The organism is Streptomyces sp. NPDC059002, assembly GCF_042740435.1.
In the GTDB taxonomy this organism is placed as follows: Bacteria; Actinomycetota; Actinomycetes; order Streptomycetales; family Streptomycetaceae; genus Streptomyces.
In genome coordinates, this window is sequence record NZ_JBHYJI010000036.1 from 23086 (window position 1) to 80756 (window position 57671).

Sequence of the window (57671 nt, forward strand, 5' to 3'; positions counted from 1 at the left end):
CGCGGACACCGCACCGCGTCGCGCCCTCCCGGACGACCCCGCAGACCGCGCCCGGAGCTGATTAGATCGAGCCAGGCGATGCCGACGGAGACCGCGAAGGCGGCCCGCGCAACAGATGGAGACACGACGAGCATGCCCACCAAGAGGACGGACCACAGGTCGCCCGCGCCGCACACCGCCGACAGCCACGACCTGATCCGTGTGCACGGCGCCCGCGAGAACAACCTCAAGGACGTCAGCATCGAGATCCCCAAGCGCCGCCTCACGGTGTTCACCGGGGTCTCCGGATCGGGCAAGAGCTCGCTGGTCTTCGACACGATCGCCGCCGAGTCGCAGCGGATGATCAACGAGACGTACAGCGCCTTCGTGCAGGGCTTCATGCCGAATCTCGCCCGGCCCGAGGTCGACGTGCTCGACGGTCTCACCACCGCGATCACCGTCGACCAGCAGCGGATGGGCGCCGACCCGCGCTCCACCGTCGGCACCGCCACCGACGCCAACGCGATGCTGCGCATCCTCTTCAGCCGCCTCGGCAAGCCGCACATCGGCCCGCCGAGCGCCTACTCCTTCAACACCGCGTCGGTGAAGGCCAGCGGCGCGATCACCGTCGAGCGCGGCAACAAGACCAAGGCGCAGAAGGCGACCTTCCAGCGCACCGGCGGCATGTGTACGCGCTGCGAGGGCCGGGGCAGCGTCTCCGACATCGATCTCAGCCAGCTGTACGACGACTCGAAGTCGCTCGCCGAGGGCGCGTTCACCATCCCCGGCTGGAAGTCGGACAGCCAGTGGACCGTGCAGGTGTACGCCCAGTCCGGCTTCGTCGACCCGGACAAGCCGATCCGCAAGTACACCAAGAAGGAACTCCAGGCCTTCCTGTACGGCGAGCCGGTCAAGGTCAAGGTCAACGGCGTCAACCTCACCTACGAGGGCCTGATCCCCAAGATCCAGAAGTCGTTCCTGTCCAAGGACAAGGAGGCGATGCAGCCGCACATCCGCGCCTTCGTGGAGCGGGCGGTCACCTTCACCACCTGCCCCGAGTGCGACGGCACCCGGCTCAGCGAGGGCGCCAGATCCTCGAAGATCAAGCGGATCAGCATCGCCGACGCCTGCGCGATGGAGATCAGGGACCTCGCGGAATGGGTCCGCGGCCTGTCGGCGCCGTCGGTGGCGCCCCTGCTCGCGGCGCTGCAGCAGACCCTCGACTCGTTCGTGGAGATCGGCCTCGGCTATCTCGCGCTCGACCGTCCTGCGGGCACCCTCTCGGGCGGCGAGGCCCAGCGCGTCAAGATGATCCGCCACCTCGGCTCCTCGCTCACCGACGTCACGTACGTCTTCGACGAGCCGACGATCGGCCTGCACCCCCATGACATCCGGCGGATGAACGACCTGCTCCTGCGGCTGCGTGACAAGGGCAACACCGTGCTCGTCGTGGAGCACAAGCCGGAGACGATCGCGATCGCCGACCACGTCGTCGACCTCGGCCCCGGCGCGGGCGCGGCGGGCGGCTCCGTCTGTTTCGAGGGCACCGTCGAGGGGCTGCGGGCGAGCGGGACCAGCACCGGGCGCCACTTCGACGACCGGTCCTCCCTCAAGGAGACGGTGCGTACGCCCAAGGGCGCCCTGGAGATCCGCGGCGCCACCGCGAACAACCTGCGCGGCGTCGACGTCGACATCCCGCTGGGCGTGCTCACCGTCGTCACCGGCGTCGCCGGTTCGGGCAAGAGCTCCCTCGTGCACGGTTCGCTGCCCGCCGACGCCGATGTGGTGTCCGTCGACCAGAGCCCGATCAAGGGTTCCCGGCGGAGCAACCCGGCGACGTACACCGGACTGCTCGAACCGATCCGCAAGGCGTTCGCCAAGGCCAACGGCGTGAAGCCGGCCCTGTTCAGCGCCAACTCCGAGGGCGCCTGCCCCACCTGCAACGGCGCGGGCGTCATCTACACCGACCTGGCGATGATGGCCGGTGTCGCCACGCCCTGCGAGGACTGCGAGGGCAAGCGGTTCGACGCCTCGGTGCTCGAATACCGCTTCGGCGGCCGTGACATCAGCGAGGTGCTCGCGATGCCGGTGACCGAGGCCGAGGAGTTCTTCGGCGCCGGCGACGCGCACACCCCGGCCGCGCACAAGATCCTCGACCGGCTCGTCGACGTCGGACTCGGCTATCTCAGCCTCGGCCAGCCGCTCACCACGCTGTCCGGCGGCGAGCGGCAACGGCTCAAGCTGGCCACGCACATGGGCGACAAGGGCGGCATCTACGTGCTCGACGAGCCGACCACGGGTCTGCACCTCGCCGACGTCGAGCAACTGCTCGGCCTCCTCGACCGCCTGGTCGACTCCGGCAAGTCGGTCATCGTCGTCGAGCACCACCAGGCGGTCATGGCGCACGCCGACTGGATCATCGACCTCGGCCCCGGCGCGGGACACGACGGTGGCAAGATCGTCTTCGAGGGCACCCCGGCCGACCTGGTCGCGGCCCGTGCCACGCTCACGGGCGAGCATCTGGCGGAGTACGTCGGCCACTGACCCGCGCGGTGCGCGGGGGTCACGCAAGCACCCGGCGGGGACAGGGGATTGCGGCGATTCCCGCCCGAGGCAGGGAGGCGTTCCTTTCGTCCGGACTGCGCCGGATATGGTGTGGCGCAAGCACTACCGTACGAAGTCAAAGTGAGTCCGCGTGTCCGCCTCCTTCCAGCCCGTCCTCGACCGCATCGCCCGCGAGATCGAGGCCACACCGGGCCGCGGCCGCCCCGCCGATTACATTCCCGCGCTCGCCGCGGCCGATCCGAACCGCTTCGGCATGGCCGTGGCGGAACTCGACGGAACGGTCCATGGAGTCGGCGAATGGCAGCAGCCCTTCTCCACCCAGTCCATCACCAAGGTCTTCACGCTCGCCCTCGCGCTGGCCCGCGAGGACGACGAGCTGTGGGAGCACGTCGGCCGCGAGCCGTCGGGCAACCCCTTCAACTCGCTGGTGCAGCTGGAGTACGAGCACGGCATCCCGCGCAACCCGTTCATCAACGCGGGCGCGCTCGTCGTCACCGACCGCCTGCAGACCCTGACGGGCGACGCCAGCGGCACCCTGCGCGCGTTCCTGCGCGCGGAGTCCGGCAACCCGGACCTCACCTTCGACCCGGACGTCGCCGCGTCGGAGGCCGCGCACGGCGACAGGAACGCCGCGCTCGCCCACTTCATGGCGTCCTACGGCAACATCACGAGCCCCGTCCCCGAACTGCTCGACCAGTACATCCGGCAGTGCTCCATCGAGGCGTCCTGCGCCGATCTGGCCCTCGCCGCCGGGTTCCTCGCCCGCCACGGGATAAGGGCCGACGGCTCCACCCTGCTCAGCAGGAGCCGGGCCAAGCAGGTCAACGCGGTGATGCTGACCTGCGGCACCTATGACGCCGCCGGTGACTTCGCCCACCGGGTCGGCCTGCCCGGCAAGAGCGGAGTGGGCGGCGGCATCATCGCGGTCGTGCCGGGACACTGCACCGTGTGCGTCTGGAGCCCGGGCCTGGACGAGCGGGGCAACTCGGTGGCGGGAGTGGCGGCGCTCGACCGCTTCACGACGCTCACCGGTCTGTCCATCTTCTGACCCCGCTCAGCCCGTCCCCGAGCAGTCCCTCGGGGGCGGCGGCGTCGGGTCGTCCGCGTCCGCGGGGGTCATCACGCTGGCGTTCAGGGCGCATTCGACCTGTTTCACCGTGTGGAACACCACCAGGTCCGCGGGGCCGTGCTCGAACCGCGGCCCGCCGCCGACCAGCATGCCGACGAGCAGGGCGCCGTACACCTTGTGCCCGTCGACCTCGGTGTCGATCGGCACGAAAACGGGCGCGCCCGAGTCGCCCTGGTGCACGATGGTCTCGCCCTCCTTCCCGGCGAGGACCAGACCCTGGGTGCAGATGTGCGGCGGATCCGGGTCACAGGACTGGCCACTCGTGAGGTTGTACACCTCGATGTCGCAGACCAGCTTGGTCACCTTGCCGCTGACGCACACCTTCTGGCCCTTCACGGGGCCGTCCACCTTGCCGAGCACCCGCCGGGAGACCGGGGTCGAGGGAGTACCGCCGTCCGTCCACAGCGTCGGCGCGTACTGCTGCGGCTTGATCCGGGTGCCGGTGATCAGGGCGGCGTCCACCACGTCGTCCTGGAACGACCTGACGAACGTGCCGAACCTGAACTCGCCCGAGGTCGCCGCGGTCCCGGACGGCGCGCAGTGCCCCGCGGTGCTGATGGCGCGCTTGCCGTCCTCGACCCTGCGCATGGTGAGCCCCGACGTACAGGCGACCGTCTCACCGAGGTAGGTCATGCGGATCTCGGCGCCGCCGCGGTGCGGCTGCGGGTCGTTGAACCTGCTGGCCGGAGCACCGGACGCAGGTGAGGACCACATCAGGGCCACAGCCAGCGCCAGCAGGCAGCAGGCCAACGGTCGTCGTGACATTCCTTCCTCCTCCAGCTACAGCTCGAAGTCGAGGCGGCCCAGCAGGCCGACCTTCAGTCCGAAGTAGTCGGCATGCACCAGGCGCCGGGCCGCGGACACCGGGGTGCCGTTCACGGTGACGGTGTCGGTGGCCGTGTCCTTGTCGGTGCGGTAGAGCTCGTACTCCTGGACGAGCAGACGGTACGCGGTGAGCAACTGCCCGGTCGGCGCGGTGATCCCGCCCGCCCAGGCGAAGCCGTCCGCATCGGCGCCGCACGTCAGCTCCACCGGCGCGCCCACCGTCTTCCAGTCCATGTCGTCCTCGTCCAGGGTCGCCCGGCTCTGCACGCTCACGACGACCCGCCGGCTCGCGGCCGCCGCCGTCACCCCGGACCCGCTGAGCCGACCCAGCTCGTTGAACGTCGCGGGCCCGGTCAGCCGCACGGTGAGGCGGTCGCCCTCGCGGCGTCCGGTGACCGAGCGGGGCGGGGCGAGCTGGGCGAACTCGGCGCGCTCCACCTTCGACAGCTGCAGCGGGTCGATCGAGTACGGCTGGTACCGGGCGAGGGCGAGCCGCACATACGGGAAGTAGGCCTTCCCCGTCGAGGACGCGGCACCGAAGTCCACGTCGATGTCGACGTACCACAGCCGCCGTTCCTGGTGGTACGTCGGCGTGAAGGCGACCGCGTCGGCCGACACCGGTGCCGTATCGGGTGATTCGGCGAGGCGCAGGCCGGTGACGCGCTTGGCCGCGTTCGGGAAGTGCGCGGCCGACGGGCTCGGCAGGACCGTGGTGTCCGCCCAGACGGGGTCCACACCCCAGCGGGTGGCCAGGGTGTCCGGCAGGGCCGTGCCCGGATCCAGGATCACGGCGAGCATCTCGTCGTCGCCGGAGGAGAACCAGGGCCGCTTCAGATAGACCCGCAGTCCCGCGGAGCGGCGCCGCTGGGTGACCGTGCGGTGCTCCTCGTCGACGCTGCGCTCCCAGCGGAAGGTCGGGACGAGGTATGCGGGGGCGGGCGGCTCGGGGCGGCGCGAACTGGGCACGGGCAGGGCGGCGGTGGCCGGGCCGACGCGGGTGACCTTGGCCCGGTCCTCGGTGAGGCTGGGGTGGAAGTACTCGCGAAAGCGCGTGACGGCGGTCGGCGTGTAGCGGATGTTGCGGTGCCTGGTGTCGCCGAACTCATGGTCACGGGCGATCGGTTCGTCGTCCGCGGTGTAGGCGAGCTTGATGTCTTCGAGGTGCGTGTGTCCGTCGATCCTGCTCGGCGCGGGCTGGGTGACGTCGTCGAGCCACTCGCTCCAGTGCGCGTCGACCTCGACGTGACCGCTGCTCTCGGAGTGGCTGGTCAGACGGCCGGTGAGCTGCGCCGCCGTCTGCTCGGCCGTCCGCGCGGCGGCCAGTTCGCTCAGCTCGGGGCGGAGCACGGGCTTCTCCACCGCGTGGACCAGGGTCACCTCGGTCCACGGCGTCAGCATCCAGTTCTCGCCGTCCGCGCTCGCCCGGGTCACGAACGCCCGGTCGGCGGCGGGCAGTTCGGTCCAGAACCGCGACGCGGTCAGCAGGCCCCACTGGCGCAGGAGCGGCAGCTTCCCGGCGTCGAGATAGCAGCTGAGCCGTACGGTGGCGATCTCGCCCTTGGTCAGGAACACTTCGAGGACCCGCTCGATGAGGCCGTCGCGCCAGCGCGGCTCGCCCGTGCCCTCCTTGATGCGCAGCTTGAACGGCTTGGCCTGCGGCCAGGGGCCGGGGAAGGGGATCTTGCGGTTCGCCGTGTCGCCCGGCAGGCCGCGCAGCATGACGCCCTCGGCCAGTACGTCCGGGAGATACGGCAGGATCAGCTGGTCGGCGCTGTGCACCACGAACTCGCCCTGCTTCAGCTCCGCGCCGCGGCGGGGCAGCGGAAGCGGGGTGAGCGGCAGCGGGTCGTGCACGTCGTGCTTGGCGATGTGGATGTCGCCCTCGCGCAGCAGGTCGTGCTCCCGGTTCGGCCACTCGGGGTCGCGCACCTTGGTGTCCAGGAAGGAGCCGGACTCGCGGGCGGCGACGGCGAAGTACTCCTCCCGCACCCGGTCGGGCTTGCCGGGGCCGAACGCGGCGTCGAACACCCCGTGCTCCTCGGCCATCTGCAGCGCGGTCTTCGGCGGCGCCACATGCCGCTCCGCGATGGGCTTGTACCGCCGGTCGAGGCCGTCCACGGGGGAGCTGGCGTCGTGGTCGGGGACGTCCGTGTGGCGCAGGGCGTACTCGTCGGTGGAGATCGAGCGGCCGTCGTCGGTGACGGTGCTGCGGATCACCAGGCGCTCGGTGGACTCGCCCTCGTTGAACGGCAGGAGCGGCAGGATCACCGGCTGGGGGACCGGCTCCCATCGGCCGTACGTGATGGCGTCCGAGTGGACCGCGTCCGGGGTGCTCGCCGTGTGGTCGGGGCCGTTGCCCGCGAGGTCGGCGATCCTGGCGCGCATCCGGTAGGTCCTGCCGAAGCGCAGGGCGGGCAGCGAACCCGGCTCCGGGGTGAACTTGGTGTCGAGCGGCACGTCCGGCGACACCGGCGGTGCGGGCACTTCCGGCTCGTCGGCCAGGCCGATCGTCCGGCCGGGGCGCGGTGCCGCGAGGCTCCAGCCGTGCCAGCCGAACACCGCCTGGTGTCCGTACAGTTGACGGTCGTCGGACGCGTCGACGGTGACCGCGCTGGCGCGCACCAGGCCCTCGTCGGGGCCGACCGTGATCTCTACGGGCTGCTGACCGGGGCGGCGTACGACATAGCGTCCCCGGCGCCGCAGCAGCGAACGCCACTGGGTGACCTTGCCGGTCGCCGGGTCGACGGTGCCGATGTCGACGCGATAGCCGCGCACCAGGTCCTGGGCGGTCAACTCGACCTCCTGCGAGGTCACTCGACGGCCGATGTCGGCGCCGATCTGCCCGGCGAGGTGCTTGTCGCGGTCGGTGTGCAGCAGGGTGATCCCGGCGCCGCGGGCCGCGGGCGTGCCGGTGCCGAGCGTCTGCTGGGCCACCGATTCCCTGCTCCGCGACAGGCCGCCGTTCCAGAGGCTGTCGATCGTACGGGCGTAGTCGACGTGCTTGAGGGCCGCGCCGTCCACGTCGAGTTCGGTGAGGTGCCAGGTATCGGGCACACCCAGGTTCAGCATGCGCCCGGTGATCAGCGTGCCGTCCCCCGCGGCCGCCTCGAAGACGCTGCCCCGTACGTAACGGAGCTTCGTCCAGGGGCAGTTGCCGACGGCGTTGAGGCGGTCCGCGTCGGTGATGCGGTCGTCGAAGTGCACCCGGACCCTGGACTGCTCGCCCACCCCGGCGGGCACCGCGAAGCGCAGGTCGAGGACGAGCCCGAACCTGCGCTGCAGCTCCGGATAGTCGCCGAGGAGACCGCACGCCTCGTGGAAGTCGACGCGGTGCGGCGGCTCGTCGGCGAGCAGGGCGGTCCGGTCCTTGCGGTCGTAGAACCGGACCGCCTCGGCCAGCGGCAGCATCCTGCTGTTGTCGTCGCTGGTGTACACGTCGCTCGTACGGTCCATGTAGCGGGGTGCGTTCTCGTCGTCCGCCGCGTCGATGCCGTGAGGGTGCAGGAGGGCTGTCCGGAGCACCGTGTATCCGGTGTTGAGGTCGCCGCCGAGTTTGAGCACCGGGCGCGAGATCATGTCGATCAGCTGGTGCAGCGCGGGCAGCTCCCAGCCTCGGTGGTCCGTGGGCGGCTCCTCGCACAACAGACGCTCCTCACGGGCCCATTCGGTGCGGAGCCTGCTCCGCGTGGTGTACACCGCCACCGCCTCGTAAAGGCCGGTGACCTCGTTGTGCACCCTTCTGCCCGGGTAGGAGCGCAGGGTGCGGCGCTCCTGCGCGGCGAACGTCTCCGGCGGCGGGGGCTCCCTGACGTAGGTGGTGTCGTCGAACAGGGTCCGCCACAGGGTGCGATCGGCGGCCGGGTAGCGGCCCGTGGGCCGCAATTCCTTGACGAGGGGCCCCTGCGCGTCGGTGAACTGGAGCCACAGCGAGGGCAGCAGGGCGGCGAGCCGCACCGGCCAGTTCTTGAAGTAGTCGGACTGCCCGAGCGTGCCGATGCCGGTGAGGCTCGGGGAGACGAGGACGGACACCCGCACGGAGTCCGCGTCGACGACGCCGTCCGGCAGGACGGTCCAACGGATGCTGTCCATGCTCAGCCCACCTCCGCGAACGCCGTGCAGTAGTCGAAGACCGGGTCGATGCGGGTGCCGGTCGCCGGATCGTCGTACGGCGACATGAGGTCGGTGAAGGAGGGCGGGGTGAGCGCGGGGGCGTCGGCGCCCGCCGCGAAGGCGCTCAGCTTCCCGCTGCCCGCGAACCTCTTCTCGCAGCGGATCGTCACCGACGTCTCGAAGAAGCCGATCTCGATGCTGATGGTCAGGCTGGCCCGGCCGATCGCGTAGCCGTCCCTGTAGCCCAGTTCCATGTACAGCTCGATGGAGGCGGAGACGATGCCGAGGACGTCGACCTCGCCGCGGGCGCGCAGATAGCCGACGAGCGTGACGCTGTTCTGGGCGAGGTCGAGCCGGAAGTAGATGCCCGCCATCACCGACAGGCTGCCGCTGGCCACCCCGAAGTTCATCGAGACGGCGGCGCCGAATTCGAGGGCGGCGTCCAGGACGGCGATCTCTGCGGGGGTGAGGACGATCCCGAAGTATCCGCCGCCGCCGAGCATCGACACCGTGAGCCGGAAGGGCGCCTCGCGTCGGCAGAAGGCGAACCCGGCCTGCAGCGGGGTGTCGCCGATGAACGGCACCGAAAGCACCGCGTTCAGCGAGAGGTTCTCCAGGCTGAAGACGCCGACGGCCGCGTTCGGCAGCTGCATCGAGTAGTTCGCGTGGATTCCGAGGCGGTCGACCGTGATCGCGGGCGGGTCGCTGAATCCGTCGAGCGGGATGATCCGGCGCAGGGTCTGGACGAACTCCAGGTTCCCCACGAAGTCGACGCCGCGGAACTTCACCTCGACGTCGGGCTTCTGCCCGGCGCGCATGGTGAACCTGATCTGGTCGAAGTGCAGCACGATCGCGTCGAAGCCGGGGACCATGCGCAGATCGAACTTGCCCAGGGTGCAGGTGACGTCCGCGGCCTGCGTCACGTCGGGGCGCAGCGAGCCGCGCAGGTCGGTGACGAGTGTCAGCTTGCCCTCCGGCCAGAACACGGCGGCCTCGGGGGTGGTCGGTGTGGGCTTGCCCGGGGTCCAGGCCTTGATGTCGGGCTGCCATTCGAGCCGGGAGTTGACGACGTCGGGCAACTTGGCGCCGAGGGCGGCGAGTTCGATCGCCTTCTTCAGAGCGAGCGCCTGGCCGACCGTGCTGTCCCAGGTGGCGACCTGTTCGGCGATCCTGCCGAGCAGTTGCCGCACGCCCTGGTCCACGGCGGCGGGCAGCGCGACGCGCAGTGCGGCGAGCGCGTCGGAGAAGGCGGTGAAGGCGTTCTCCACCTCTTCGATGGTGGTGGGGTCCGGGGCGTTCTCCAGCTGACTGGTGATGTACTCCACGAGGACCTGCGCGAAGCCGGCCGCGGCGTCGGTCACGCGGATGACCAGGTCCGCGATCTCGGGGAACTGTTCCTCGACGTTGGTGAGCAGATCGCGCAGTCCCCGCAGATCGCCGAGGAAACCGGTGACGGCGTCGACCGTCGCCGTGAAGAAGTTCGGCGCCTTCAGGTTGTCCAGGCCGATCTCGCTCATGATGTCGGCGAGCGGGAACATCCCGAACAGCTTCGCCCCGGCAAACTTCCCGAAGTAGTCGAGGGGGTTGAACCTGCCCTGGGCGAGCTTGGCCCATTTGTCGACGGCCTGCCCGTCGGCCGGGCGGGGCGGGACGCGGGTCGCCGCGACGGGTCCGGTGAGCCGGGAGAGCCCCGAGACGGGGAAGTTCGGCTGGGCGAGCGCTCCGGCGGTCTGGCCGCCGTCGCGGAAGGTGAGGTCCACCGGCCGGGCCAGCTCGATGAAGACCTGCCCCTTGTTCGCCGGGGTGAAGGCGTCCCGTACGTACGGCTCGGGGTAGAACACGGACTGCGGCTGATCGGCCCCGAAGCCGTTGCCGAACCGGCAGAGCGCGGGGATCACGGCCCGCGCCCAGCGCACGGTCGGCACGAACCGGGGGTGGTCGGTGGGATCCAGGCCCAGGATGGCCTCGGTGGTCTCGGCGCCCCAGATCAGCTGTCCGGTCGACAGGGTCGTGTCGTCGGGCTTCCGGCTCGGCGCGTAGGCGAGGGACTGGCCGCGGACGTCCGAGACGACCCGCCGGACGTTCGCATTGCCGAGGTCCGGCGGCTCGGGCCTGGGGTCGGAGACGAGCGTGCGGTAGCACTCGACGACCGTCCGCACATCGGCCGCGTTCTCGTGCACCAGCTTGCCGACGAACGCCATCGGGGCACGGAACTCCCGGTGGCGGCCGTCGAGATCGACCACGCCGACCTGGAACTGGAACGGGTCGTCGGTGGCCGTCACCGGGAAGAAGGCGAGCTTCTCGTTCGGGTCGCCGCCGGGTGTGGAAAGGCCGGGAATCGTCTGCGGCTTCTGGATGTCGGGGGTGACCAGGGTGAGCAGCCGGACGCTGCTGAACGGGAACAGCCGGTGCAGGCGCTGCTTGTCGGCGTGCTCCTGCGCCGTGCCGTAGGTGCGCACCGGTTCGCGCACCATGATGAAGAAGCGCTGGTTGAGGTAGGCGGCGTTGTCCGGGCGGCCGTGGTCGAACTTGCGCTCGGTGACCTTGACCAGGTCGGCGAGGTGCCCGAAGGGGAAGAGGCGGCCCCGGTACATCACGCGTACGTAGTGGTCCCGGCCCAGGGCCGCGCGGTGCCGCCACTGGGTGACGTCGAAGCCGACGGGGGGCCGGTCCCAGCGGCCGAAGGAGTCGAGCCAGCCGCCCATGGCGGACAGGATGAGATGGTCGACCGCGAGCGGCGCGGGCGTGAAGCCGCCGGGCAGATTGCGGTTGGCGCTCAGGTGCACCACGGAGGACCGGTCCTTGCGGTCCAGAGCCATGGTGAACTCGCTGCCGCCCGCGGGCAGCGGGTGCGGGTCGGCCGGGTCGAAGCCCGGGTCGCGGGTCCACACGGCGCGGGCGCTGCCGGCCGGCAGGCGGGTGTGCCAGAGCTCGACCCGGTCACCGGGGTCGGGCAGCGCGGTGGCGTGGGTCCACGCGGCGGTCTGGGGCGGGGAGAGCAGCAGGCGGTACGGCAGTTCGATGCCGGTGCGCGGGTCGTCGGGGTTCGCCAGGGGGTTCTCGGGGCCGGGCCCCGCGGCGGCGGCCGGGCCCGACACGGTGAGCAGCTCGGCGGCGACCGGCCCGTCGGGACCGTGCCGTGCGGTCAGTTCCGCCACGGTTCTGGCCAGCCGCAGTGCCTGGAACTCGTCGAGCGGTTCGCCGCCGGGGCCGGGTGCGACGCGGGTCGTGGTGGCGGGTTCCTTGGCGGCCTCCACCACCCGCAGCGGCAGCGTCCGCATGGCGGTGAGCAGGCCGGATTCGGTGTACTCGATGCTGTCTTCGGCGGCGACGGCGAAGACGAGGAGGCTGCGGCCGCCGATGCGAGAGGCGACCGGCGGTGGCGTGTGCGGCTCGTCGCCGGGCTGCGCGGCGGCACTTCCCGGCGGGGGCGGCTGCGGCAGTCCGGGGCTCAGTTCGAAGAAGGCCTGCTCGGCGACGTGCTGCGGGCCGAACGTGACGACCACGAAGCCCGGTTGGGCCGGGTCCTTGCGCACGAGGCGCCGTGGCCCGAGCAGGGGGCGGTCCAGCCGCAGACCCAGAAACCCGAAGGTCAGGTCCAGCAGGTCGGTGGCCCGCAGTAGCCGAAAGGGCGGAGGAAGGGGGGAAGCGGCCATGTGACTCTCCCGTCGGGGGACCCCGCAAGCGGCCCCTCAAGGCTCCCGAACTCCGCCTGGTATACAGCCAGTTGGGCACCACCTGCCACCCGAATGAGTGAATCGGGCGAACCGGACATACACCCTGGGGCGGTGTACGCGTGAGACCCATGTCGGCCGATGTGTGCGTCGCGCGGGGATTCTGTGACGGGGAAGGCACCTGACGGGCGTAAGCCCACGTCAGGTGCCTGTTGTTCATCGGCCCTCAGTGCCTGGTGCGGTCAGCTGTCCTCGTGTGCGGTCAAGTTGTCCAAGGTCTGGTAGGCCGAGCTTTGGCCGGGGAACAGCACCTGGACTCCGAGCGGCAGCGGGCTGCCGGGGTCGATGGTCTTGTGCGGATCGGTGTTCTGGAGGATCACCGTTCCGTCGTGCCCGTCATCCTTCACCGTGTACGAGAACGTCTTGAGCCAGTCCGGGTCGAGGACGGTGTCCGGCGGCACAGTGAAGCTGAGCGTCCACAGGCTCACCCTGGTCTTCTTGGCCTGCAGGGTCAGCGTGAAGGAGTAGATGTACTGCGGTTTGTCCCACTCTTTCCGCCAGTCGCGGTCGAAGTGCTGGGTGACCCGCAGGTTCAGGTCCTTGGCGGTGAAGCGGACCACGGCCGGATCGGACGTGGTGGCTTCGTGATGGGCGATCGCCTGAACGGTGTGCGACCCCTCCGACCACGGCTCGACCGGGGTGAACGTCCAGGTGCCGGTGCCGAGTTGGGCGTTGCCGAGAGGCTTGCCCGCCTCGGAGAGGCTGACGGCATCGATGCCACTGGCCATCGTGCCCTTGATCACCTGGTCCGGGGCGACCGTCATGCCGTCCTGCGGAACGGTGATCACCGGGGGAGCGAGCGGTTGGACGGTGAAGTGCACGGTCGCGGGGAGGGAGTCCCGCTTGCCCTTGTGGGCCACGGCGAGGACCTCGTGGCTGCCCACGGGCCAGTCCTTGACCGGTTCGTACGTCCAGTCGGCGCCCTTGAGGATCGCGGGGCCGAGCGGCTGCCGGACGCCGTCGATCACTTGGTAGAGCTGGACCTCGTCCATGTCGCCGGTCACCGTGCCGCGGATCGCCTGCCGCGCGCTCACCGACGACTGGTCCATGGGTTCCTTGATCACCGGCGGGTCGATGACGGGAATCTTGTCCACGCGTCCGGCCGAATTCATGACCTCCAAATCGTCCACGGGCAGCGGCTTGTCGCCGATCCTCTGGGACTTCCCGATGGTTTCCGGGGTGGCCGGATGGCTTTCCGTCGACGCCGTGAGATCCAGCACGTTGACGTTTCCCTTGGAGTCGATGGCGTACATGTTGCCATCTTCGTCGAAGAAGATGGCGGAATACGACTTACGGCCACCGGACTTGCTCTGTTCCGCGGGCGGGAAAACCTGTTCCTTGAGCAGTACCTTGACCGGTGAACGGCTCCAGTCCATGTAGAGCAGATCGCCGTTGTCGCCCTCCACCGCGTACAGGCGGCCGTCCTTCGGGTGGTACGACCAGTCGTCCCAGCGCCCCGCACCGCCCGCGTTGCCGGGGGTCGCCCGGGCGGAGGCCAGGTCGATCCAGTGGACGGGAGTGTTCGGCCCCGAGCACACGACCAGGGACTTCTTGTCGGGTGTGACCTCTCCGCAGAACCAGCCCCAGTCCGTGAAGTGCTGGCCCATGGGCTTGGGGGTGATGGTGCCGGTCGTGAGGTCGATGACCACCAGATTGTCCTGGCTGACCGCGTACAGCGTTTCGTCCAGGATGCCCATCGCGGTGTAGCCGACGTCGTACGCAGGAACGGTGTCCACGCGGTTGATTTCCCACTCGACCGGATCGAACTTATAGACCTCTGTTTTCGTCCTGCCTATCGCGAGGTACACGAACTTTCGGGCCACGGTGAATCACCCTTTCTCGCGTAACGGCACGCCGGTTGGCGATGGAAATCAAACTCCCTCAGTCCTATGCCGGTTGCAAGGGCGCAAAGGCGCCAACACGGTCGGGGCGGTGGTGCATTTTGTGCTCTGGGAATTCTCGTGAGCCGCGGGTTGTGGTTCGACTCGAAACGAAGTGCGCCCCGCCCGTCAGCGCCCGTCGAGCAACGACCGCAGTCCCGCCGTGAGGCGTTCGTACTCGGCGGGCCGGTTGTAGATCTGCCCGCAGACACGGATGCCGCCCCCGCCGGGCCAGCCCCAGATCAGCACCCGGCAGCCGAGACGGGCCGCGATCTCCTCGCGCAGAGCGACGGCCTCGGACGAGGTGCGGGCGAGGTTTGGTGGGAGGCGCAGGGCGCGCATGGCGAGACGGTCGTCGGAGGGCAGCGGGGTCAAGCCCGGGAGGCGGGCGAGGAGTTCGGAGCCGTACGCCGCAAGGGCGCTGTTGTGGGCGCGTACCCGCGCGGGCCCGAGACCGGCGAGCAGATCGAGGCCCTCGGGCGCGGCGAGCCAGCCGGTGTAGTCGACGGTCGCCCGGTACTCGACCGCGCGGGGGAAGCCGCGGTCGTCCTCCCAGGACGGCACGGGCGCGGGCACCCGGTCGCGGTGGGCGGGGGAGACCACGAGCAGGGCGGTGCCCGGCGGGGCGTACCCCCACTTGTGGAGGTTGCCGAACCAGAAGTCGGGCGCGCCCGCGAGGGGTTCGGCGAGCATGCCGGGGGCGTGGGCGCCGTCGACCACCGTGGTCACGCCGCGCTCGGCGAGGTCGGCGAGGAGTCCGGGCGTCGCGATGAAGCGGGCGGTGGGCGAGCTGATGTGGTCGAGCAGGGCGACCCGGGTGCGCGAGGTGAGCCCGGCGACGACCGCCGCGCGCACCGCGTCCTCGTCCGGCAGGGCCGGGTCGACGGCGACGGTGGTGACGCGGGCCCGGCGGGCGGCGGCCGCGACGACCGTGCCGTAGCCGTGGTCGGTGACGAGGACCTCGTCGTCGGGCGCCAGGCCGATGGCGTCCAGGGCCAGGTTGGCGGCTTCGGTGGCGTTGTTGACGAACGCGGTCCCCTCGGGGTCCGCGCCGAGATCGGCCGCGATACGGGCGCGGGCCTTGGCGATCCGGTCGGGCACGCCGAGGAAGAACGCGTCGGGGTCGCTGTCGGCCTCCTCCGCCAGCTGCCGGTGGACACGGCCGACGGGAATCGGAACGGCCCCGAAGGACCCGTGGTTGAGGTGGGCGACCTGCGGGCCGAGCCGGAACAGCTCGGCGCCGCCGGGGAACGCGGCCGGGACCTCGGGCGCCGTCACCGTGCCTCCATGGGGGGCGGTGCGGGCGGGGACGACTCGGGGGTGCGTGCTGTGCGCGCTGATATCGGTCACGCGGTCGATTGTCGCGGTACGGGCCGGGCGGGGCACCCTGTCGGAGGCGAGGTCGGGGGAGCGGTGCGGGTGCCGGGGACGGTGCCGGGGACGCGCGCCCCCGTCCCGGTCAGCCGCCGGTCCGTGGTTCCCGTGCCGCCCCGACGGGCGCGGCCCGGCGTGCGAGACCGGCCTCTCCGTCGGCCCGCATCGCCTCGGCCCGCACCGCGTCGATCACCTGCGCGATCAACCGGCTCTGCGCCGTCGGCACCAGGAAACCGGTGCCGCCCGAGAGCGCGCGGTCCACGTCCGTGACCATCAGCTCGTACGGATCGGTCGCCGCGTACTGCCGTACGTCCGCGGCGCCGTGCGCGGGTGCCGAGGTGAGCGTGCACGCGTCCGCTCCCGCCGTGAACGCCGGGTCCGAAAGGCGCAGGACGCCCTCGGTGCCGTGGACGGTGAACTCCTCGCCGAGCGTTCCGTCCAGGGAGCACTCGACCTCGGCGGTCCCGCCGCAGGGGAAGGCCAGCGTCGCCGAGACGACGCGGTCGGCGGACGCGGCGCCCCACCTCTCCCAGCGCGCGTGCGCGACGTGCGGGGTCTGCCAGGCGAACGCCGCCAGCGTGGCCGACAGGGCGTAGTAGCCCACGTCGTACAGGGCGCCGCCGCCGAGGGCCGGGTCCCTGCGGTAGTTGTCCGGTGCCGGTGCGAGGCCGTGGAAGTGGGCCGTGACGTGCAGGGGGCGGCCGACCGCCCCGTCGGCGAGGGCCGCCGCCATGTCCCGGGTCCGCGGGTGCCACCGGTTCCACGCCGCTTCCACGAGCGTCCTTCCTGCGGCGCGCGCGGCCCGTGCCATCGATGCCGTCTCGGCCTCGGACAGGCCGAGCGGCTTCTCGCACAGCACGTGCTTCCCCGCGGCGAGGGCGGCCTCCACCCAGGCGCGGTGGGCGGAGTTGTGCAGCGCCACGTACACGATGTCGATCTCGGGGTCGGCCAGCAGGTCGGGGTAGGCGGCGTAGCTGCGGTGGGGCGCGAGTGCGGCGGCCCGGGCTCCGTCGCGGGCGGCGACCGCGTACAGGCGGGCCTCCGGAGCGGCGTGCACGGCCGGTGCGAGGCTCGACGCGGCGATCGAACCGGCGCCCAGGAATCCCCAGTTGGCCATGTCATACCTCCGTCGGCCGCAGGCGGTGCGCGTCGTGCAAGGCGCTCTCGTCCAGGAGATCCGGCGCGAGATCCTCCGCCGCCAGGTCCTCCGGCGCGAGGCCCTGCGCGTGCAGCAGGTCCAGGACGAGGGAGCTCCAGCCGAAGGAGCGTGCCCCGTGTCCCGCCCCGTCGTAGGGGCCGTAGCACTCGCGGAGTCCTTGGGCGGCCACGCACGCGGACGTGCGCAGGGCGAGGTGCCGTGCCTCGTCGAAGTATCCGCGGTCGCGCAGGCCCCAGTACAGGTACCAGTTGAGGTTCACCCAGCTCGATCCGCGGAAGATCGCGCCGGTGGCGAACGTCGGGTCGAAGGACGGCTCCGTCGCGGCCACGCTCGGCACCGGGTTCGGCAGCCAGAACTCCCGCTCGTTGAGGAGGTGTTCGTGGATGAGGCGCTGCGCGATCGGCTCGGGCAGGGCGTCGCCGATCAGCGGGAAGAGCGAGCTCGCCGTCAGGACCGTCGAACGCCGCCCCGACACCAGGTCGAGGTCGAAGAACGCGCCGCGCTCCGGGTCCCAGCAGTGCTCGATCAGCGCCGCCCAGATGTCCCGCGCCGCCGCCGCGGTGCTCTCGGAGAGTGCGGCGGGGGCGCCGACCTCCGCCTGCATCCGGGCCAGGGACGTCAGGCCGTCGGCGTAGATCGAGTTGACCAGGACGTCGTTCCAGACGAACGCCCGCGCCTCGCGCAGCGGGCTCTCCGGGCGGCGGTCGTGGGAGTAGCCGTCGATGAGGCGGCGCATCGCCGCGTGCCAGTCGTCGCGCACCGTGGCGCGCGAGGACGCGGCGAGCCCGAGGGCCTCGTCGTACTTCGGGCTCATGTCGAGGCCCGACTCGTCGGGCTGGTAGATCTCGATGAGGCCGGTGCGCGGGCTGCGCCGGTGCCGGTGCAGCCAGTCGAAGAAGCCCTGCACGGCGGGGAGCGTGCGCTTGAGCCAGGCGAGGTCGAGTGTCGCCTCGTAGACGCGCTCGACGGCCCGCGCGACCACGGGCGGCGCGATGGTGACGGAGCGCCAGCCCTCCCACAGGTCGATCCGGAACTCCGCGGTCGCGCGGGGCCGCAGGTCGTCCTGCCAGAGCACCATGTGCGGCAGGAACCCGGTGCCGGTGACGGCCGAGAGCAGCGACGACAGCTCGGTGCGCGCCCGTTCGGTGTCGACGTGCAGCAGGGCGATCGCGTGGAAGCTGCTGTCCCAGGCCCACTGGAAGGGGTACGTCTCGGGTGAGGGACAGGTGTAGTCGTAGGCGAGGCCCGCGCCGTCCGAGTAGCCGGTGCGCCGGTTCTCGCGCAGCACCTGCGCGGCCCTGCGCGCCGCCGTCGCGTGACTGGTCAACTCTTGACCTCCGAGGGGTGCGTCCGCTCGGCGGGCGGGAGGGGGGTGGATGGGAGGGGGGTGGATGGGGATGGATTCGGGGTGGACGAGGGGGTACGGGGGCCGCGGTCCAGGAGGACGAGCAGCGCGGCCACGGCGATGAGGAGCGCCGTCACCCCGAACGCCGGGCGGACACCGACGCGGTCGGACAGCGCGCCGAGCAGCAGCGGGGCGCACATGATGGCCGTGGACGCCGTGAGATAGACGCGCGCGGTGAGGTCGGCCCGCTCGGGCGCGACCTCGATGGCCAGCGAGAGCACCAGCGGGAAGAGGTTGGCCACGCCGAAGCCCGTGACGAAGAGGGCGACGAGGGCGACGGCGGCGGTCTGCGCCGTCCACAGCAGCAGGAAGCCCGCCCCCGTCACGGCCAGGGCGGCGACGACGAGGCGCCGGGCCCGCCCCGGCCGGGCCACCGAGCTGCCGACCAGGCGCCCGGCGAGTGCCCCGGCGGCGAACAGGCTCATCGCCGCCGCCGCACTGTCGGTGCTCAGGCCCACCCCGCTGGACAGGTGCGGCGCGCCGTAGAACACCACGCAGAACTCCAGGCCGACGACGGTGCCCAGCAGGGCGCACAGCAGCCGGAAGCGCGCCGGAAGCGGACCGCGAACGGCCGTGCTACCGGCCGCCGTTCGCGCGTCCGGCGCCGATCCCTTGTCCTCCTGGTCCTTCTGGTCCTCCTGGCCCTCGTGCGCCGCCGCTCCCGCGGACCGCTGCGGCGGCGCGCCGAACGGCACCCGTCGGCAGACGGCGTACAGCACGGCGCCCGCGAGGAGCGGCACCAGGAGCGTGGCACGCCAGCCGGGGCCCGCCGCCTGGCACGCGCCGACGGCCAGCGGGGCGAGCAGCGCCGTGGCACTCGCGCCCGCGTTCGCCTCCACCAACGCCCGTTCGCGGTACGGGCCGTGGTGATCGGAGAGCACCGTCGCGGTCGCCGTCTGCAGCGTCGCCCCGGTGACGCCCATGGCGAGCGAGGCGGCCAGCGTGTAGGCCACGCCCGCCCACGCGCCGAGGGCGAGCAGCAGCGCGCCGACCGCCAGGGCACCGGCCGCCGCCCAGAAGAGGCGGCGGCAGCCGAGCCGTGCGCTGACCCGCGCGTACACCAGGTTGGTGATGATGCCGCCGCCCGCGAAGAGGGTGGAGTGCGCGCTCATCGCGGCGTACGACAGGTCCGTCTCCTCCCGCAGCAGCGGCAGCAACGGGCCCTGGACGTACAGGACATAGGCGTACAGGGCCAGACCGCCGTACGCCATGCCCGTGACGGAGTCGCGGGTGAACGTCCCTGGTGGGCCGGTCACACCGCGGCCCCGGTCGGCCGGCCGGTGAGGCCCACCCGCACCGGCTCGCCCAGGTCCTGCTCCGCCCCCGTCCGAGCGAAGACGTCCGGCGCGAGCAGGGAGGTCTTCATCGAGGCGCCCTGCCCGTACTCGGTGAACGCCCGCCGCACCCCGTCCTCGTCGTCCAGGGACACGTACGAGGTCATGAGCGGCCGGGCGTCGACGAGCCCGGACTCGATGAGCCGCAGCGCCACCCCGGCCACCTCGGCCGAGCGGGCCATCGGGAACTGGCGTACGTCGAAGGGGGCGGCCCGCAGGCTGAGGCCCTTGGCCAGGATCATCCACGTGTTGATCAGCTGCGGCACGGCGGTCGCCCCGTAGACGACATAGGCGCCGCCGGGCCGCAGGAGCCCCATGGCCTGCTCGCGCACGTCCTTGGGGCCTTCGACGGAGCCCTCGACGTGCGGGAGCGCGTCGAAGACGTAGTCGGCGTACGTGTCGTGGTGCTCGCGCACGAAGTCGGCGAGGACCTCGGTCTGGGTCTCCGTGTTGAAGGCGAGACCGGCGCCGTTCTCGCAGGCCAGGCGCAGGCGTTCGGCGTTGCGGTCAAGGACGGTGACATGGCCGACGCCGAAGTAGCGGCGCAGCACCTGGACGGCGAGCAGCGCGCTGGGGCCGCAGCCGAGGACGACGCAGGTGTCGCCGGGCCGCGGCGGGTTCCACAGCAGCGAGCGCAGCACCGAGGTGAGCGGTTCGACGACGGTGGCCAGGGACGAGGGGACGGAGGCGGGCAGGATCACCGAGGCCGCCTGGTCGGCGTCGTAGAAGTTGCGGTCCGTGTACCAGGTGGTCTCCGCGCCGGTCTGGCCGGGGAACAGGGGGCGCAGCGCCCGGTATTCGGCCATGCCGCCGAAGTCGGTCTGACCCCAGTAGCAGATGCGGTCGCCGGGTTCCACGGACCCCTTGAGCGAGCGTCCCACTTCCAGGACGCGGCCGACGTACTCGTGTCCCGGGATGATCGGCCAGGCGCCGGGGGACAGATGGCCGCGGAAGTACGAGACGTCTGTCGAGCAGATGGAGACCGCCTCGGTTTGCATCACTATCTCGTCGGGACTGCACACGGGGTCCGGCACCGTGGACAGGGCGAGTTCGCCGGGGGCGGTCATCATGTGGACGTACATGGTTCTCCCAAGAAGGGTGATTCCGGGCACTGCACGGTGCCGGGTGAGGGTGGGTGGAACAGGGGGGTGAGGGGCGGGTGCCCTCGGGTCAGGAAGGCTCGGGGCCGGGTGCCGCCCCCGCGGGGCGGCCGAAGACCGGCAGCAGGTCCAACGGGGTGCGCAGCGTGAGGTCGGCGGGCGCGCCGGGGTCGTACTGATGGCCCCAGCCCGCCGCGGCCGCCCGGGCGCCCGCGGCCCGCGCGGCAAGGAGGTCCCGCGGCGCGTCACCCGTGTAGACCGTGTCGTGCGCGCGCACCCCGATCCGCAGGCAGGCGCTCAACACGCCCTCCGGGTCCGGCTTCTGACGGTCCACCTCGTCGCCGCCGACGACCGCGTCGAAGCGGTCGGCGAGGCCGGTGGCGGACAGCAGGATCTGTGCGGCGCGACGGCTCGCCCCGGTGAACACCGCCAGCGGGACGCTCCCGTGCAGCGCGTCGAGGGTGTCCCGGATGCCCGGATAGACGACGGCGCCCGCGGCCGTGTCGGCGAGGACCGCGTGGTAGAGGTCCAAGTCGTCCTCGGCGCACGGCCGTTGCAGAAGCCGGGACAGCATGATGCGCGGCGGCCCGAGAGCGTAGAGGGCGACGACCTCGGCCCGGCCGGGCGACGGCCCGCCGAGCCTGCGGACGGTCTCGACGAAGGCGTCGGGCACCACCTCGCCGGAGTCGAGGAGGGTGCCGTCCATGTCCCAGACGAGGGCGCGCGGCAGGGCGCCGTTCGCGCCGCTCATGAGGACGGCTCCACGAACCACGCCTCGGTGCCGCCCTTCAGCGCCCGCTCGATCTTGAGGCGGTTCTTCTCCTCCATGTCGGGCAGCGCGTCGGCGGGGAACCAGGCCACTTCCAGGGACTCGTCGTCGTTGACCCGGGCCCGACCGCCCACCGGACGGCAGCGGAAGGCGATGTCCAGGTACTGCGCCCGGTCGCCGTTGGGGTAGGTCATGGACGGCTCGGTGTAGACCGTGCAGATGCGCTCGGGCACCACATGGACGCCCGTCTCCTCGTGCACCTCGCGCACGATGGCCGGGGCGGGCTGCTCGCCGGGTTCGAGCACACCGCCCACGATCGCCCACAGTCCGTTGTCCGCGCGCCGTACGAGCAGGATGCGCTCGTCGTCGTCGACGACGACCGCGCTGACCCCGGAGAGCCAGAGGAGTTGCGTGCCGACGTGGGCACGCAGGTCCGCGAGGAAGGGGGGAACCGGCATGGTGTCAGGTCTCCTGTAGGTCGGGGGCTCGGTCGTGTCCGGGGCCGCGTCGGCCGATCGTCATGCCGCCGTCGACGTGCCAGGTCTGGCCCGTGATGTCGGCGGCGTCCGCCGACGCGAGGAACGCCACGGTCGCGGCGACCGTCGAGCCCTGCTGGAAGCGGCCCAGCGGAATGCCCGCGAGCGTCGTGTCGCGCACGGCACCGGCGTCGCTGCCGAGCAGCCCGCCCTGACGGCGGAAGTCCTCGGTGATCATGTCGGTCTCGACGATGCCGGGGCAGACCGCGTTGACCCGCACGGCCGGTGCGAGTTCCACGGCCAGACTCCGGGTCAGGCCGAGCAGCGCCGCCTTGGTCGCCGCGTAGTGCGAGATCAGCGCCTGGCCCTGGACGGCCGCCTGGCTCGACACGTTCACCACGGCGCCGTCGCCCGCCGCCGTCATCGCGGGCACGAGCAGCTGGGTCAGCACGAAGGCGCCCCGTACGTTGACGGCCCACACCTCGTCCAGGTCGTGCTCGGGGACGTCGGTGAAGCGGTGCAGGGTCGCCGTGCCCGCGTTGTTGACGAGGACGTCCACGCGGCCCGATCGCGCAAGGGACTCGGCGGCGAGGGCGCGCACCGACGCGGGGTCCGCCAGATCGCAGCGGATCCCGGACACGGAACCGGGCCCCGCACCGTCCAACTCCTCGACGGCATCGGCCAGCGGCCCGTCCGAACGGCCGGTGATCAGTACGTCGCCGCCCTCCTGGACCAGACGGCGCGCCACGTCCCGGCCGATGCCCCGGGTGCCCCCGGTGACCAGGCACGTGCGGCCGGTGAACCGCCCGGTCATCGCGGACCTCCCGACGTGGTGCGGCCTTGCGGCCTCTCGTGCTCCTCCGATGTCGTACGCGCCCCGGACGCGACGTCCAGCGCGGCGCGCAGCAACGCCGACGCGTCCTCCAGACGCTCCCACGACACGTCGAGGATCACCTCGTCGAATCCGGCCGCCATCGCGGCGGCCGTGGCGGCCGCGCACCGCCGCTCGTCCGTCCCCGGCGGGCAGTTGACCTTCAGGACGCGCTCGGCGCGGCCGCCGCGCCCGTGCGCGGACCGCTCGTCCTCCAACCGGCCGATGGCGGCGGCCAGTTCGGCGCCGTCCAGCGCGTCGGCGTCGGCCACGGCGAGCCAGCCGTCGCCGAGCAGCGCGGCACGGCGCAGGGCCGGCCTGCTCATCCCGCCGATGAGGATCGGCACGCCCTCGGCCCGGACGGGACGGGGATACATCAACAGCCCCTCAGGAACGGAGACCTGCTCGCCGTCGAAGCGGTCGGGCCTGCCGCACCAGCAGGCACGCAGCACCCGGATGCACTCCTCCATGCGCCTGCCGCGCCCGGCGAAGGAGTGGCCGAGCGCCTGCATCTCCTCGGCGAGCCAGCCCGCGCCGACTCCCAGGCGCAGCCGCCCTCCTGACAGCACGTCAAGGCTCGCCGTCGCCTTGGCCAGCTCGACGGGATTGCGCTGCGGAAGGATCAGGACGGCGGTGCCGATCCTGGCCCGCTCGGTGACCGCGGCGGCCTGCGCCAGGGCGACGAGCGCCTCGAGCTGCGGGGCCGCCGGGTCCCAGTCGATGCGGCCGTCGGCGCCGTAGGGGTAGGGCGACGCGGGGTCGGCCACCATCGCCAGATGGTCGTTGACCCACAGGGACGCGGCGCCCTCCTGCTCGGCGGCGCGGGCCACTTGGGCGATGCCCGGGTCCCAGGCACGGCGCGAGGTCGTCGGCAGCGAGATGCCCACATCCATGGCTCACACCCCCCGGCCGGTGAGCGAGAACCTGCGGTGCGCCGTCGACTCCTCGTAGGGCAGCCGCTCGGGCGGGCAGCTCAGCTCCATCTGCATGCCCCAGGGCGTCAGGAAGTACACCCAGCGCATGCCCGCGATGGGCCCGGATGCGACGGTCCGCGGCGCGCCGAGGACGCGTACGCCGGGCTGGGCGCGGAGATGGTCGGCGGCCGCGTCGATGTCGGTGACGTGGAAGGAGAGGTGGTGGCCGCCGTAGTCGCTGTTGCGCGGCATGATGCGGCGCTGGTCGGGGGAGCGGTAGGCGAACAGCTCGACATTGGTGACGGGGCCCAGGCGGAGCATGGCGATCTCCGCCACGGCGCGCGGGTGGACGTTGAGGTTCTCGCGCATGGAGTCGTCGTCGGCACGCACGGGCTCCTCCCGGTACAGGAGGTCGGCGCCGAGCACCTCGGTGAAGAAGCGGACCGCCTCGTCGAGGTCCGGCACGGTGTACGCGACGTGGTCGACGTGCGTGGCCGAGGGGATCCCGTGGGTGCGCACCCCGTGGTCGGCGGGGGCGGGCGGGTGTGGGGGCAAGGTGACTCCCGGGTGGTGACGAGGGCAGTGTGGGGAGAGGGTGAGAGGGGGGGGCGGGGCCGGGGCGGGAAGCCCGGTGCGGTGGGGGCGGGCCCGGGGCCTACATGCAGGGCGCCCGGCGCGGCAGTCGGCGCGACACCCGCTCGGGGACCGTCGTGAGGACCAGGACACGGGTCGGCCCCGCGCAGGTCAGCCGCACGGCGGCGCCCGCGGGCACGAGGGCCACGTCGTCCGCGGCGAGCGCACGCCGTGCCCCGCCCGCCTCCTGGAACTCGCCGCCGCCCGCGAGCACGTACCAGACGCGGTCCGTGCCGGTGTCCGCGGGGAACTCCAGCGTGCCGCCCGCGTCCAGGGCGAGATGGTCGACGGCCTCGCACTCGCTGAACAACATGCCGCGCCGGGCCAGCGTGCGCCAGCGGATGTCGCCGTCGGCGCGGTGCGAGACGGATGCCGAGCGGCTGTCCGTGACGATCACTTCTCGCCCTCCGGATCCCCGGCGCCGTCCTCGACGACGAACGTCGCACAGATCAGCTCGATGCCCTCCGCACCGGCCTGCACGACCAGGTCCTCACCCAGCGAGGTGGTCAGCGCCAGGTCCGCCCGCACGGGAACCGTCGACGCGCCGCACCGCGCGACCCCCGCACCGGACCGTACGAAGACGCTGTGCTCCTGGCCCGCGCCGGAGAACTTCTCCGCGGCACCGGCCGCCACCCGGACGCGCCGGACCCGGCGCAGCGGACCTTGCAGGACGGGGCGCGGGTCGATGTCCCCCTGCTCGTCCAGGCTGACGACGGCCGTCGCTCCCGGCGGCGGTACCGGCATGTTCTCCTCGCCTTCCCGGCCGTCGATGGCCGTGTGTGCCGTACGGATCGTGCGGTGCGCGGGGACCTCCAGCGTGAGCCAACTCAGGTCCTCCGTACCGGTGTTGCGCAGTGCGTGGGTGGCGCCGAGCCCGGTGAGGATCAGCTCGCCCGCCCGCACGGGGTGCGGTGAGCCGTTGAGCAGGGCCTCGCCCTCGCCGGTGAGGAGGATGTACATCTCCTCGGTCCTGGTGTGGCGGTGCTCGCCGCTGAGACCGCCGGGCGGCACGCAGGCCCACTCCACCGCCTCGTACGGACCGAGCAGGGCCCGGCCCGCCGCCAGCGAGCGCCACCGGGTGTGTCCCGTCGCGCCGTGCACGCCGAAGACGTCCGAGGGCGTGCCGAGGTCGGAGACCTGGAGTTCACCGTGCATGGTGCGACTCCGTCTCCGTCAACTCCTGTGCGGCTTCGTGCAGTTCACGGGCCGTCACATCATTGGCGAAGCAGGCGTCGCCGATGCCGACGGGCAGCGGGAGGCGCTGGAGTCCGTCGCGGTGGCGCACCGTGTCCGCGAGCGCGCGCTCCAGGCGGTCGCCGGTGCACACCGGGTGGCTCAGCGGCAGGTCCAGGCGGCGCATCACGTTCAGCGCCCGCTCCTGCTCGCCGTCGGTGACCAGACCGCGACGGCGGCCGATGACGGTGGTCAGGGCCATGTCGAGGTTGACGGCCTCGCCGTGCAGGAGCGCGGGCAGCGCGTCCATCTCCAGGGTCGGGCTGAAGGTGTGCCCGTAGTCCACCAGGCGCTCCAGGCGGCTCTCCCAGAGGTTGGGCTGCAGCTCTTCGAGCATGCCGTGGATGGCCCGCTCCAACACCTCGGCGGCCACCGGGTCCTGGTCGAACCGGCCCTGGAACGCGGTCTCGACCAGCTCCTCGGCGTGGCCCTCCAGGAGGGCGAACAGCCGGGCGTCCTTGACCAGGGCGATCTTCAGGATCTCCGCGAGGCCGTTGCTGAGGTGGCGCCGGTCGAGCGTGGTGAGGAAGGCCCGGTCCAGGAGGGAGACGGCGGGCGCGGCGTACGTGCCCAGACGGTTCTTGCCCGCGTCGAAGTTGATGCCCGTCTTCACGCCGACCCCGGCGTCGACCAGGCCGATGAGGGTGGTGGGCACGCGGACGTACGGAGTGCTGCGGCGGTACATGCTGGCCGCGAAGCCGACGATGTCCAGGAGCACACCGCCGCCGATGGCGATCACCGGGTCGTGCCGCCGGGAGATGCCGAACTCGTCGATGCCGCGCACCACGCGCAGCACGCTGTCCATGGTCTTGGCCTCTTCGCCGGTGGGCAGCACGCACAGCCGTCCGGTGAGGCCGTGGGCGGCGAGGTAGGCGCGGATGCGCTCGCCGTACAGGGCGTCGACGTGCGCGTCCACGACCACGAAGCGGCGGTTGCCGGTGCGTTCGGTGGTCCCCGCGGTGGCCAGGTCGGTGGAGGCGGGGTCGAGCAGGCCGTTGACCATCCGTACTTCGTACTCGACGGGCTTCACCGCCTGGACGACCCAGCGGGGTTCCTGGTGGCGGTCGGTGCGCAGGCCGGTGGGGAGGGCGTCGGGATCGAGGGAGTCGAGGGTGTTCGTCATGGCACTTCCTCAGGTTGGTTCGGGGGAGGTGAAGAAATGTCAGGTCCAGGCGGGGGGCCGGGCGTCGAGCACCTGCCCCGACACATGGGCGGCGTCCTCGGAGAGCAGGAAGCACGCGGCAGGCAGGTTGTCGCGGACGTCGGGCAGGGCGGGGTAGGGCGTGGTCAGGCCGAGGGCCTTCTCCTTGCGGTTCAGATGGTCGCGGGCGAGCGGCGTCTCGCCCGCGATGCCCAGGGCGTTGACCCGCACCGGGGTGTCGGCCAACTCCTCGGCGAGGCACCGCACATGCTGTTCGAGGGCGGCCTTGCCCGCGCAGTAGGCGGCGAGGGCGGGCACCGGGACGCGGGCGCCGCGCGAGCCGATGGCCAGGATGCTGCCGCGCCCGCGCTCCCGCATCGGCGGGACCACGTGCCGCAGGCAGCGCACGAATCCGACGAAGGTCACGTCGACGACCCGGGCGACCTCGTCGACAGGGACCTCCCAGCCGGGCCCCACGGCGGAGGAGTCCGCCGGGCAGTAGACGAATCCGTAGGGCGCTCCGAAGCGGGCGTCCGCGTCGGCGAAGAACGCCGCGACCGACTCGTCGGAGGTCACGTCGACCGGCGTGTAGGGCACGCCACTTGGCCCTTCGGGTGACCGAGCGCCCGCCAGGACGGCATGGCCCCGCCGGGTGAGCTCCTCGGCGAGGGCGGCGCCGAAGCCGCTGCTCGCGCCGATGACGACGACGGGTTCCTGGGACATCTGGTGCTCTCCGTTCGTTCCGTGGCGGGCGTCAACTGGTGTGCTGCCGGGGCGGATCAGGCCCGCAGCTCCTGATAGAGGCGGTAGTGGTCGGCGAGTTCGCGCTCGGCGAGGAACAGCTCCGCGCACCGGCGGTGCGCCGCGTCCCCGAGCCGTCGGCGCAGCCCTTCGTCGGCAAGCAGCCGCAGCACCTGCTCGGCGAACTCCCCGCCGTCCCGCGCGTCCGCGACGAGCAACCCCTCGCGTTCGTGGCGCAGTTGGGAGGGAATGCCGCCGACCCGGCTCGCCACGACCGCCGCGCCCTTCCACATGGCCTCGGTCACCGTCAGGCCGAACCCCTCGCGCAGGCTCTTCTGCGCGATGACGTCGGCCCGCCGCTGCAGGGCGTTGACGAGCAGTGCGTTGCCCTCGGTGTCCTTGAGCGTCAGCTTCACCAGGTGGACGCGCGCCCTGACGGGTGCGGGCAGGGCGAGCCAGGCGTCGTGGACGCGCGCGAAGATCTCCGCGCCCTCGGGGTCGTCGGGGATGTCGAGCGGCTCCGGCCCGGCGAGCACGAGGTGGGCGGCGGCGCGCCGGGGCGCGATCCGCTCGGCGAAGGCGGCGAGCACGCCTTCCATGTCCTTCAGGGGGTCCCAGCGTGAGACCTGGAGGACCACCTCCGCGCCGGGCGGCAGCGGCGCGTCCTGGAGGACCGTCGCCGTGCCCGCCCGCACCGGTCCCGGGCCGCCGGCCGGGTCGGTCTCCAGGCCGATCGCGCGCAGGGCTGCGGCCCCCTCGTCCGGCGCGAGGGCACGGTTCTTGGCGGCGGCGGGGTCGATGGACGGCGGGATCAGGACGCACTGTTCGGGGCGCAGGCCCGGGGGCGCGTACCCGTCGACGGAGAAGACGCAGCGCAGCGGCGCGTCCAGGTAGGGGCGCAGGAACTCCCAGGTCTCGCGGACCTCGGGCGACGCGTGGTCGGTGCTGCCGATGTGGCACCGCCAGGCCACCCTGACCCCGGCCGCGGACAGGGCGGGCGCCAGGCCGAGGGACTGCGGGTCGTGCAGGACGCAGAGGTCGCCGGGCGCCAGATGGCCGAGGACTTCCGCGCCCAGCTGCCGGGTGGTGGCCGCGTAGATCCGCCGCTCGTCGCCGCCGAGCGCGCCGTGCGGGTCGCGGTAGCCGTGCAGCCGGTGGTGCAGGCGCTTGGTGACCGCGAAGAACTCCGCGTCGCCGCCGAGCGCGAGCCACTTGGTGGGGACGCCCGCCGCGTTGTGTGAGGGGACGGCCCTGCGCAGGAGTTCGGCGACGCCGCCGCCGTGCGCGGTCGTGTTGATGTGCCAGACGGTCCGGCCGTGCGGCGGCGCGGCGGGCTCGGACGGCCGTGGCGCGGGGGGCAGGTCGACGAGGGAGACGCTCAACGGGGGCCTCTTTTCTGGTGCGTACGCGGATCTGCTGGGGCGCACGCGGAGTTCAGGTGACGCGCAGGACCACGGCCTCGTCCGCGTCGAGGAGCAGGGGAAGGTGCGAAGGGCCGGACGCGGCACGGTCCGACGTGGCGGCGAGGACCTCGAACGGGCCGTGCGGTCCTTCCGGTTCCTCGGGGAAGACGTCGGTCGCGGTGAGCCGCCGCGGGGTGCCGGTGAGGTTCAGGAGCACGAGCAGCACCGCTCCTTCGCGGTGGCGCAGATAGCCGACGACGCCCTCGGGAAGCCCGGCCAGCAACGTCTGCTCGCCGTGGCGCAGTTCGGGCCTCGCTCCGCGCAGCCGGAGCAGCTCGCGGGTGAGCGTCAGCATGGAGCCCGCACGCCCGTCCTGCGCCTCGACGCCGCGTACGGCGGGGTCGTCGGCGAACGGCAGCCAGGGCGTGACGTCGTCGCGGGTGAATCCGGCGCCGGGCGCGTCCGACCAGAGCATGGGGGAGCGCTGCGGGTCGCGGCCGAGGCCGAGCGCCTGTCCCGTCCTGCCCCAGGGGTCCTGCACGAGGTGGGGCGGGACGTCGGCGTCGGGCAGCGCGAGCTCGTCCCCGGCGTACAGCGTGGGCGTGCCGCGCAGGGTGAGCAGGAGCAGCATGGCGACGCGGGCCTGGGCGGGGCCGAGCCGGGATGCCACGCGCGGCTCGTCGTGGTTGCCGACGACCCAGCTGGGCCAGGCGCCGTCGGGCAGCACGGAGTCGATGCGCGCGACGAGGTCCCGTACGTCGTCGGCCCGCCAGGCCGTCTGCAGCAGGCCGAAGTTGAAGGGCATGTGCAGCTCGTCGAGCTGTTCGCCGTAGTACGTGGCCCACTCGGCCCAGTCGAAGACGTGCACCTCGCCGACGGCGATGCGGCTGCCGGCGGGGCCGTAGCTCTCCAGGAGTTCCCGCAGTTCGCGGTAGAGGCCGTGGTTGTCCGGGTGGCCCTTGTCGTGCACGTGCTGCTGCGCGTCGTAGTCGCCGTAGGGCCGGTGCATCGCGAGGGTGCCGTCGGCGGCGGGCGGGTTGTCGCGCAGCTGCGGGTCCTTCATCGGGAAGTGCGCGCAGTCGATGCGGAAGCCGTCCACGCCCCGGTCGAGCCAGAACCTGGCCACGTCGAACATGGCCTCGCGCACCTCGGGGTTGCGCCAGTTCAGGTCCGGCATCGTGGGCAGGAAGGAGTGCAGGTAGTACTCGCCGGTGGCCTCGTCGAGGGTCCAGGCGGGGCCGCCGCCGAAGACGCTGAGCCAGTTGTTGGGCGGTCCGCCGTCGGGTGCGGCGGGGCGCCAGACGTACCAGTCGCGGCGGGGGTTCTCGCGGTCCTCGCGGGACGCGGCGAACCAGGGGTGGTCGGACGAGGTGTGGTTGGGGATGTAGTCGACGAGCAGGCGCAGGCCGCGCTCGTGGACGGCGGCGAGCAGCCGGTCGAAGGTGTCCAGGTCCCCGAACAGCGGGTCCACGGCGGTGTGTTCGCTGACGTCGTAGCCGAAGTCCCGCATCGGGGAGCGGTAGAAGGGGGAGAGCCAGATCGCGTCGACGCCCAGGCCCGTGATGTGGTCGAGGCGGTCGATGACGCCCTGGAGGTCCCCGACGCCGTCGCCGTCGTGGTCGGCGAAGCTGCGCGGGTAGATCTGGTAGACGACGGCGCCCTGCCACCAGGGCGCGGTGTCATCGGCGGTCATGCCGGGGCTCCCGCGGTCGGGTGGAAGATGGTGTCGAGCTGCGGCAGTTCGGGGGTGGGGCCGAGCGCTTCGACCAGTCCGGCGAGACCTGCGGGCAGGTCGACGGTGGGCCGGTAGCCGAGGCCGCTGAGGCGGGAGATGTCGGCGACGAGGCGGTAGGTGTCGTCCGTGACGGTGTCGTCGGTGAGCATCCGCGGCCGACGGCCCGTCACCTCGTGGATGTGCTCGACGAGTTGGCGCAGCGAGACCTCGCGCCCGGAACCCAGGTTGTATACCTCGCCGTCGTCGCCCCTGGCGGCGAGCAGCAGCAGTGCCGTGACGATGTCGTGGACGTGCACGAAGTCGCGGGTCTTGCGGTCGGGGTCGCCGGTCACGCGGATGGGTCGGTCGTTGAGGTGCCAGCGCAGATACTGGCCGACCTCCGCGCCCGCCCTGCGGGGGTCCTCGCCGGGGCCGTAGATGACGAAGGCCCGGCCCATGACGGCGGACAGGCCGTACGTGCGGGCGTAGGCGCGGACGACGTGTTCGCCGCTCAACTTCGATGCGCCGTAGGGGTAGTACGGCAGGGTGGGGTGCTCCTCGTGCTGCGGCACCGCCTGCGGGGTGCCGTAGACCATCGCGGACGACAGATAGACGAGGCGGGGGAGCGAGGCGAGCCGTGCGGCCTCGCAGACGTTGAACGTGCCGAGCGCGTTGGTCTCGAAGTCGAGCCGCGGGTCCGTGACGGCCACCGTGCCGCTGGAGTTGCCGCCGAGGTGGAACAGCAGGTCCAGGTCGCCGAGCGCGGTCGTCAGGGTCCTGGGGTCGCGCAGGTCGACGGGCACGTGCCGCACGCCGTCCGGCAGGTCCACGCCGTCCGGCGCCGCGAGGTCGAGGACCGTCACGGACAGACCCTGGGCGTGCAGGGCGCGCACGAGGTTGCGGCCCACGAACCCGAGGCCACCGGTGACGCCGACGCGCCGGAACGCGGGCGTCGCACCGGTGAACGCCGAGGGAATGTGCGGGGATGGGGGCAGCATGCGATGTCCTCCGCTGGGCGACAGGGGTCACGGTGGATGGGGGGGGAAGGGGTTTTTGTATTCATCAGGGCGCGGTCGAGCAGCCGTTCGCGCCGCCCCTTCACAGGGGCATGTGTTTAACCGCCGTTTCTGGAAACGCTGTGGAAACGTCCGGAAAACAGTGCGCGTCGGCATCGGCCGCGGCGGAAAGGGGTAATCGATCGACCCTTGGTGATGAAGGTCATCTGGCGGTGTGATGCGGCACCTTGTAAAGGCGCACCGGGAAAACACCTCGCAAGAGCAAGAGAATCAGTAGCACTCGTAATGTTGTTGGGTACACGGGTTCTGTGTCAACCACGTTGATGATCTTGGCTTGTTCGCGATCCGGGAGCCGATTCCTTTCGCTTTGAAGGTCCATCGCTAAACAGTTCACTTTTCAATTGGGGCCCTGTCGGCGGGCGTTGACCGGTCGCCCTTGACGGTGAGCGGTCTATACAGCTAGACAGGATGAGCAAGGCCGGTGGCGTCCGCCCGGCCCGCGCACACGGACCTCCAGCGGACGCGGGAAAGGAAAGGCGATGAAGTTACTCGTCACCGGCGGCGCGGGCTATGTCGGCAGCGTCGTCACGGCGCAGCTCCTGGAGGCCGGGCACGACGTCGTGGTCCTCGACGACTGCTCCACCGGGCACGCCGACGCGGTGCCCGACGGCGCGCGGCTGATCGTCGACACCCTGCGCGACGGCGCGGAAGCCGTCCTGACCAGTGACTCCTTCGATGCGGTGCTGCACTTCGCGGCCAAGTCGGTGACCGGCGAGTCCGTCGAACGGCCGGGCTTCTACTGGGAGCAGAACCTCGGCCAGTCCCTGGCCCTCTTCGACGCGATGCGCCGCGCGGAGGTGCGCCGCGTCGTCTTCTCCTCGACCGCGGCGACCTACGGCAACCCCGAGCGCACCCCGATCACCGAGTCGGACCCCACCCGCCCCGTGAGCCCGTACGGCGCGACCAAACTCGCCATCGACACGGCCCTCGCCTCCTACGCCGACCTGCACGGATTCGGCGCGGTGAGCCTGCGCTACTTCAATGTCGCCGGTGCCTACGCCGGACGCGGCGAACGGCACGAACCCGAGACGCACCTGATCGCCAACGTGCTCGCGGTGGCCGCGGGGCGCACCCCGGAAGTGAAGATCTACGGCACCGACTACCCGACGCCCGACGGCACCTGCCTCCGCGACTACATCCATGTCGGGGACCTCGCCCGGGCCCATCTCCTGGCCCTCGACGCCTGTATGGCGGGGCGCCACAGAGTGTTCAACCTGGGGCGCGGATCCGGCCATTCGGTACTGGACGTCGTAAAGGCATGCCGCGATGTCACCGGGCATCCCATTCCCGTTTCCTTCGCCGAACCGCGGGCCGGTGACCCCACGGTCCTCGTGGCCTCATCGCAGAAAATCACCGAAGAGCTGGGCTGGAAACCGGAGAAGGACCTGCACGACATGGTGGCCGACGCCTGGGCGCTCATCCGCCCCGCCTGAATTACGCCACCCGGCACGCACGCGGCAGCCCCCTGACGGGCTGCCGCGAACCATGCCCGAAAACCAGTACTCCACGGGGAAATCCCGACCATGAGCACAGGAGAAGGCCCTTTATGAACACGCACGGGGAATTCCGCACCGCCGTCGTCCCCGCGGCGGGACTCGGCACGCGCTTTCTGCCCGTCACCAAATCCGTCCCCAAGGAACTCCTGCCGGTCATGGCGACCCCGGCCATCGAGATCGTCGCGGCCGAGGCCGCCGACGCGGGTGCCGAGCGCCTCATCACCGTCACCTCCCCCGAGAAGGAGGCCGTGGCCGCGCACTTCTCCCGCGACCACGACCTGGAGAAGCTCCTGGAGGCCCGCGGCAAGGACGCCGCCGCCGAGTCGATCCGGCGCGCCCCGCAACTGCTGCGCGTCGAGAACGCCGTCCAGCAGGAGCCGTTGGGCCTCGGCCACGCCGTCGCCTGCGTCGAACCCCACCTGACCGAGCGGGACACCGCGGTCGCCGTCCTGCTCCCCGACGACCTCGTGCTGCCCGCCGGCGTCCTGACGCGGATGTCCGCCGTCCGCCGCCGCCACGGCGGGACGGTGCTGTGCGCCTTCGAGGCGGCCCGCGAAGACCTGTCCGCCTACGGCGTGTTCGACGTGACCGACACGGACGAGCCGGGGGTCAAACGCGTACGCGCCATGGTGGAGAAGCCCGATCCGCGCGACGCCCCCTCCACCCTCGCCTGCGCGGGCCGCTATCTGCTCGACCGTGAAGTCTTCGGCCCGCTGCGGGAGATCGGCCCCGGACCGCGCGGGGAGATCGACCTGACCGACGCCATCTCCGTCCTCATCGACCGCGGGCACCCGGTGCACGTGGTGCTGCACACCGGAGTCCGGCACGACATCGGCACCCCCGGCGGCATGCTCCGCGCGACGCTGGACGCCGCCCTGCGCGACCCGGCGCGCGGCCCGGCCCTGCGCAGCTGGCTGCGCGACCGCGTCGACGCCGATGCCGAAGAGGACACCCTTGCCGTCGGCTGAGCGCGCAGGCACCCGCCCCGGGGAACGTGCCCGTCGCCAACAGGAGAGACGCGAAAGCCCCATTGGACCGCTCACTAGGATGCGCGCATGCCCTCCCGCGGAACCCAGCCCGACTTCGCCCCCCGCTACCACACCATCGAACAGGCCCTGCGCCGACGCATCGCGGACCTCCAGCCGCATGCCCCGCTGCCCTCGGAGACCGAACTGGCGCGGGAGTTCGAGGTCAGCAGGATGACCGCGCGCTCCGCGGTACTGCGCCTGGTGGCCGACGGACTCGTCTACCGCCAGAGCGGCCGCGGCACGTTCGTGGCGCCGCCGCCGAGCGGCCGCCGCGTGGACAGCCTGGTCCGGTTCAGCGAGGAGATGCGACGCCAGGGCCGCCGTCCCTCCTCGGAGATCGTCGCCCGTGCACGGCGCGGGGCCACCGCGGCGGAGGCCGAGCAACTGCGCCTGGCGGCAGGCGCGGACGTGGTGTCCATCGAGCGGGTCCGCCTCGCCGACGGCACTCCGGTCGCCCGCGAACGGTCCGTCTTCCCCCTCACGGTCTCCGCGCTCCTGGAACGCGACCTCGCCACCGGCTCCCTGCACGAGGCACTCGCGGACCTGGGCCACACACCGTCCTTCGGGCATGCCGTGCTCAGCGCGGACAACGCCACCCACGAGGACGCCGAACTCCTCGGCCTGGACAGGGGAACGGCCCTCCTGGTGGAGCGCCGCCTCATCCTCGACCAGCACGGCGACCCGCTGGAATCCACCGAGTCCCGGTACGCGGGCGACCGCTACTCGCTCACCGTGACCTTCGACGTCGAGCACGGCTGACACCGGCCCACGGCCGCCGTGCCCGCACCCGCACGCACCAAGGAGGGGCATGCGTACTTCATTCCTGTCCACCGCAGGATCGGCCCACAAGCCCAACGAGGACTTCCTGGCCGTCAACCCGCAGGTGGCCGTGGTGGTGGACGGGCTCTCGTCACCGCCCGAACTGGGCAGCGGCTGCGTGCACGGCACCCCCTGGTACGTCGCCCGCCTCAGCACGTATCTGCTGCACGCGGCGACCTCCCGCCCGCAGAACCCGCTCGCCGACTGCGCGGCCGAGGCCATCAGCCGGGTCGCGGCGCTCCACCGCGACACCTGCGACCTCGGCCACCCCGGCACCCCCTCGTCCTCGATCGCGCTCCTGCGCGAGGGCCCCGACACCCTCGACTACCTCTCCCTCTTCGACTCCGTGCTGCTCGTCGACGGGCCCGGGGGACTGCGCGTGATCTCCGACCACCGTGCCGACGACTTCGCGCAGGAGGAGCACAAGGCGACCCTGGACCACCGCATCGGCACCGAGGAACACCGCAGGGCGGTCAGCGCCCTGGTGGCCGCGCAGCGACCGCACCGCAATGTCGCCGACGGCTACTGGGTCGCGGGCTCCTCGCCGGACGCCGCGCACCACGCCGTCACCGGCACGCTCCCGCGCGCGGCAGTGACCCGCGCCGCGGTGCTGAGCGACGGTGCCTCGTGCCTCGTCGAGGACTACGGCGTCACCGGCTGGCGGGAGACCCTGGACATCCTCCAGGACAAGGGGACCGGGGAACTCGTCCGGCTCGTGCGCGAGGCGGAGGCGGGCGACCCGGAGGGGACGCGCTGGCCGCGGTACAAGGCGGGCGACGACTGCACCGTCATCTACTGCGAGTTCGACGACGCCGACTGAGGGGCGGGCGCGCGGGGGGCCGTTCCACCGGGTTATAAGGTTAGGCTAACCTCTGCGACGTGCATGAAGGTGAGAAGTCCACCGCGGCCACGCGCCCCCGGGGTCATGAACTGTCGGCCACCGGCGTCACCGTGGCGTACGACGGCGTCGACGTCGTCCACGACGCCTCGATGACGGTCCGCCCCGGCGAAGTGACCGTCCTCGTGGGCCCGAACGGCAGCGGCAAGTCGACGCTGCTGCGCACGCTCGCCCGGCTGCAGCGCGCCAGGACCGCCACGCTCCGCATCGACGGCGACACCGACGGCCTCGCGCTCGGCCCCCGCGAGTTCTCCCGCCACGTCGCCCTGCTCACCCAGGGACGGCCCACGCCCAGCGGCCTGACCGTGCGCGACGTCGTCGAGTTCGGCCGCTATCCGCACCGCGGCCGCTGGGGCAGGGCGGATCCGGGCGGCCGGGACGCGGTGGACCGCGCGCTCGCCATGACGGGCGTCGAGGACCTCGCCGAACGCGGCGCCGAGCATCTGTCCGGCGGGCAGCTCCAGCGGGTCTGGCTGGCCGGCTGCCTCGCCCAGGAGACCGGCGTGCTCCTGCTCGACGAGCCGACCAACCACCTCGACCTGCGCTACCAGGTCGAACTCCTCGACCTCATGCGGGACCTGGCCGACCTGCACGGCATCGCCGTAGGCGCCGTCCTGCACGACCTCGACCAGGCCGCGGCCGTCGCCGACCGGATCCTGCTGCTCGACGAGGGACGCGTCGTCGCGGACGGCGACCCCGACGACGTCCTGACGCCGCAGCGGCTCACCGACACGTACGGCATCCGTATCGAAGTCGACTCCGATCCCCTCACCGGCCGCCTGCGCACCCGCGCCATCGGCCGTCACCACTCGCGAAGCGAAAGGCTCAGCACCACCTCATGAGACGCCTCCTGATCGCCGCGGCGGCCGCCACCGCCGCGGTTCTGACCCTGTCCTCCTGCGGAACCACCGAGCCCGCCGCCGACGACGCGAAGAAGAAGGGTGAGTCCCTCACCCTCACCGACGGCACCGGCACCAAGGTGAAGCTGAACGGGCCCGCCAAGAAGGTCGTCGGCACCGAGTGGAACGCCGTCGAGAGCCTGATATCCCTGGGCGTCGCGCCGACCGGCGTCGCCGACGTCAAGGGCTACAAGACGTGGGACACCGCCGTCCCGCTGAAGAACGACCCCAAGGACGTCGGCACCCGCGGCGAGCCGAGCATGGACGCGATCGCGTCCCTGAAGCCCGACCTCATCATCGCGACCACCGACCTGCCGGCCGCCGCCGTGAAGCAGATGCGCGACATCGCCCCGGTCCTGAACCTGCGTCCGGCCGACGCCGCGAACCCGCTCGGCCAGATGACCGAGAACCTCGACCTGCTCGCCGAGGCCACCGGCACCACCGAGCGGGCCGCGAAGCTCAAGAAGGACTTCGAGGCGAAGCTCGCCGAGGGCAAGAAGGCACTCGCCGACGCGGGCCGCGGCGGCGCGAAGTACGCCTTCGCCGACGGCTACGTCACCGGCAACCAGACCTCGATCCGGCCGTACACCAGCGGCTCGCTGATCGGCGCCGTCAACGAGAAGCTCGGCCTGAAGAACGACTGGACGGGCAAGGGCGACAAGGCGTACGGCCTCGGCTCCACCGACGTCGAGGGGCTCACCAAGCTCGACGAGGACGTGCACTTCGCCTACATCGGCAACGACGGCGACAAGGGCAGCAACCCCTTCGCCGGTGTCCTGAAGAAGGACAAGGTCTGGACGTCGCTGCCGTTCGTGAAGAAGGGCAACGTGCACCGGCTGCCCGACGGCATCTGGATGTTCGGCGGCACCGGATCGATGAGCCAGTACGTCGACTCCGTCGTCGAGGCGCTGAAGAAGTAACCCCATGGCCGTCACCGCAACCACCCCCGCCACCCGTCCTTCGACAGCCGTCTCCCGTACGGGCGCGGCCGCGGTGACGGCCGCACTGGTCCTCCTCGTCGCCGCCCTCGCGGTCGTCGACATCACCCAGGGCACCGCGTCGGTCGGCGCCCCCGAAGTGTGGAAGGCGCTCACCGGCCGGGCCGAACAGGGCGACGCGTCCGTCGTCATCGCCTCCCGGCTGCCCAGGATGACCGCGGGGCTGCTCGTCGGCGCCGTGCTCGGCATGGCGGGCGTCGCCCTCCAGGCGGTCAGCCGCAACGTCCTGGCCTCGCCCGACACCCTCGCCGTCAACGCGGGCTCCTATGCCGCGCTCGGCGTGGCCGCCGCCACCGGCGTCTCGCTGCCGTTCCTCGCCTCCTCCGGCATCGCCTTCCTCGGCGGGCTCGCCGCGGCCGCGGTGGTCCTCGGCCTGTCCGGGCTCGGCGCGGGCACGGTCCGCCTGGTCCTCGCGGGCAGCGCCCTGACACTCGGTCTCATCGCCGTCACCGAGGGCCTGCTCCTGTTGTTCCCGCAGGAGACGGAGGGCCTCTACAAGTGGAACCAGGGGAGCATCGCGCAGAACGGCTTCGACGGCGTGCTGCAGATGCTGCCGATCGCCGTCGTCGGCCTCGTCGGTCTGATCCTGCTCGCCCGCAGGGTCGACGCGCTGGCCCTCGGCGACGAGGCCGCGCACGGCGTCGGTGTGCCCGTCCGCTCCACCCGCGTCGTCGCCGTCGTGCTCGCCGCGCTGCTCTCCACCGCCGCCGTCACCCTCGCCGGGCCCGTCGGCTTCGTCGGCCTGTGCGCGCCCGCCCTCGTGCGGCCGCTCGCCCGCAGGTTCCGCGCCTTCACCAAGTCGCGGGCGCGCCTGCCGGTCGCGGGCCTGACCGGCGCCGCACTGGTGCTCGGCTCCGACGTGCTGCTGCGTGCCGTCGTCCCCTCGGACACGGCGGTCGCCGTGCCGACCGGCGTGGTCACCAGCCTGGTCGGCGCCGTCTTCCTGGTCGTCATGGCGGCACGGGCCAAGGACACGGCGGGCGCCGCCCCCGCCGACCGGCTGCGCATCCGCGGCAGGACCGTCTTCGTCGTCACGACGACCGTCCTGGTGGCCGTCCTGATCGGTCTCGCGATCGCCGCCGTGCTCGTCGGCGACAGCAAGCTGCTCCTCGGCGACGTCGTCAACTGGGCGCAGGGCAGGGCGGGGCAGACCGTCTCCTTCATCCTGGACACGCGCGTGCCGCGCGTCACCGCGGCCCTCCTCGCGGGCGCGGCCCTCGCCCTCGCGGGCACACTCATCCAGGCCGTGACGCGCAACCCGCTCGCCGAACCGGGTGTGCTCGGCGTGACCAACGCCGCCGCGGTGGGCGCCGTCCTGCTGGTGACGACCGTGCCCACCGCCGGTTCGTGGAGCATCGCGGCGGGCGCGTTCGCGGGCGCCGCGGTCGGCTCGGTCGTCGTCTTCGGTCTCGCGGCGCGGGGCGGGTTCCAGCAGAACCGGCTCGTCCTCGTCGGCTTCGGTGTCGCCACCGGCTCGTCGGCGATCATCAGCATGCTCATCATCCTCACCGACCCGTTCAACGCGACGAAGGCGCTCACCTGGCTCGCGGGCTCGACCTACGGGCGGACCCTGCCCGACACGGTGCCCCTCGCGATCGTCCTCGTGGTGGGCCTGGCCGTCGCGGTGACCCGGCGCACCGAACTCGACCTGGTCTCCCTCGACGAGGACACCCCGCGACTGCTCGGCCTGAACCTGAGCCGCGGCCGCCTCGGCTTCCTCGTCCTCGGCGTCCTGCTGAGCGCCACCGCGGTGGCCGCCGCGGGCACGATCGGCTTCGTCGGCCTCGTCGCCCCGCACGCGGCCCGCGCCCTCGTGGGCCGCCGGCACATCCGCGTCGTGCCGGTGGCCGTGCTGCTCGGCGCCATCCTGGTGTGCACCGCCGATCTGGTGGGCCGCACGGTGATCGCCCCGGCCCAGCTCGGCGCGGGACTCATGACGGCCGTGATCGGCACGCCGTACTTCCTGTATCTGCTGGTACGCAGCCGCGCCCGCGGATAGCCGCGGCTGGCCCTAGCGGTCCGCCACCCAGCTGCCGTGGAAGCCGAGCGGCACCCGCCCCGGCAGCTGGACGCGGGCCAGCGGGTGCCCGGTGAAGTCCTGTGCGGAGAGGATCACCAGGTCGGTCGCGCCGCGGTCGGGGTCGTGGACGTAACTGAGGAGGTAGCCGTCGTCCTCGTCGCGTGCGCCCCCGCGCGGCACGAACACCGGCTCGGCGGCCGCCGCGTCCTTCGGGAAGCGGTGCACCTGCCTGCTGTCGCGCACCATGTCGTGTTTCACCAGGCAGTTGGTGAACGTGCGGTCCGGCGGCACCCCGTCGACCGTCTCGTACGCGCGCCACATCTCGGCCGCGCTCGCCGCGTAGCCGTAGCGGTGCCTGCGGGAGACGAGGGATTCGTTGACGCGCGGGAACTCCTGCGGCAGGTCGTCGATGCGGGCACCGCCGACCCGTCCCGCGCGCAGGTCGACCGTCCAGCGGTCGAGCGTCGGCGAGCCCGTCGCGGAGGGTCCGCCGCTGCCGCGTCCCGCCGCGTGGAAGGGGGCGGGCATGGAGGTGTACTCCACCACCAACTCGTCGCCGTGGTCATAGGCGTTGAGCGTGTGCGAGTAGTAGACCGGGTCGATCTCGAACCAGCGGGTGGCGCCCCCGGTCCGCGGCATGACCCCGATGCGCATGGGGTGCCGCTCGTTCCAGATGTAGGGGACCATGGCCCCGGCCTCGGCGGCCGCCGCGTCGAACGTGATCGGGACGTCCACGATCACCACGTACTTCTGCGTGAGGGCGAAATCGTGCATGATCGGCGCGTCCGCCACCGGGATCCTGCTGGTCCGCGCGACCCGCCCGGTCCGGTCGATCATGATGTGCCGTACGTGGTCCCAGGTCGGGTAGTACGCCACCGCGTGCAACTCGTCCGCCGCCGCGTCGTACTTGGTGTGCGCGGTGAAGGAGCCCTTCAGGGTGGCGCGGAAGTCGTACGGACGCACCGTGCCGAGCTCGCCGTCCAGTTCGTAGGGCAGCGGTCCGCTCTCCTGGAGTGCCAGGATCCGTCCCTTGTACGGGATCACGTGCGTGTTGCAGGCGAAGTCGTCGGGCGGCGCCTCGCCCGGGTACGTCTCGCCCAGCTTCCCGGCCACCTGCGAGGAGCGCACCCACCGGTTGCGGTACCACTCGGCGCGTCCGCCGCGCAGCCGCACGCCGTGCACCATGCCGTCGCCCAGCATCCAGTGGTGCGCCCGCGGGTCCTCGATGCCCAGCGGGTTCGGTCCCGTGCGCAGGTAGCGGCCGTCGAGGTCGCGCGGCACGTGTCCCGTCACGTTGAGGTCGAAGGCGGTCAACTCCTCGGTGACGGGCGCGAATGCGCCCTCCAGGAAGGGGCGCGGCTGCGGGGCGTCGGCCGCGCCGCCCGCCGCCGCGGGTGCCGCTCCTTGGAGGTTCCTCCGCCGCGTGTGGCCGCTCATCGCAACTCCCCTTTCGCCGTTGGCCGTTCTCCTGTGACATGAGCAAGCCTGCTGCCAAGTGGGCGGCGGGGCAGGGGGTCTGGGGCCCGGATGCGGGGTGGTGCTGATGCCACCCCGTTACGAAGATCACTTGCGCATGATCCAGGTGGTGAGGTTAGGCTTACCTATCCGAACGGGATCGAGCTGTGCAGGAGTCACCCCGATGAACCGCATGACCCGTCAAGACCACCGCCACCGGCACCTGGAGCGGATCGCGGAGGTCCGGGCGGGCCGCCACGCAGAGAAGGTGGGCTACCCGATCCGCGTCAGGGAGACCGAGGTCGTACGCACCCTCATGGTCGGCACCGGCCTGCTGCGGGTGACCCTGGGCGGCGCAGGAACCGAAGGGTTCGAGGCCCACGCCCCGGACGAGCACGTGAAACTGCTCTTCCCGGAGCCGGACGGCACCCTGCGCCTGCCCGAGGAAGACGGCCTCATGCTGAACTGGCCGCGCCCCGCGCCCACTTCCCGCGAATACACGGTCCGCCGCTACGACCCGTTCACGGCCGAGATCGACGTCGACTTCGCCCTGCACGACGGCGGCCTCGCCGCGGACTGGGCGTGCGCCGTCGAACCCGGCGCCCTCGTGCACGTCGCGGGCCCGCCCGGCGGGCTCATCGTCCCGCACTCCTACGACCGCTATCTGCTCGCGGGCGACCTCACCGCGCTGCCCGCGATCGCCCGCTGGCTGGAGGAACTGCCCAGGAGCGCGCGGGGCTGGGCGTTCATCGAAGTCGCCGACGCCGCCGAGGAGATCGAGCTGTCCGCCCCCGAGGGCATCGAGGTCACCTGGCTGCACCGCGGCGACCGCCCCGCGGGCACGGGCGACGCCTTCGCGCAGGCCGTGACCGCGGTGACCGTGCCCGAGAACGAGCGGGTGTACGTCTGGGCCGCGGGCGAGGCGGGCCAGCTCAAGCCGGTCCGCCGCTGGGTCCGCGACGCACTGCGCCTGGACAAGGCCGACCACGACATCACCGGCTACTGGAAGCGCGGCACGGCCGACTTCGACGAAGACGACCACTGACCTGCCGGCGCACACCTGCCGCACCTGCAAGACCGGCGCACACCTGCCGCACCTGAAGAGCAGAACAAGGAGCATCGCATGTCCCTCCGCAGATCCTCGGGCCTGGCAGGCGCCGTGGCGCTGGCCCTCACCTTGACCGCATGCGGCTCGTCGGGCGGCGGATCCGACGACTCCGGCAAGGGCGCGACCCGGGTGTTCGCCGCGGACAACGGAAAGATCAAGATCCCGGCCGACCCCAAGCGCGTGGTCGCCACGGGCTACGCGGTCCCCGTCATGCTGGAGGCCCACGCGCCGCTCGTCGGCATCTCGTCGTGGCAGCGCGGCGAACCGATGATGAGCAAGAAGGACCTCGCCACCTACAAGAAGCTCCCCAAGGTGGCGGGCGAACAGGCGGCGGAGACCAACTACGAGGCCGTCGCCGAGGCCGAACCCGACCTGATCGTCATCGGCGTGCCCGCCCCAGTGCTCGGCGACATCGACGTCAAGCGCCTGGAGTCCATCGCCCCCGTGGTCGCGATCGGCCCGACCGTGCCGTCCGCATGGCGCGAGCAGTCCCGCAAGCAGGCCGAAGCGGCGGGCGCGCTCAAGCAGTTCGACACCGTGCAGAAGGCGTACGAGACCAAGGCCGCCAAGCTGGCCAAGAAGTACAAGGACGTCCTGCCCGGACTCAAGATGGGCCACGTCGGCGCGTACGGCGAGAGCGCCAAGGGCACCTTCCACCGCGAGTTCGGCCGCTCCTGGGGCACCAACATCGCCGAGGACGTCGGCGCGAAGTACTACGGCGAGGTCAAGAAGAAGGGCCCCGGCTCCCACGCGGTCAGCGAGTACCCGTCCCTCGAAGAACTCCCCGAATCGCTCGGCGACGCCGACGCCATCACCTACTCCGTCAAGCCCGACGGCAGCATCCCCCAGCCGGTGAAGTACGTCATGGACTCCAAGCTCTGGAAGAACCTGCCCGCCGTCAAGGCGGGCAGGACCTTCCCGCTGCGCTACACCGAGGCCGCCACCTACGGACAGGCCACGCAGACCCTGGACGCGATCGACGAGGCGTTCGCGCCGCTGCTCAAGCGGTGACCGTCGCGCGCCCTGCGGCCGATGCGGAGACGACGGGCGGCAGCCGGGCCGGGCCGCAGATCGGCCTGCTCGTGGGCGGCCTCGTGCTGCTCGTCGCCGTCGCCGTGCTGAGCATCGGCGTCGGCGCCCGCCCGATCCCGCCCGCCGATGTCGTCCGCGCGCTGTTCGACCACCAGGGCACCGACGAGCAGGTGATCGTGCGGGACGTCCGGCTGCCCCGCGCGCTCCTCGCCGTCGCCGTGGGCGCGGCCCTCGCGGTGGCGGGCGCGCTGATCCAGACACTGGCCCGCAACCCCTTGGCCGAGCCCGGCATCCTCGGGGTCACCGCGGGCGCCGGATTCGCCATCACACTCGGCTCGGGCATCGGCCTGGCCGCGGGGCAGACAGGGCAGTTGGGCTGCGCGATCATCGGCTCGGTGCTCGCCGCGCTGCTCGTCGCCGCGGTCGGGCGCAGCTCACCGCTGCGCCTCGTCCTGACGGGCGTCGCGCTGACCGCCGTACTGAACGGTGTCGCCCTCGGCATGCGGCTGATGCTCCCCGACGTGTTCGACACCTACCGGTTCTGGTCGGTCGGCTCCCTCGCGGGCCGCGAACAGGCGCCGCTCGCCCTGCCGTTGACCGCGATCGGGGTGTCCCTGCTCGGCGCGCTGCTGCTGAGCAGGACCCTCAACGCCCTCTCGCTCGGTGAGCACGTGGCCCACACCCTGGGCGCGGGCGTGGCCCGGGTCCGGGCCGTCACGCTCGTACTGATCACCGTGCTCAGCGGGGCGGCGACGGCGGTGGCGGGACCGATCCTGTTCGTCGGCCTCATCGTGCCGCAGCTGGTCCGCAGGCCCGCCGGAGGCTCGGTGCCCTGGCTGATCCTGTACGCGATGGTGCTCGGCCCGGTCCTGCTCCTGATCGCCGACATGGGGTCCCGCGTGCTGCTGCCCACCGGCGAGGTGCCCGTGGCCATCGTGACCGCGTTCCTCGGCGGCCCCATGCTCATCTGGGCCGTCCGCCGCCACGGGGCGGGCTCGCTGTGAACGTGAACGTACGCGGAGTGCGGGCCGAACGCCGCACGCTGGTGCTCGTCGCCGCACTGCTCTCCCTGATGGCGGGCCTCGCCCTGCTCGCGCTGTGCTACGGCACGTCCTGGTCCACGCCCCGCGAGGTGTTCTCCGTGCTGACCGGAGCCAAGCCCTCCGTGGTGATCTGGGACTGGCGCATGCCGCGCGTCCTCGCGGCACTCGTCTTCGGCGCCGCGCTCGGCGTGTCCGGGGCGATCTTCCAGAACCTCACCCGCAACCCGATGGGCAGCCCCGACGTGATCGGCCTCGACGCGGGCGCCTACACCGGCGCCCTCGTCGCCCTCACCGTCCTCACGGGCACCTCCGCGCAACTGGCCGTCGGCTCGGTGCTCGGCGGACTCGTCGTCGCGGCCGCCATCTACCTCCTCTCGTACGACCGCGGCTTCTCCGGGCTGCGCCTCGTGGTGATCGGCATCGCGATCAACGCGATGGTCACCGCCGTCAATTCGTGGATCGTGCTGCGCGCCGATCTGGAGGTGGCGATCGCCGCGGTCGGCTGGAGCGCGGGCTCGCTCAACGGTGTCGGCTGGTCCGACCTGGGCCTTCCGTTCGCGGTGATCGCCGTCCTGCTCGTCCTGATGGCCACCCGGGCGCACGCCATGCACCAGGCGTCGCTCGGCGACGCGATCGCGGTGACCACCGGGGTCGGGCTCGACCGGCTGCGCCTCCTGATGGTCCTCGTCGGCGTCGGCTGTACGGCCACGGTGACCGCGGTGGCCGGACCCATCGCGTTCATCGCCCTTGCCGCACCGCAGATCGGCCGCAGGCTCGCGGGCGCCGCTGGGGTGCCGCTGCTCCCCGCCGCACTGACCGGCGCCGTGCTCCTCCAGGGCGCCGACCTGCTCGCGCAGATGCTGCTCGCGCCCGTCGCGCTGCCCGTCGGCGTGGTGAGCACCGCGATCGGCGGTTGTTATCTGATCTGGCTGCTGACCAAGGAGGTGAGGCGCGCGTGACCGCCCGCCTGACCGCGCGGGAGATCACCCTGCGCTACGGAGACCGTGTGGTGTCCACCCGGCTGAGCCTCGACGTCCCCGACGGCGCGTTCACCGCCATCGTGGGGCCCAACGCCTGTGGAAAGTCCACCCTGTTGCGCGCGCTGGTCCGTCTCCTGCGCCCCGACGGCGGACGCGTGGAGTTCGACGGGCGCGAGGTCGGCGGCTTCCCCGCCAAGCAACTCGCCAAGCAGCTCGGCTTCCTGCCGCAGGACCCGCAGGCCCCCGAGGACATCAAGGTCCGGCAACTGGTGGGCCGGGGACGCTTCCCCCACCAGTCGCTCCTCGCCCTGTGGTCCACGGAGGACGAGGAGGCCGTCGTCGACGCGATGGCCGCCGCCGGAGTCGCCGACCTGGCCGACCGTTCGGTGCAGGCGCTGTCCGGCGGGCAGCGACAACGGGTGTGGATGGCCATGGTGCTCGCCCAGCGGACGCCCTACCTGCTGCTCGACGAACCGACGTCCTTCCTGGACATCACCCACCAGTACCAACTGCTCGGCCTGCTCGCCGAGTTGCGCGACCAGGGCCGCACGGTCATCGCCGTCCTCCACGACATCAACCAGGCGTGCCGCTTCGCCGACCACCTCGTCGCCATGAAGGACGGCCGGGTGGTCGCCGAGGGCGACCCCACCGACATCGTGGACGCCGTACTGATCAAGGACGTGTTCGACCTGCCGAGCGTCATCATCCCCGACCCGGTGACGGACACGCCGATGGTGGTGCCCACGCTCGGAGGCGAATGAGGCGGCAGGTCACGGCCGTTCGCGGCCCGTGCCCGCGCTCTGGAGGTGGGCCGCCGCCTGCCGGCGCAGCGCATCCGTCTCCCGCGTCCCCGCCGAACCCAGCTGGTCGAACAGGGAGAGCGCCTCCCGCCAGCAGGCACGGGCCCGGTCCGTGTGCCCGATCCCGTCGAGCGCGCGGCCCAGGAGCGTGAGCGCGCTCGCGCGATGCGTGGCCCGCGCGGGCCCGGTCAGCAGGGACAGCGCGAGTTCCGCGTCGGACGCGGCGTCCGCGAACCGGCCCCTGGCCATGTGCACCTCGGCGAGACGGAAGAGGGCCTGCCCCTCCCGCGTCCGGTGCCTGTGCTCCCTGAACACCTCAAGGGCCAGCCGCAGTTGCGACACGGCCTCCTCGAACCGTCGGCTGCCCGCGAGGGCCAGCCCGAGCGCATAGCGGGCGTCGGCGCCTTGCAGGGTGAGCCCCATGCCGTCGTAGATGTCCTGCGCCTCCCTGGCGAGTTCGACGGCATCGGCGGGGCGGTCGGTGGCCAGGTGGACGCGGGACAGGTTGCTGAGGGCGGCGGCCTCGCCGGGCCGGTTCCCGAGGGCGCGGAAGGTGTCGACGGCCTGCCGCAGATACCGTTCGCCGTCCTCGTAGCGGCCCTGGAGCGTCGCGATGATCCCGAGGTCGCCGGTGGCCCAGCAGCGCGGCAGCGGGTCGCCGGTCGCCCCGGCGAGGGCGAGGGCGCGCCGGGCCTCCCCGTCCGCCCGCTCCAGCCGCCCGGCGGCCAGCAGCACCGTGGCCAGCGCGGTCCTGGCCCGGCCCTCGGCCCGGACATCCCCGGCCGCCCGGCTCGCGGCGCACGCCGCATCGGCCACCGACTCGTACAGACCGGGATTGGCCCCGGGATCGGCGAGCTCCCTGGCCGCGAGCAGCAGATCCACGCCGCGGCGCAGGGACCCCGTGGTCAGGGACTGCTGCACGCAGGCGAGGACGCAGTCGGACTCCGACGGCAGCCAGTCCCTGGCGGCGGCGCGGTCGTCGAAGGCAAGGCCCGCGGTCCGCCCGGTCTCGAAGTGGGCGACCATCGTGTCGCCGGGGTGTGCCATCGCGTACGCCGCCGACGCCGTCCTGAGGTAGAAGTCCATCAGCCGGGAGAGCGAGGCATCCCGTGCGCTCGGCGGCAGTTCGTCGCGCTCCGCGCACGCACGCGCGTAAAGCCGTACGAGATCGTGGTACCGGTAGCGGCCCGGTGCCGCCGACTCCAGCAACGACGTGTCGACCAGGGACTCCAGCAGGTCCTCCGTCTCCTCCACCGACAGGTCGAGCATCGCGGCCGCCGCGGCCAGCGAGATGTCGGGGCCTTCGGCCAGGCCGAGCAGGCGGAAGGCGCGGGCCTGCGCGGGTTCGAGCACCCCGTAGTCCAGCTCGAACGTCGCCTTGACCGCGAGATCGCCGGCCTGCAACTCGTCGAGCAGGCGCCGCTTGTCCGCCAGCTTCGCCGCGAGCACGGAGACCGTCCAGGTTCTGCGCGCCGAGAGCCGGGACGCCGCGATCCTGATCGCCAGGGGCAGGAAGCCGCACGCCGCGACCACGTCGAGCGCCGCGTCCCGCTGCGGGGCCAGCCGCTCTTCCCCCACGATCCTGGTGAAGAGCCGCAGCGCCTCCTCGGGGGACATCACGTCCAGGTCGACCAGATGGGCCGCGGGCAGGTCCACCATGCGCACCCGCGAGGTGATCAGCGCCGCGCTGCCCCCCGTGCCCGGCAGCAGCGGCCTGACCTGCGCCACGTCGCGTGCGTTGTCCAGGAGCACGAGGACCCGGCGGTCGGCGAGGACGGAACGGTACAGGGCCTCGCGCTCCACCAGTGTGTCCGGAATCGCCGAGTCGGGGGTGCCGAGGGCCCGCAGGAACGCGCCGAGGACCGTCTCCGGGTCGGCGGCCCGCGCCCCCGCGCCCTGCAGGTCCACGTAGAGCTGCCCGTCCGGGAAGAAGCTCCGTGCCAGGTGCGCCACATGGACCGCGAGCGTCGTCTTGCCCGTCCCGCCGATCCCGGCGAGCGCCGCGACCCTCGTGCTGCCCCGCTCCCCGGCCGAGGAAAGCACCGCGCCCAGCTCGGTCACCAGGGCGTCCTTGCCGGTGAAGTCCGGTACCGTCGCCGGGAGTTGCGTCGGGCGGCGCACCGTCACCGCCGATGACTCCGGCGACGGCGCGGCGGGTTCCGCGAGGCCCGGGTCGGCCTGCAGGATGCGCATCTGCAGCTCGCGCAGACCGGGCCGGGGATCGACGCCCAGCTCGTCGGCGAGCAGGCGCCGGGTGTCGGCGTACACGGCGAGGGCTTCCGCCTGGCGGCCGCAGCGGTAGAGGGCCAGCATCAGCAGCTCCCGCAGCCGCTCCCGCAGCGGGTGCGCGGCGGTCAGGGCGGTGAGTTCCGGGACCGCCTCCGCGTGGCAGCCCTGTTCCAGGTCCATCTCAAGGCGCGTCTCGACGAGCAGCCGCCGCCACTCCTCCAGGCGTGCGCGTTGCGCGTCCGCGTACGGTCCTGGCACATCGGACAGCGGCTCGCCGACCCACAGCGCGAGCGCCTCGTCGATCAGTGTCCTGGCCCGGGTCAGGTCACCCGCGATGCGGGCCTTCCCGGCATCGGCCCACAACTGCTCGGCGACCCCGAGGTCAAGCGCCTCGTGGGGAACGGGAAGCCTGATCGCGTAACCGCCCGAGATGCTGGCGAGCAGCCCGGGAGGGAACACCTTGCGCAGCCGTGCGGCATAGGTGCGCACCGCCGCGAGGGCCTGGTGCGGAGGCTCGTCGCCCCAGAGCGCGTCGATCAGCTCGGCCATGGACGCCCCGCGCCCCTCGCGGAGCAACAGCGCGGTCAGGAGCGCCCGTTGCTGCGGGGAGCCGATGGACAGCTGCTCCTCCCCGTGCCAGGCCCGCACCGGGCCGAGCACGGAGAAGCGCACCGAATCGACGTTGTGCCCGCGCTCGGGCAGTGCGGTGGCCGCCCGCACCATGGTCCGGGCGTCGCTGACCCGCTGCTGCGGCCCCAGGACCGAGGCCGCCTCGAACTCGGTGCCCGTGAGCGTGCGCAGCGAGGACCGCGACTGCGGGTGGTGGATGCCGAGCGTCGCCGAGGTCTTCTGGGCCACGACGGCGAGGACGTCCGCCGCCCGCTCCATGCGGTCCCGTGCACCGGCCGACCGCGCCGACTCGAACTCGGCCGACGCGAGGGCCACCACGGCCGACAGGGACCGCGGATGGCCCTCGCCGAGGAGGTGCACCAACCGGCGGACGACGTCCTCCAGTTCACCGAGGAGCTCGTCCGCCTCGGCGGTCGCACCCTGCAGGCGTACGCCCTCGATGAGTACGGTGAGCGCGAGGAGCCGCACGTTGAGCAGGGCCGCGGGGCCCTCGTCCGCGGTCGCCGCGGCCAGCGCGTGCCGGGCGGCAGGAACGGCCTCCTCGTGATCGCCCTTGCGCAATTTCACGGCCGCCAGATTCGCGAGCGTGCGGGCGGCGGCGATTCCGGTGGCGCCGCGCGTGCCGGGGTCGTGGTCGAACGCCAGCAGCACCGATGCGGCGGTCAGCTTCCCGCGGTTCGCCAGGGTGACGGCGATCTGATTGCGCACGCCGCTGTCCAGACGCCGCATCTCGATGTCCCGCAGGGCGCGCGCCGACACCTGTTCCACCAGCGCCGACGAGCGGTCCCCGAGGCCGAGCGCGTCGAGGAGGGTGCAGAGGTACGCGAAGTGCCTGCCCGCCGCGGGGGCGAACAGCGCACGGGGGTCCTCGCGCAGCTCGTCGAGTGCCTCCGTGAGCCGGGCAGGGCTCCCCGGCTCACCGGCCAGGGCGCTCTCCGCGCGGGAAAGGGCGGACTGCCAGGGGCCGTTCACCCGCCACCCCCTCCGAAGTCGTTCTCGATGGCGCGTCGCGCCGCGATGAACTTCAGCTCGGCTATCTGCGACGGATCCATCTCTCCCGCGTCGGCCCACTCCTTGAGCCGGTGGAACCACTCCTCCAGCTTGGCGCCGTTCGTGACGGCGACGGACTCCACCGCGCCGCCCGTCGTCCCGGCCTGCGGCCCGGGCGGCCGGAGCACGTCGATGAGGTGGGACAGCTGCAGATGGTCGAAGCGGGAGACGGCCTCCGAAATCGTCGCGGCGAACAGGACGTTGGCCGCACGCTGCCCGTCCGCACGGTCGAGGCCCTGTTCCAGGAGGATGCCCACGACGACCGGTTCATGCCCCTGAGAGTCGCTCTCCACCGGGCCGCCGGAGTATCCCGAGTAGTCGCCGAGCACCTGGTCGACCGTCAACTGCAGGGCCTCGATGGCCGCTCCGCCCTGGCATGCGTAGTCGTCGGACCGGGCGTCGATGTTGCCGCGCAGCTTGGCCTCGTCGAGAGCCGGACGGTAGGGCCCTTCCCAGCGGCCGCCGACGAGCGCGCGTCCGGCCTTCCTGATCATCCTCAGCGGTACGTAGTGATGCGCACCGATCTCGATCAACGCCAGGTCGGCGCTCGCGTCCTGGCGGCACACGCGGCCCTCGATCAGGGTGCCGTCGGCCAGGACGATCTGCACGCTCCGGTCGGGTGTGCTCAGGCCCCGCAGGCAGTGCAGCGCGGTGAGGACGTACCGGGGCGTCAGGAGGAAGCCGCCGCCGAGACGCTGCCGATCCTGGCACAGGTCGACCCAGTAGTCGGGGTCCGTCGCGCTCGTCATGGCGTACCGGAAACCCGCTCCACGGTCAGCGTGACCTCGAACGACGCCTCCGCCGACGCCTTGGAGAGGATGACGCCCGCCTCCGCGGCGAGCGTCAGACCGAAGGTGACCTCCATGCTGGAGACCTGCCAGCCGTCCCGCGCGGGAGCCTGCGCAAGGGCCTGCTGCGCGATCGTGGAGGCCTGCACGATCGCCTCCTCGACCTCGGCGGAGCGGTCGGCGAGCGGCGACGTAGTCCGGGTCCGGCTGGCGATCTGACGGTTGCCGACGGCGTCGAGAGCCACCGTTTCCACCCTGACCCGAGTCATCTGTTTCGTCGCTCCCGTATGCGGTGTCCCGTGCCCCGTGCGGCAGTTGGGTGATCCGGTCGGCGGACCGATCACCCATCAAAGCGTGTGGGGCGATGCAGCGGCAAGGGTTCGCCGCCGTGCTGCGGCCCCCGCCCCCTCACACGGCGAAGACCTGGGAGTCGTCGGCGAACGCCTTGAACTCCAGGGCGTTGCCCGCCGGGTCGTGGAGGAACATCGTCCGCTGCTCGCCGGTCTGGCCCTCGAAGCGGACGTAGGGCTCGATGACGAAGTCCGTGCCCGCCGCGCGCAGCCGCTCGGCGAGTTCGTCGAACGCCGGGACGGCCAGGATCAGTCCGAAGTGCGGCACCGGGACGTCGTGGCCGTCGACCGGGTTGTGGACGGCCGCTCCGCGCTCCGCCGCGAGGTGCGTGACGAATTGGTGGCCGTGCAGGTTCCAGTCGATCCAGGTGTCCGTGCTGCGGCCCTGCTCCAGGCCCAGTACGTCGCCGTAGAAGCGGCGGGCCGCGGCCAGGTCGTCGACCGGCACGGCCAGGTGGAACCGGGGGATCGGGGAGTCGAGAACGGTCATGACACTGCCTTTCCAGTCGGGAACCTCGGTCACGGGTTCCGGTCAGGAACTCCGGTCAGGGGTTCCGGTCGAGCATTGCGGTCAGGGCCCGTGCGCGCCTACGGCTTCCGCCCGACCCCGCCGAACATCGCCACCTCGTCGGGTTCGGGCAGTCCGTCCGTGCCGCCCTGCCAACGCCAGCGTGAGCAGGAGACCACGCCGGGTTCGAGGAGTTCCAGACCGTCGAAGAAGCGGGTGATCTGGTCCGGCGTGCGCTGGTTCAGCTTCGGGGTGCCGTGCTCGTTCCAGAACGCCACGGCCTCGTCCACGTCCGGCATGTCCGGCCGCGTGATGGTGTGGGACAGCACGAGATGACTGCCGGAGGGCAGCGCGTCGAGCAGGCGCCGCACCACGCCGTAGGGGTCCTCGTCGTCGGCGACGAAGATGACCACGCCGAGCAGTATCAGGGCGACGGGCTGCGTGAAGTCGAGCGTCCTCGCGGCGTGTTCCAGGATCTGGTCCACGTCGCGCAGGTCGGCGTCGATGTAGTCGGTCCTGCCCTCCGGCGTGCTGGTGAGCAGGGCCTGGGCGTGGCTCAGGACGAGGGGGTCGTTGTCGACGTAGACGATCCTGGATTCCGGTGCCGTGCGCTGGGCGACCTCGTGGGTGTTGTCGACCGTGGGCAGTCCCGTGCCGATGTCGAGGAACTGCCGCATGCCCACCTCGGCGGTCAGATGCTGGACCGCGCGGCCCAGGAACACCCGGTCGGCGAGGGCGTAGTCGACGATGCCCGGGTGCAGTCGGCGGATCTGGTCGCCCGCCTCCTCGTCGACGGGGTAGTTGTCCTTGCCGCCGAGCCAGTAGTTCCAGATCCGCGCGGTGTGCGCCCTGCTGGTGTCGATCCGGCCGAGGTTGCTGTCGGGTGTCTCGCTGGTCATGGGCCGTCTCCTGCTGTCCGTCGATCGCGCTCGCGGTCCACACCCTAGAGGCTGGGGGAGCGGCGGTGGTCGGGAGGTGGCGGTAACGGCCCGCGGAGGAGGGGTGGTTGACCGGGTCAGGCCTTCCGCCGCGGTCCGCGGCCCATCAGACGGCGGTCCAGGACGGTCAGGAGCAGGACCGCGAGGCCCGCCCCGACCAGCACGACGCCGAGCGTGTGCAGACCGTGGTCGCTGGCCCCGGCGCGGAAGACCTGGCCGCAGATCACCGCGGAGGTGATGCTGCCGAGGAAGCCGAAGGTCCGGAAGAGCCCGGACGCGGTGCCGATCTGCTCGGCGGGCGCCGCGAGATACAGGGCCGTCTGGTTGCCGACCATGGCGGTGGCCGACGTGACGCCGAAGACCAGGGACACCAGCACGAGGGCGAAGGCGGGGCTGTTGGAGGTCAGCAGCATGATGCCGACCGAACCGAGGAGCGAGGTCACCGCCGAGACGATCAGAGGTCCGCGGACCAGATTGCGGCGGGCGAGCGGGCGCGAGAGGAGTGCGGCCACGGCGCCCATCGGCAGCAGCATCAGCCCCGCCCGCACGGTGGACAGGCCGTACGCGGCCTGCATCCACTGGGTCATCCCGTACATCACCGAATAGACGCCGAGCAGGGACAGTGCCTGGCGCAGATAGGTGCGGGCGAGGGCGCCGTTGGCCGCGAGACCCCGGAGGTCGAAGAACGGCGCGGACTTCCGCAACTCCCATACGACGGTGGGGACGACGGCCACGACGAAGACGGCGAGCGCCGCCCAGTGCGGCTGCGGAAGACCCATCAGGAAGAGGACGAGCGCGCTCATCGACGCGGCGAAGCCGAGGATGCCCGGCAGGTCGATCCGGTCGGCGACCTCGCGGAACCCTCCGCGCCCGCGGTCGGGCGCGGGGTCCGGGGGCAGCCAGCGCACCGCCATGGCCATCGCGAGCGCGGTGACCGGGATGTTGACCAGGAAGGCCCAGCGCCAGCCCGCGGCGCCGACCAGCAGTCCGCCGAGCGGCGGACCCACGGCGGCGGTGGTCAGGCCCGCGATCGCGATGCCGCCGAGCACCCGGCCCGGCGGGGCGCCAAGACCCGCGTCCTGGGCGCGGCGCCGGATCAGCACCATCGCGCAGGGGAAGGCGGCCGAGGTGCCGACGCCGATCAGGACCCGGGCGACGGTCAGCGTCGCGAGGTTCCCGCCGAGACCGCCGACCACGCCGCCGAGCAGGACGAGCACGATGCCGGACAGGAAGATCCGGCGCGCGCCGAGCACTTCGGCCAGCCTGCCCGCCGTGGGCTGTGCGACGGCGCTGGCCAGGTAGAGCGCGGAGACGAGGACGGCGGTGCTGCCCACCGGGACGTGCAGGTCGGCCGCGATCGGCACGAGGGCCGTCGCGATGAGGGAACTGTTGACGGGGTTGAGGCTCGCGCCCACATAGAGCGGGGTGGTGAACGTCCACGCGAAGGGTTCCGGCGCGCGGCCGGGGGCCCGGGCGGCGGTCCGCCGTATGCCGGTCCTCACGGGGCGCCGTCGCCAGGATCGGCCGCGGCGAGCCGCTCCAGCAGGTCGATGGCCTTCTCGACGTCCTTGAGTTCGTCGGGTGTGGTGGCGAGCTGGTCGATGGCGCGGGCCAGGAAGGTGTCACGACCGGCCAGGAGCCTGCCGATCATCTCGGTCGCCGTGGGATCGGCGCTGATCAGCTTTCGGCGGCCGTCCTCGGGGTCGGGTTCGCTGTGGACGAGCCCCGCCGCCTTGAGCACCGCGAGGTTCTGCGCGACGGCCTGCGCGCTGACGTGCTCCACCGCGGCGAGCCGCGCGGCGGTGATCGGGCCCTGCCGCACGATGCTCCCCAGCACGCTGAGCTGTGTGACGGTCAGGCCGATCGCATGCTGCCCCGATTCCGTGCGCAGCCGTGCGCGCAGTCTTTTCAACGCGTCGTTGAGGCGCTGTGCGGCCGCGGCGGACTGCGGCGGCCGGGAGTTCTCGGTCATGACCCCACCGTAGAACTCGACAAGTAACTTCACCAAGTTACTTGTCGAACTCTTTGCCATGGCGCGGGAGGTGCCCGGGGCCCACCACGTGCCCGGGGCCCGCCACCTCCTGCACGGCGGCCGCCACCTGATCGCGGAACCAACGGTGGCCCGGATCCGCCGAGTTGCGCGGGTGCCAGGCCATGCCGAGGTCGAGGGGCGCCAGGTCGAGAGGGATCGGGAACGTCCGCAGCCCCAGGGCGTCGGTCGTACCGGGGAGCCAGGCGGCCATGGTGAGGGCCACGAGGTCCGTGTCCCTGGCGAGGATCATCGCGCTGGTGTGACTGGGCACCACGACGGCGATCCGGCGCCGCAGCCCGTGCTCCGCGAGGGCCTCGTCGATCGGTCCGACGCCCTTGCCGTGCCGGGAGATGCCGATGTGGTCGGCGGCGGCGAAACGGCGGGCGTCGATCCGCTTCCGGAAGAGGGGGTGATCCTTGCGGGCGACCCCCAGCAGGGCCCGCCGGGCGAGGCGCCGGGTGCGGATCTCCGGGTCAAGGCGCCCCAGGACACCGAGTTCGACGTCCACCGGGCCCTGCCGCAGCGCGGGTCCGCCCTCCAGCGCCTCGGGCAGGAAGACCACGTCCACATCCGGCGCCGCCGCACGGACCCGCTCCGTCAAGGGACCGGCGATGCCCGCCAGGAGCAGGTCGGTGGCCTGCACGGTGAAGGTGCGCTGGAGATGGACGGCCTCGAAGCCCGCCCCCGGCCGCAGCACGTCGTCGCACCCGCGCAGCAACTCGCGTACCTCGTCCCGGAGTTCGAGCGCCCTCGGAGTGGGAACCATCTCCTGCCCCGCGCGGACCAGGAGCGGATCGCCGACGGCGCGACGCAGCCGGGCCAGGGTGCGGCTGGCCGCCGCGGGGGAGGTGCCGAGGCGCTCGGCGGCGCGGGTCACGCTGTTCTCCTGGAGCAGGGCGTCCAGGGCGCGGAGCAGATTGAGGTCCATGAGTGGCTCCTGAGCTGCATCTTTACGACACAGGCAATGAGGTGGTACCCATTCTTGCATTGCCGGTCAATGCTCGTACGCGGAGGGTGGAGGCAGGCCCACGGGAACGAGGGTCAACCATCCACCGAACGCCAGGAGTTCACCGTGTCCGTCGAGCCCACCCAGTCCGCCGAGTCCGCCGAGTCCGCCGAGCCCGTCGAGCCCGCCAACTCGGCCGCGTCCGCCGAGCCCGCCGCGCAGGAACCCCCGAGGGCCGGTAGGGAAGGCGACGTGCTGGCCGTGGTCAGCCAGAGCGGCCCCTCGGTCTCGTTCTTCGACGCCGCGTCCGACCGGCACCTCGGGACGCTCGAAACCCTCGCCCAGCCGCACGAGTTGTGCTTCGACCCGACCCAGCGGCTGCTGTGGTGCACGACGACCTACCGCTCGGGCTACTACAACGCGAACAGCGGCCGCCGCACCGAGCTCACCGTCATCGACCCCGACACCCGCACCGTCGTCGAGGTCGTCGACCTCGCCCCCGAACACGCCCCGCACGGAATGGCGTTGGACGCGTCGCGCGGCCGCCTGTACGTCACCGTGGAGGGGGCGCAGGACCGGGTCGGGGGCGTCGTCGTGGTCGACACGCGGACCCGCCGGCCGCTGGGCAGGATCGACACCGGCGCGCCCGGGCCGCACTGGGTGGCCGTCGACGCGGCGGGCAGGTCGGCGTACGTCGTCAACAAGGAAGCGCCGTACGTCTCGGTCCTCGACCTGGAACGGGAGACCCTCACCGCGAAGGTCGAGGTGCCGGGCAGCGAGGGAGTCGCCGTCGCGGCCGACGGCACGCACGCCTTCGTCGCCACGCCGCACGGCGGCTCCTTCTCGGCCGAAGGCGCAACACCCCCCGAAATCAAGGTCATCGACACCCGGACCGCGTCCGTCGTCGACACCCTCCCGCTGACGGACGCCGCCATGCCGCTCCACCTCACCTCGACGGGGAAGCTGCTCGCGGGCGAAGTGCGCACGGAGCGCGACCGGGCCACCGGAGCCAGCACGATGGCGCCCGGCCGCCTCTCGGTGTTCGACGCGGACACCCGCAAGCGGCTCGGCGATGTCGAGGTGGGGCTCGTCCCGCTGACCATCACGTCGCCCCGCGACGGCCGCATCGCGTACGTCGCCTGCTTCGCCTCGTCCACCGTCGAGATCGTCGACCTGGAGACGCTGCGGCCCCTGAGTCGGCTCCAGCACCCCGCGTTCGGCGCGTCGGGTGCGCACGGCCTGGCGTACATCCCGCGCGCGGTGTGACATCAACGACACTAAATCCGGACGAATGTTGACCGAAGGGGGGTGACTGTCCGAAACGAGGTGCCGGATGCTGGTCAGGGGGACGTCGTACCGGGTGCTGCCGTCATGTCAAGCGGTGCACACCGAAAGGAGCTGATCCTCATGGCTCAGCGCGTTCCCCGGCCCCGGACCCGGACCGAATCGATACCCGTCCCCTCGCCTCCTGTTCCCTCCGCAGCTCTCGATCCGGCCGATCTCGCCCTGATCCGCGCGGCGTCGTCCTGGGGGCGGGGCCGGGACACCGACGGCGTCCTCGCCGAGCTGGTCCCCGCGCTCACGGCGGGGGAGCGGGCGTCACTGGCCGCGCACTGCACACCCGCCCACGTCGCGGAACTGGTCTTCCCGCCCTCGCTCGACGCGCTGACGGCCGGGCTCGATGCCGAGGGGCTCGACGTCGGGGACCGGGTGCCCAGCGCCGTCGTACGGGCGCGGCTGTGCGAGCGGTACGGCGTGCCCGAGCCCTCGCTGGACGTCACGATCCACCACGCGCGGCTCCCCGCGGCGGACGGCGGCCCCCGCACCGTCGAGGTCTTCGCCCTGGAGGTGCCGCCGGGGTCGGCGCTCCAGGAGATCGCCGCCCGGGAACGGGCCGAGCGCAACGAGTCCCACGTCGCCCTCGACGTGGGGGCGAGCGACGCGGTCGTCCTGTCGGGACTGTGCGCGCTGCTCGGCGGGCAGGGCGGTCTGGTGCCGGACGGCGGTGGCTACAACAGGCACGAGGACTGCACGGTGCTGTACTTCGGGACCACCGAAC

The 57671-nt window shown here is 72.1% G+C and carries 46 protein-coding genes (1 of these 46 running past the window's edge); 16 read left to right on the forward strand and 30 right to left on the reverse strand.

All coding sequences use genetic code 11. The features are described 5' to 3' along the window. The first annotated feature begins 132 nt into the window (after positions 1-132). Complete coding sequence (locus ACFWZ2_RS27905; protein WP_384550240.1) at positions 133-2523, forward strand: ATP-binding cassette domain-containing protein; 2391 nt, start codon at positions 133-135, stop codon at positions 2521-2523. Between the two features lie 151 nt (positions 2524-2674). Next, positions 2675-3592, forward strand: coding sequence for a glutaminase (locus ACFWZ2_RS27910; RefSeq protein ID WP_384550242.1), 918 nt, complete (start codon positions 2675-2677; stop codon positions 3590-3592). A 6-nt stretch (positions 3593-3598) separates the two neighbouring features. Here ACFWZ2_RS27910 and ACFWZ2_RS27915 read toward each other — a convergent pair whose 3' ends face one another. The 21 genes from ACFWZ2_RS27915 to ACFWZ2_RS28015 all read right to left on the reverse strand — a co-directional run bounded on the left by ACFWZ2_RS27915 (position 3599) and on the right by ACFWZ2_RS28015 (position 31487). Further along, positions 3599-4438, reverse strand: a complete 840-nt coding sequence (locus ACFWZ2_RS27915; RefSeq protein WP_384550244.1) for a hypothetical protein — start codon at positions 4436-4438, stop codon at positions 3599-3601. Positions 4439-4453: 15 nt separating this feature from the next. Continuing rightward, positions 4454-8587, reverse strand: a complete 4134-nt coding sequence (locus ACFWZ2_RS27920; RefSeq protein WP_384550246.1) for a hypothetical protein — start codon at positions 8585-8587, stop codon at positions 4454-4456. A gap of 2 nt (positions 8588-8589) precedes the next feature. Next, on the reverse strand, positions 8590-12264 hold the full coding sequence (locus ACFWZ2_RS27925) for a hypothetical protein (protein ID WP_384550248.1): 3675 nt from the start codon (positions 12262-12264) through the stop codon (positions 8590-8592). 260 nt (positions 12265-12524) lie between these two features. Continuing rightward, positions 12525-14165 (reverse strand): hypothetical protein, encoded by a 1641-nt coding sequence (locus tag ACFWZ2_RS27930; protein ID WP_384550249.1) that lies wholly within the window; start codon positions 14163-14165, stop codon positions 12525-12527. Positions 14166-14351: 186 nt separating this feature from the next. Beyond that, positions 14352-15572, reverse strand: a complete 1221-nt coding sequence (locus tag ACFWZ2_RS27935; RefSeq protein ID WP_384550251.1) for an aminotransferase class V-fold PLP-dependent enzyme — start codon at positions 15570-15572, stop codon at positions 14352-14354. A gap of 109 nt (positions 15573-15681) precedes the next feature. After that, positions 15682-16713 (reverse strand): Gfo/Idh/MocA family protein, encoded by a 1032-nt coding sequence (locus tag ACFWZ2_RS27940; RefSeq protein ID WP_384550253.1) that lies wholly within the window; start codon positions 16711-16713, stop codon positions 15682-15684. 1 nt (position 16714) lies between these two features. Beyond that, positions 16715-18082, reverse strand: a complete 1368-nt coding sequence (locus ACFWZ2_RS27945; RefSeq protein WP_384550255.1) for a trehalase family glycosidase — start codon at positions 18080-18082, stop codon at positions 16715-16717. Beyond that, the gene (locus ACFWZ2_RS27950) at positions 18079-19416 is read right to left on the reverse strand and encodes an MFS transporter (protein ID WP_384550257.1); all 1338 of its coding nucleotides are present in this window, start codon (positions 19414-19416) and stop codon (positions 18079-18081) included. Before ACFWZ2_RS27950 ends, ACFWZ2_RS27945 begins: the two co-directional genes overlap by 4 nt. Next, a complete protein-coding gene (locus ACFWZ2_RS27955) occupies positions 19413-20576 on the reverse strand; it encodes a zinc-binding dehydrogenase (protein WP_384550259.1) in 1164 nt (387 codons plus the stop codon). Before ACFWZ2_RS27955 ends, ACFWZ2_RS27950 begins: the two co-directional genes overlap by 4 nt. 88 nt (positions 20577-20664) lie before the next feature. Beyond that, on the reverse strand, positions 20665-21345 hold the full coding sequence (locus ACFWZ2_RS27960) for an HAD family hydrolase (protein WP_384550261.1): 681 nt from the start codon (positions 21343-21345) through the stop codon (positions 20665-20667). After that, entirely contained in the window at positions 21342-21821 is a 480-nt protein-coding gene (locus ACFWZ2_RS27965; RefSeq protein ID WP_384550263.1) for an NUDIX domain-containing protein, read from the reverse strand. Before ACFWZ2_RS27965 ends, ACFWZ2_RS27960 begins: the two co-directional genes overlap by 4 nt. A 4-nt stretch (positions 21822-21825) precedes the next feature. Beyond that, positions 21826-22653 (reverse strand): SDR family NAD(P)-dependent oxidoreductase, encoded by an 828-nt coding sequence (locus tag ACFWZ2_RS27970; RefSeq protein WP_384550264.1) that lies wholly within the window; start codon positions 22651-22653, stop codon positions 21826-21828. Beyond that, positions 22650-23603 (reverse strand): TIGR03619 family F420-dependent LLM class oxidoreductase, encoded by a 954-nt coding sequence (locus ACFWZ2_RS27975; protein ID WP_384550266.1) that lies wholly within the window; start codon positions 23601-23603, stop codon positions 22650-22652. Before ACFWZ2_RS27975 ends, ACFWZ2_RS27970 begins: the two co-directional genes overlap by 4 nt. Positions 23604-23606: 3 nt before the next feature. Continuing rightward, positions 23607-24179, reverse strand: coding sequence for a VOC family protein (locus ACFWZ2_RS27980; protein WP_384550268.1), 573 nt, complete (start codon positions 24177-24179; stop codon positions 23607-23609). 100 nt (positions 24180-24279) lie between these two features. Beyond that, entirely contained in the window at positions 24280-24654 is a 375-nt protein-coding gene (locus ACFWZ2_RS27985; protein WP_384550270.1) for a hypothetical protein, read from the reverse strand. Next, positions 24651-25412 (reverse strand): cupin domain-containing protein, encoded by a 762-nt coding sequence (locus ACFWZ2_RS27990; protein WP_384550272.1) that lies wholly within the window; start codon positions 25410-25412, stop codon positions 24651-24653. Before ACFWZ2_RS27990 ends, ACFWZ2_RS27985 begins: the two co-directional genes overlap by 4 nt. Further along, a complete protein-coding gene (locus ACFWZ2_RS27995; RefSeq protein WP_384550273.1) occupies positions 25402-26613 on the reverse strand; it encodes a sedoheptulose 7-phosphate cyclase in 1212 nt (403 codons plus the stop codon). The genes ACFWZ2_RS27990 and ACFWZ2_RS27995 overlap by 11 nt, the downstream gene beginning before the upstream one ends. 39 nt (positions 26614-26652) lie before the next feature. Continuing rightward, positions 26653-27354 carry an SDR family oxidoreductase gene (locus ACFWZ2_RS28000; RefSeq protein ID WP_384550275.1) on the reverse strand — a complete coding sequence of 234 codons (702 nt, stop codon included), beginning with the start codon at positions 27352-27354 and terminating at the stop codon, positions 26653-26655. A 56-nt stretch (positions 27355-27410) separates the two neighbouring features. After that, the gene (locus ACFWZ2_RS28005) at positions 27411-28754 is read right to left on the reverse strand and encodes a glycosyltransferase (protein WP_384550277.1); all 1344 of its coding nucleotides are present in this window, start codon (positions 28752-28754) and stop codon (positions 27411-27413) included. A 52-nt stretch (positions 28755-28806) separates the two neighbouring features. Beyond that, a complete protein-coding gene (locus tag ACFWZ2_RS28010) occupies positions 28807-30468 on the reverse strand; it encodes an alpha-amylase family glycosyl hydrolase (RefSeq protein WP_384550279.1) in 1662 nt (553 codons plus the stop codon). Next, on the reverse strand, positions 30465-31487 hold the full coding sequence (locus ACFWZ2_RS28015; RefSeq protein ID WP_384550281.1) for an NAD-dependent epimerase/dehydratase family protein: 1023 nt from the start codon (positions 31485-31487) through the stop codon (positions 30465-30467). Before ACFWZ2_RS28015 ends, ACFWZ2_RS28010 begins: the two co-directional genes overlap by 4 nt. Before the next feature lie 557 nt (positions 31488-32044). Here ACFWZ2_RS28015 and galE point away from each other — a divergent pair. The 7 genes from galE to ACFWZ2_RS28050 all read left to right on the forward strand — a co-directional run bounded on the left by galE (position 32045) and on the right by ACFWZ2_RS28050 (position 39702). Beyond that, on the forward strand, positions 32045-32998 hold the full coding sequence (gene galE, locus ACFWZ2_RS28020) for a UDP-glucose 4-epimerase GalE (RefSeq protein ID WP_384550283.1): 954 nt from the start codon (positions 32045-32047) through the stop codon (positions 32996-32998). Between the two features lie 113 nt (positions 32999-33111). Continuing rightward, the gene (locus ACFWZ2_RS28025; RefSeq protein ID WP_384550285.1) at positions 33112-34029 is read left to right on the forward strand and encodes a UTP--glucose-1-phosphate uridylyltransferase; all 918 of its coding nucleotides are present in this window, start codon (positions 33112-33114) and stop codon (positions 34027-34029) included. An 87-nt stretch (positions 34030-34116) separates the two neighbouring features. Then, entirely contained in the window at positions 34117-34848 is a 732-nt protein-coding gene (locus tag ACFWZ2_RS28030; RefSeq protein WP_384550287.1) for a GntR family transcriptional regulator, read from the forward strand. Between the two features lie 49 nt (positions 34849-34897). Then, on the forward strand, positions 34898-35728 hold the full coding sequence (locus tag ACFWZ2_RS28035) for a hypothetical protein (protein ID WP_384550289.1): 831 nt from the start codon (positions 34898-34900) through the stop codon (positions 35726-35728). A 59-nt stretch (positions 35729-35787) separates the two neighbouring features. Then, complete coding sequence (locus tag ACFWZ2_RS28040) at positions 35788-36648, forward strand: ABC transporter ATP-binding protein (RefSeq protein ID WP_384550290.1); 861 nt, start codon at positions 35788-35790, stop codon at positions 36646-36648. Beyond that, the gene (locus ACFWZ2_RS28045) at positions 36645-37625 is read left to right on the forward strand and encodes an ABC transporter substrate-binding protein (RefSeq protein ID WP_384550292.1); all 981 of its coding nucleotides are present in this window, start codon (positions 36645-36647) and stop codon (positions 37623-37625) included. Before ACFWZ2_RS28040 ends, ACFWZ2_RS28045 begins: the two co-directional genes overlap by 4 nt. A 4-nt stretch (positions 37626-37629) precedes the next feature. Continuing rightward, positions 37630-39702: an iron ABC transporter permease gene (locus ACFWZ2_RS28050; RefSeq protein WP_384550294.1), complete on the forward strand. Its 2073-nt coding sequence runs from the start codon at positions 37630-37632 to the stop codon at positions 39700-39702. Positions 39703-39714: 12 nt separating this feature from the next. Here ACFWZ2_RS28050 and ACFWZ2_RS28055 read toward each other — a convergent pair whose 3' ends face one another. Further along, a complete protein-coding gene (locus ACFWZ2_RS28055; RefSeq protein WP_384550296.1) occupies positions 39715-41160 on the reverse strand; it encodes a carotenoid oxygenase family protein in 1446 nt (481 codons plus the stop codon). Positions 41161-41371: 211 nt separating this feature from the next. On the opposite strand from ACFWZ2_RS28055, the gene ACFWZ2_RS28060 reads away from it, so the two are divergent. The 5 genes from ACFWZ2_RS28060 (at position 41372) to ACFWZ2_RS28080 (ending at position 46102) form a co-directional block, all read left to right on the forward strand. Next, a complete protein-coding gene (locus tag ACFWZ2_RS28060; protein ID WP_384550327.1) occupies positions 41372-42223 on the forward strand; it encodes a siderophore-interacting protein in 852 nt (283 codons plus the stop codon). A gap of 78 nt (positions 42224-42301) precedes the next feature. After that, the gene (locus ACFWZ2_RS28065; RefSeq protein ID WP_384550298.1) at positions 42302-43297 is read left to right on the forward strand and encodes an ABC transporter substrate-binding protein; all 996 of its coding nucleotides are present in this window, start codon (positions 42302-42304) and stop codon (positions 43295-43297) included. Beyond that, complete coding sequence (locus tag ACFWZ2_RS28070) at positions 43294-44322, forward strand: FecCD family ABC transporter permease (protein WP_384550300.1); 1029 nt, start codon at positions 43294-43296, stop codon at positions 44320-44322. The genes ACFWZ2_RS28065 and ACFWZ2_RS28070 overlap by 4 nt, the downstream gene beginning before the upstream one ends. A gap of 68 nt (positions 44323-44390) precedes the next feature. Next, entirely contained in the window at positions 44391-45320 is a 930-nt protein-coding gene (locus ACFWZ2_RS28075) for a FecCD family ABC transporter permease (protein ID WP_384550329.1), read from the forward strand. After that, positions 45317-46102 (forward strand): ABC transporter ATP-binding protein, encoded by a 786-nt coding sequence (locus tag ACFWZ2_RS28080; RefSeq protein WP_384550302.1) that lies wholly within the window; start codon positions 45317-45319, stop codon positions 46100-46102. Before ACFWZ2_RS28075 ends, ACFWZ2_RS28080 begins: the two co-directional genes overlap by 4 nt. 9 nt (positions 46103-46111) lie before the next feature. On the opposite strand, the gene ACFWZ2_RS28085 is transcribed toward ACFWZ2_RS28080, so the two are convergent. The 8 genes from ACFWZ2_RS28085 to ACFWZ2_RS28120 all read right to left on the reverse strand — a co-directional run bounded on the left by ACFWZ2_RS28085 (position 46112) and on the right by ACFWZ2_RS28120 (position 55594). Continuing rightward, positions 46112-49093, reverse strand: a complete 2982-nt coding sequence (locus ACFWZ2_RS28085) for a BTAD domain-containing putative transcriptional regulator (protein WP_384550331.1) — start codon at positions 49091-49093, stop codon at positions 46112-46114. Between the two features lie 875 nt (positions 49094-49968). Next, positions 49969-50799, reverse strand: coding sequence for a serine protease (locus tag ACFWZ2_RS28090; protein WP_384550304.1), 831 nt, complete (start codon positions 50797-50799; stop codon positions 49969-49971). Further along, positions 50796-51083: a CU044_2847 family protein gene (locus tag ACFWZ2_RS28095; RefSeq protein WP_384550306.1), complete on the reverse strand. Its 288-nt coding sequence runs from the start codon at positions 51081-51083 to the stop codon at positions 50796-50798. Before ACFWZ2_RS28095 ends, ACFWZ2_RS28090 begins: the two co-directional genes overlap by 4 nt. A 163-nt stretch (positions 51084-51246) precedes the next feature. Further along, positions 51247-51678, reverse strand: coding sequence for a VOC family protein (locus ACFWZ2_RS28100; protein WP_384550308.1), 432 nt, complete (start codon positions 51676-51678; stop codon positions 51247-51249). 98 nt (positions 51679-51776) lie between these two features. Continuing rightward, positions 51777-52595, reverse strand: coding sequence for an SAM-dependent methyltransferase (locus ACFWZ2_RS28105; RefSeq protein ID WP_384550310.1), 819 nt, complete (start codon positions 52593-52595; stop codon positions 51777-51779). Between the two features lie 116 nt (positions 52596-52711). Beyond that, positions 52712-54136 carry an MFS transporter gene (locus ACFWZ2_RS28110; RefSeq protein ID WP_384550312.1) on the reverse strand — a complete coding sequence of 475 codons (1425 nt, stop codon included), beginning with the start codon at positions 54134-54136 and terminating at the stop codon, positions 52712-52714. Next, the gene (locus tag ACFWZ2_RS28115) at positions 54133-54606 is read right to left on the reverse strand and encodes a MarR family winged helix-turn-helix transcriptional regulator (RefSeq protein ID WP_384550314.1); all 474 of its coding nucleotides are present in this window, start codon (positions 54604-54606) and stop codon (positions 54133-54135) included. The genes ACFWZ2_RS28110 and ACFWZ2_RS28115 overlap by 4 nt, the downstream gene beginning before the upstream one ends. 37 nt (positions 54607-54643) lie before the next feature. After that, the gene (locus ACFWZ2_RS28120) at positions 54644-55594 is read right to left on the reverse strand and encodes a LysR family transcriptional regulator (protein ID WP_384550315.1); all 951 of its coding nucleotides are present in this window, start codon (positions 55592-55594) and stop codon (positions 54644-54646) included. Positions 55595-55738: 144 nt separating this feature from the next. On the opposite strand from ACFWZ2_RS28120, the gene ACFWZ2_RS28125 reads away from it, so the two are divergent. Further along, positions 55739-56878 (forward strand): YncE family protein, encoded by a 1140-nt coding sequence (locus ACFWZ2_RS28125; protein WP_384550317.1) that lies wholly within the window; start codon positions 55739-55741, stop codon positions 56876-56878. Between the two features lie 141 nt (positions 56879-57019). Further along, a protein-coding gene (locus ACFWZ2_RS28130; protein WP_384550319.1) for a methyltransferase crosses the window boundary here: on the forward strand, positions 57020-57671 show its beginning. Its footprint extends 1163 nt past the window's final position; 652 of the gene's 1815 nt are visible here — the first part of the coding sequence; its start codon is at positions 57020-57022; its stop codon lies off the right edge, out of view.

Bases quoted from the DNA above. Each gene is read 5' to 3' on its own strand.
- ACFWZ2_RS28015 (WP_384550281.1), bottom strand. From the start codon at position 31,487: ATGCTGCCCCCATCCCCGCACATTCCCTCGGCGTTCACCGGTGCGACG.
- ACFWZ2_RS27960 (WP_384550261.1), bottom strand. From the start codon at position 21,345: ATGAGCGGCGCGAACGGCGCCCTGCCGCGCGCCCTCGTCTGGGACATG.
- ACFWZ2_RS28105 (WP_384550310.1), bottom strand. From the start codon at position 52,595: ATGACCAGCGAGACACCCGACAGCAACCTCGGCCGGATCGACACCAGC.
- ACFWZ2_RS28030 (WP_384550287.1), top strand. From the start codon at position 34,117: ATGCCCTCCCGCGGAACCCAGCCCGACTTCGCCCCCCGCTACCACACC.
- ACFWZ2_RS27965 (WP_384550263.1), bottom strand. From the start codon at position 21,821: ATGCCGGTTCCCCCCTTCCTCGCGGACCTGCGTGCCCACGTCGGCACG.
- ACFWZ2_RS27995 (WP_384550273.1), bottom strand. From the start codon at position 26,613: ATGACGAACACCCTCGACTCCCTCGATCCCGACGCCCTCCCCACCGGC.
- galE (WP_384550283.1), top strand. From the start codon at position 32,045: ATGAAGTTACTCGTCACCGGCGGCGCGGGCTATGTCGGCAGCGTCGTC.
- ACFWZ2_RS27975 (WP_384550266.1), bottom strand. From the start codon at position 23,603: ATGGATGTGGGCATCTCGCTGCCGACGACCTCGCGCCGTGCCTGGGAC.
- ACFWZ2_RS28050 (WP_384550294.1), top strand. From the start codon at position 37,630: ATGGCCGTCACCGCAACCACCCCCGCCACCCGTCCTTCGACAGCCGTC.
- ACFWZ2_RS28090 (WP_384550304.1), bottom strand. From the start codon at position 50,799: ATGACGAGCGCGACGGACCCCGACTACTGGGTCGACCTGTGCCAGGAT.
- ACFWZ2_RS28120 (WP_384550315.1), bottom strand. From the start codon at position 55,594: ATGGACCTCAATCTGCTCCGCGCCCTGGACGCCCTGCTCCAGGAGAAC.
- ACFWZ2_RS28035 (WP_384550289.1), top strand. From the start codon at position 34,898: ATGCGTACTTCATTCCTGTCCACCGCAGGATCGGCCCACAAGCCCAAC.
- ACFWZ2_RS27955 (WP_384550259.1), bottom strand. From the start codon at position 20,576: ATGTACGTCCACATGATGACCGCCCCCGGCGAACTCGCCCTGTCCACG.
- ACFWZ2_RS28000 (WP_384550275.1), bottom strand. From the start codon at position 27,354: ATGTCCCAGGAACCCGTCGTCGTCATCGGCGCGAGCAGCGGCTTCGGC.
- ACFWZ2_RS27990 (WP_384550272.1), bottom strand. From the start codon at position 25,412: ATGCACGGTGAACTCCAGGTCTCCGACCTCGGCACGCCCTCGGACGTC.
- ACFWZ2_RS28075 (WP_384550329.1), top strand. From the start codon at position 44,391: ATGGCGGGCCTCGCCCTGCTCGCGCTGTGCTACGGCACGTCCTGGTCC.
- ACFWZ2_RS28025 (WP_384550285.1), top strand. From the start codon at position 33,112: ATGAACACGCACGGGGAATTCCGCACCGCCGTCGTCCCCGCGGCGGGA.
- ACFWZ2_RS28100 (WP_384550308.1), bottom strand. From the start codon at position 51,678: ATGACCGTTCTCGACTCCCCGATCCCCCGGTTCCACCTGGCCGTGCCG.
- ACFWZ2_RS27940 (WP_384550253.1), bottom strand. From the start codon at position 16,713: ATGGCCAACTGGGGATTCCTGGGCGCCGGTTCGATCGCCGCGTCGAGC.
- ACFWZ2_RS27920 (WP_384550246.1), bottom strand. From the start codon at position 8,587: ATGGACAGCATCCGTTGGACCGTCCTGCCGGACGGCGTCGTCGACGCG.
- ACFWZ2_RS28055 (WP_384550296.1), bottom strand. From the start codon at position 41,160: ATGAGCGGCCACACGCGGCGGAGGAACCTCCAAGGAGCGGCACCCGCG.
- ACFWZ2_RS28085 (WP_384550331.1), bottom strand. From the start codon at position 49,093: ATGGTGCGGGCGGCCACCGCACTGCCCGAGCGCGGGCACAACGTCGAT.
- ACFWZ2_RS27905 (WP_384550240.1), top strand. From the start codon at position 133: ATGCCCACCAAGAGGACGGACCACAGGTCGCCCGCGCCGCACACCGCC.
- ACFWZ2_RS28010 (WP_384550279.1), bottom strand. From the start codon at position 30,468: ATGACCGCCGATGACACCGCGCCCTGGTGGCAGGGCGCCGTCGTCTAC.
- ACFWZ2_RS27925 (WP_384550248.1), bottom strand. From the start codon at position 12,264: ATGGCCGCTTCCCCCCTTCCTCCGCCCTTTCGGCTACTGCGGGCCACC.
- ACFWZ2_RS27915 (WP_384550244.1), bottom strand. From the start codon at position 4,438: ATGTCACGACGACCGTTGGCCTGCTGCCTGCTGGCGCTGGCTGTGGCC.
- ACFWZ2_RS28060 (WP_384550327.1), top strand. From the start codon at position 41,372: ATGACCCGTCAAGACCACCGCCACCGGCACCTGGAGCGGATCGCGGAG.
- ACFWZ2_RS28065 (WP_384550298.1), top strand. From the start codon at position 42,302: ATGTCCCTCCGCAGATCCTCGGGCCTGGCAGGCGCCGTGGCGCTGGCC.
- ACFWZ2_RS27970 (WP_384550264.1), bottom strand. From the start codon at position 22,653: ATGACCGGGCGGTTCACCGGCCGCACGTGCCTGGTCACCGGGGGCACC.
- ACFWZ2_RS28045 (WP_384550292.1), top strand. From the start codon at position 36,645: ATGAGACGCCTCCTGATCGCCGCGGCGGCCGCCACCGCCGCGGTTCTG.
- ACFWZ2_RS28115 (WP_384550314.1), bottom strand. From the start codon at position 54,606: ATGACCGAGAACTCCCGGCCGCCGCAGTCCGCCGCGGCCGCACAGCGC.